General features: G+C 69.1%; 56 protein-coding genes, 2 tRNA genes and 1 other RNA gene (2 of these 59 running past the window's edge). 28 read left to right on the top strand and 31 right to left on the bottom strand.

Features of this window, described 5'->3' with window-relative positions; genetic code table 11:
* From B7K24_RS01675 to B7K24_RS01645, 7 genes are all read left to right on the top strand, one after another.
* Positions 1-749 carry the end of a carbohydrate-binding domain-containing protein gene (locus B7K24_RS01675; protein ID WP_159449101.1) on the top strand. It extends 949 nt beyond the left edge of the window, so only the last 749 of its 1,698 coding nucleotides appear in the window; the start codon falls outside the window, past its left edge; the stop codon is at positions 747-749.
* Between the two features lie 132 nt (positions 750-881).
* Positions 882-2,378, top strand: a complete 1,497-nt coding sequence (locus B7K24_RS01670; RefSeq protein WP_084128243.1) for a DNA-3-methyladenine glycosylase 2 family protein — start codon at positions 882-884, stop codon at positions 2,376-2,378.
* A complete protein-coding gene (locus B7K24_RS01665; protein ID WP_144268057.1) occupies positions 2,365-2,850 on the top strand; it encodes a methylated-DNA--[protein]-cysteine S-methyltransferase in 486 nt (161 codons plus the stop codon). The genes B7K24_RS01670 and B7K24_RS01665 overlap by 14 nt, the downstream gene beginning before the upstream one ends.
* 58 nt (positions 2,851-2,908) lie before the next feature.
* The gene (locus B7K24_RS01660) at positions 2,909-4,771 is read left to right on the top strand and encodes a glycoside hydrolase family 6 protein (RefSeq protein ID WP_234986507.1); all 1,863 of its coding nucleotides are present in this window, start codon (positions 2,909-2,911) and stop codon (positions 4,769-4,771) included.
* Between the two features lie 73 nt (positions 4,772-4,844).
* The gene (locus B7K24_RS01655) at positions 4,845-5,531 is read left to right on the top strand and encodes a 2-C-methyl-D-erythritol 4-phosphate cytidylyltransferase (protein WP_084128239.1); all 687 of its coding nucleotides are present in this window, start codon (positions 4,845-4,847) and stop codon (positions 5,529-5,531) included.
* Positions 5,524-6,231: an SDR family oxidoreductase gene (locus B7K24_RS01650; RefSeq protein WP_084128237.1), complete on the top strand. Its 708-nt coding sequence runs from the start codon at positions 5,524-5,526 to the stop codon at positions 6,229-6,231. Before B7K24_RS01655 ends, B7K24_RS01650 begins: the two co-directional genes overlap by 8 nt.
* Before the next feature lie 7 nt (positions 6,232-6,238).
* Positions 6,239-7,960 (top strand): CDP-glycerol glycerophosphotransferase family protein, encoded by a 1,722-nt coding sequence (locus B7K24_RS01645; protein WP_084128235.1) that lies wholly within the window; start codon positions 6,239-6,241, stop codon positions 7,958-7,960.
* Between the two features lie 25 nt (positions 7,961-7,985).
* On the opposite strand, the gene proC is transcribed toward B7K24_RS01645, so the two are convergent.
* On the bottom strand, positions 7,986-8,825 hold the full coding sequence (gene proC, locus B7K24_RS01640) for a pyrroline-5-carboxylate reductase (protein WP_084128233.1): 840 nt from the start codon (positions 8,823-8,825) through the stop codon (positions 7,986-7,988).
* 46 nt (positions 8,826-8,871) lie between these two features.
* Positions 8,872-10,116, bottom strand: a complete 1,245-nt coding sequence (locus B7K24_RS01635; protein WP_084128232.1) for a hypothetical protein — start codon at positions 10,114-10,116, stop codon at positions 8,872-8,874.
* A gap of 84 nt (positions 10,117-10,200) precedes the next feature.
* Here B7K24_RS01635 and radA point away from each other — a divergent pair, with 84 nt between their 5' ends.
* Positions 10,201-11,574: a DNA repair protein RadA gene (gene radA / locus B7K24_RS01630; protein ID WP_084129200.1), complete on the top strand. Its 1,374-nt coding sequence runs from the start codon at positions 10,201-10,203 to the stop codon at positions 11,572-11,574.
* A gap of 12 nt (positions 11,575-11,586) precedes the next feature.
* Here radA and B7K24_RS01625 read toward each other — a convergent pair whose 3' ends face one another.
* Positions 11,587-12,189 (bottom strand): hypothetical protein, encoded by a 603-nt coding sequence (locus B7K24_RS01625; protein WP_084128231.1) that lies wholly within the window; start codon positions 12,187-12,189, stop codon positions 11,587-11,589.
* 62 nt (positions 12,190-12,251) lie between these two features.
* Here B7K24_RS01625 and B7K24_RS01620 point away from each other — a divergent pair, with 62 nt between their 5' ends.
* Positions 12,252-13,142, top strand: a complete 891-nt coding sequence (locus B7K24_RS01620; protein ID WP_084129199.1) for an A/G-specific adenine glycosylase — start codon at positions 12,252-12,254, stop codon at positions 13,140-13,142.
* Between the two features lie 46 nt (positions 13,143-13,188).
* Here the strand turns inward: B7K24_RS01620 and B7K24_RS01615 are convergent, their stop codons facing one another.
* On the bottom strand, positions 13,189-14,205 hold the full coding sequence (locus tag B7K24_RS01615) for an aldo/keto reductase (RefSeq protein WP_084128230.1): 1,017 nt from the start codon (positions 14,203-14,205) through the stop codon (positions 13,189-13,191).
* 110 nt (positions 14,206-14,315) lie between these two features.
* Here B7K24_RS01615 and B7K24_RS01610 point away from each other — a divergent pair, with 110 nt between their 5' ends.
* On the top strand, positions 14,316-14,699 hold the full coding sequence (locus B7K24_RS01610) for a DoxX family protein (RefSeq protein WP_084128229.1): 384 nt from the start codon (positions 14,316-14,318) through the stop codon (positions 14,697-14,699).
* A gap of 98 nt (positions 14,700-14,797) precedes the next feature.
* On the opposite strand, the gene B7K24_RS01605 is transcribed toward B7K24_RS01610, so the two are convergent.
* The gene (locus B7K24_RS01605; protein WP_084128227.1) at positions 14,798-17,422 is read right to left on the bottom strand and encodes an ATP-dependent Clp protease ATP-binding subunit; all 2,625 of its coding nucleotides are present in this window, start codon (positions 17,420-17,422) and stop codon (positions 14,798-14,800) included.
* A 230-nt stretch (positions 17,423-17,652) separates the two neighbouring features.
* On the opposite strand from B7K24_RS01605, the gene B7K24_RS01600 reads away from it, so the two are divergent.
* Positions 17,653-18,261, top strand: a complete 609-nt coding sequence (locus B7K24_RS01600; RefSeq protein ID WP_084128225.1) for a hypothetical protein — start codon at positions 17,653-17,655, stop codon at positions 18,259-18,261.
* Positions 18,258-18,491, top strand: a complete 234-nt coding sequence (locus B7K24_RS01595; RefSeq protein WP_084128223.1) for a helix-turn-helix transcriptional regulator — start codon at positions 18,258-18,260, stop codon at positions 18,489-18,491. Before B7K24_RS01600 ends, B7K24_RS01595 begins: the two co-directional genes overlap by 4 nt.
* Positions 18,492-18,494: 3 nt before the next feature.
* Here B7K24_RS01595 and dtd read toward each other — a convergent pair whose 3' ends face one another.
* The 9 genes from dtd to B7K24_RS01550 form a co-directional block, all read right to left on the bottom strand.
* The gene (gene dtd / locus B7K24_RS01590; protein WP_084128221.1) at positions 18,495-18,920 is read right to left on the bottom strand and encodes a D-aminoacyl-tRNA deacylase; all 426 of its coding nucleotides are present in this window, start codon (positions 18,918-18,920) and stop codon (positions 18,495-18,497) included.
* Positions 18,921-18,930: 10 nt separating this feature from the next.
* On the bottom strand, positions 18,931-19,257 hold the full coding sequence (locus B7K24_RS01585) for a DUF2516 family protein (protein ID WP_084128219.1): 327 nt from the start codon (positions 19,255-19,257) through the stop codon (positions 18,931-18,933).
* A 30-nt stretch (positions 19,258-19,287) separates the two neighbouring features.
* Complete coding sequence (locus tag B7K24_RS01580; RefSeq protein WP_084128217.1) at positions 19,288-19,719, bottom strand: type II toxin-antitoxin system VapC family toxin; 432 nt, start codon at positions 19,717-19,719, stop codon at positions 19,288-19,290.
* A gap of 3 nt (positions 19,720-19,722) precedes the next feature.
* Positions 19,723-19,983 carry a type II toxin-antitoxin system Phd/YefM family antitoxin gene (locus B7K24_RS01575; protein WP_084128215.1) on the bottom strand — a complete coding sequence of 87 codons (261 nt, stop codon included), beginning with the start codon at positions 19,981-19,983 and terminating at the stop codon, positions 19,723-19,725.
* Positions 19,984-20,044: 61 nt separating this feature from the next.
* A complete protein-coding gene (locus tag B7K24_RS01570; protein WP_234986506.1) occupies positions 20,045-21,214 on the bottom strand; it encodes a folate-binding protein YgfZ in 1,170 nt (389 codons plus the stop codon).
* A gap of 9 nt (positions 21,215-21,223) precedes the next feature.
* Positions 21,224-21,754 (bottom strand): FABP family protein, encoded by a 531-nt coding sequence (locus B7K24_RS01565; protein ID WP_084128213.1) that lies wholly within the window; start codon positions 21,752-21,754, stop codon positions 21,224-21,226.
* A 172-nt stretch (positions 21,755-21,926) separates the two neighbouring features.
* The gene (locus B7K24_RS01560; RefSeq protein ID WP_084128211.1) at positions 21,927-22,379 is read right to left on the bottom strand and encodes a DUF4395 domain-containing protein; all 453 of its coding nucleotides are present in this window, start codon (positions 22,377-22,379) and stop codon (positions 21,927-21,929) included.
* Positions 22,380-22,400: 21 nt separating this feature from the next.
* Positions 22,401-22,835, bottom strand: coding sequence for a thioredoxin family protein (locus tag B7K24_RS13600; RefSeq protein WP_234986505.1), 435 nt, complete (start codon positions 22,833-22,835; stop codon positions 22,401-22,403).
* A 28-nt stretch (positions 22,836-22,863) separates the two neighbouring features.
* Positions 22,864-23,598: a hypothetical protein gene (locus B7K24_RS01550; protein ID WP_144268056.1), complete on the bottom strand. Its 735-nt coding sequence runs from the start codon at positions 23,596-23,598 to the stop codon at positions 22,864-22,866.
* 57 nt (positions 23,599-23,655) lie between these two features.
* Between B7K24_RS01550 and B7K24_RS01545 the strand changes: the two genes are divergently transcribed.
* Positions 23,656-24,363 (top strand): winged helix family transcriptional regulator, encoded by a 708-nt coding sequence (locus B7K24_RS01545; protein WP_084128207.1) that lies wholly within the window; start codon positions 23,656-23,658, stop codon positions 24,361-24,363.
* Between the two features lie 121 nt (positions 24,364-24,484).
* A complete protein-coding gene (gene nhaA, locus B7K24_RS01540) occupies positions 24,485-25,828 on the top strand; it encodes a Na+/H+ antiporter NhaA (RefSeq protein ID WP_084128205.1) in 1,344 nt (447 codons plus the stop codon).
* Here nhaA and nth read toward each other — a convergent pair.
* Entirely contained in the window at positions 25,825-26,532 is a 708-nt protein-coding gene (nth, locus tag B7K24_RS01535; protein WP_307181576.1) for an endonuclease III, read from the bottom strand. The two genes, nhaA and nth, sit on opposite strands and share 4 nt — an antisense overlap.
* Positions 26,533-26,634: 102 nt before the next feature.
* On the opposite strand from nth, the gene B7K24_RS01530 reads away from it, so the two are divergent.
* Together B7K24_RS01530 and B7K24_RS01525 are read left to right on the top strand one after the other, a co-directional pair.
* Positions 26,635-27,024 (top strand): hypothetical protein, encoded by a 390-nt coding sequence (locus B7K24_RS01530; RefSeq protein WP_084128203.1) that lies wholly within the window; start codon positions 26,635-26,637, stop codon positions 27,022-27,024.
* 10 nt (positions 27,025-27,034) lie between these two features.
* Positions 27,035-27,727, top strand: a complete 693-nt coding sequence (locus B7K24_RS01525) for a Crp/Fnr family transcriptional regulator (RefSeq protein ID WP_084128201.1) — start codon at positions 27,035-27,037, stop codon at positions 27,725-27,727.
* 55 nt (positions 27,728-27,782) lie between these two features.
* Here the strand turns inward: B7K24_RS01525 and B7K24_RS01520 are convergent, their stop codons facing one another.
* Both B7K24_RS01520 and B7K24_RS13180 read right to left on the bottom strand, forming a co-directional pair.
* Complete coding sequence (locus tag B7K24_RS01520; protein ID WP_200808260.1) at positions 27,783-28,250, bottom strand: RidA family protein; 468 nt, start codon at positions 28,248-28,250, stop codon at positions 27,783-27,785.
* Positions 28,247-28,399, bottom strand: a complete 153-nt coding sequence (locus B7K24_RS13180; protein WP_144268055.1) for a DUF4177 domain-containing protein — start codon at positions 28,397-28,399, stop codon at positions 28,247-28,249. Before B7K24_RS13180 ends, B7K24_RS01520 begins: the two co-directional genes overlap by 4 nt.
* 117 nt (positions 28,400-28,516) lie before the next feature.
* Between B7K24_RS13180 and B7K24_RS01515 the strand changes: the two genes are divergently transcribed.
* The 4 genes from B7K24_RS01515 to B7K24_RS01500 all read left to right on the top strand — a co-directional run bounded on the left by B7K24_RS01515 (position 28,517) and on the right by B7K24_RS01500 (position 32,743).
* Positions 28,517-31,156, top strand: a complete 2,640-nt coding sequence (locus B7K24_RS01515) for a penicillin-binding protein (RefSeq protein ID WP_159449100.1) — start codon at positions 28,517-28,519, stop codon at positions 31,154-31,156.
* A gap of 39 nt (positions 31,157-31,195) precedes the next feature.
* Entirely contained in the window at positions 31,196-32,095 is a 900-nt protein-coding gene (locus tag B7K24_RS01510) for a metallophosphoesterase (protein WP_084128197.1), read from the top strand.
* A 60-nt stretch (positions 32,096-32,155) separates the two neighbouring features.
* Positions 32,156-32,232, top strand: a tRNA-Pro gene (locus tag B7K24_RS01505).
* Between the two features lie 136 nt (positions 32,233-32,368).
* Positions 32,369-32,743: a hypothetical protein gene (locus B7K24_RS01500; protein ID WP_084128195.1), complete on the top strand. Its 375-nt coding sequence runs from the start codon at positions 32,369-32,371 to the stop codon at positions 32,741-32,743.
* A gap of 24 nt (positions 32,744-32,767) precedes the next feature.
* On the opposite strand, the gene B7K24_RS01495 is transcribed toward B7K24_RS01500, so the two are convergent.
* From B7K24_RS01495 to xylA, 3 genes are all read right to left on the bottom strand, one after another.
* Positions 32,768-33,319, bottom strand: coding sequence for a GNAT family N-acetyltransferase (locus B7K24_RS01495; protein WP_084128193.1), 552 nt, complete (start codon positions 33,317-33,319; stop codon positions 32,768-32,770).
* Between the two features lie 34 nt (positions 33,320-33,353).
* Positions 33,354-34,784 (bottom strand): xylulokinase, encoded by a 1,431-nt coding sequence (xylB, locus tag B7K24_RS01490; protein ID WP_084128189.1) that lies wholly within the window; start codon positions 34,782-34,784, stop codon positions 33,354-33,356.
* An 83-nt stretch (positions 34,785-34,867) separates the two neighbouring features.
* Positions 34,868-36,061: a xylose isomerase gene (gene xylA, locus B7K24_RS01485; RefSeq protein ID WP_084128187.1), complete on the bottom strand. Its 1,194-nt coding sequence runs from the start codon at positions 36,059-36,061 to the stop codon at positions 34,868-34,870.
* Positions 36,062-36,161: 100 nt separating this feature from the next.
* Here xylA and B7K24_RS01480 point away from each other — a divergent pair, with 100 nt between their 5' ends.
* Positions 36,162-37,340 carry an ROK family transcriptional regulator gene (locus tag B7K24_RS01480; RefSeq protein ID WP_084128185.1) on the top strand — a complete coding sequence of 393 codons (1,179 nt, stop codon included), beginning with the start codon at positions 36,162-36,164 and terminating at the stop codon, positions 37,338-37,340.
* A gap of 46 nt (positions 37,341-37,386) precedes the next feature.
* Here the strand turns inward: B7K24_RS01480 and B7K24_RS01475 are convergent, their stop codons facing one another.
* The 3 genes from B7K24_RS01475 to B7K24_RS01465 all read right to left on the bottom strand — a co-directional run bounded on the left by B7K24_RS01475 (position 37,387) and on the right by B7K24_RS01465 (position 40,386).
* Entirely contained in the window at positions 37,387-38,424 is a 1,038-nt protein-coding gene (locus B7K24_RS01475) for an aspartate-semialdehyde dehydrogenase (RefSeq protein ID WP_084128183.1), read from the bottom strand.
* Positions 38,421-39,692, bottom strand: a complete 1,272-nt coding sequence (locus tag B7K24_RS01470) for an aspartate kinase (protein WP_084101698.1) — start codon at positions 39,690-39,692, stop codon at positions 38,421-38,423. Before B7K24_RS01470 ends, B7K24_RS01475 begins: the two co-directional genes overlap by 4 nt.
* 154 nt (positions 39,693-39,846) lie before the next feature.
* Positions 39,847-40,386 (bottom strand): TetR/AcrR family transcriptional regulator, encoded by a 540-nt coding sequence (locus B7K24_RS01465; RefSeq protein ID WP_084128181.1) that lies wholly within the window; start codon positions 40,384-40,386, stop codon positions 39,847-39,849.
* Between the two features lie 190 nt (positions 40,387-40,576).
* Between B7K24_RS01465 and B7K24_RS01460 the strand changes: the two genes are divergently transcribed.
* Positions 40,577-41,518, top strand: coding sequence for an ABC transporter ATP-binding protein (locus B7K24_RS01460; protein ID WP_084128179.1), 942 nt, complete (start codon positions 40,577-40,579; stop codon positions 41,516-41,518).
* Complete coding sequence (locus B7K24_RS01455; protein WP_084128177.1) at positions 41,515-42,768, top strand: ABC transporter permease; 1,254 nt, start codon at positions 41,515-41,517, stop codon at positions 42,766-42,768. Before B7K24_RS01460 ends, B7K24_RS01455 begins: the two co-directional genes overlap by 4 nt.
* A gap of 53 nt (positions 42,769-42,821) precedes the next feature.
* Here B7K24_RS01455 and recR read toward each other — a convergent pair whose 3' ends face one another.
* The 5 genes from recR to ffs form a co-directional block, all read right to left on the bottom strand.
* On the bottom strand, positions 42,822-43,418 hold the full coding sequence (gene recR, locus B7K24_RS01450) for a recombination mediator RecR (RefSeq protein ID WP_084128175.1): 597 nt from the start codon (positions 43,416-43,418) through the stop codon (positions 42,822-42,824).
* Positions 43,419-43,468: 50 nt separating this feature from the next.
* Positions 43,469-44,092 (bottom strand): TetR/AcrR family transcriptional regulator, encoded by a 624-nt coding sequence (locus B7K24_RS01445; RefSeq protein WP_084128173.1) that lies wholly within the window; start codon positions 44,090-44,092, stop codon positions 43,469-43,471.
* Positions 44,093-44,122: 30 nt separating this feature from the next.
* Positions 44,123-46,246: a DNA polymerase III subunit gamma and tau gene (locus B7K24_RS01440; RefSeq protein ID WP_084128171.1), complete on the bottom strand. Its 2,124-nt coding sequence runs from the start codon at positions 46,244-46,246 to the stop codon at positions 44,123-44,125.
* Positions 46,247-46,336: 90 nt separating this feature from the next.
* Positions 46,337-47,371, bottom strand: coding sequence for an alcohol dehydrogenase AdhP (gene adhP, locus B7K24_RS01435; RefSeq protein WP_084128169.1), 1,035 nt, complete (start codon positions 47,369-47,371; stop codon positions 46,337-46,339).
* A 174-nt stretch (positions 47,372-47,545) separates the two neighbouring features.
* Positions 47,546-47,642, bottom strand: an RNA gene (gene ffs / locus B7K24_RS01430) — signal recognition particle sRNA small type.
* 85 nt (positions 47,643-47,727) lie between these two features.
* Here ffs and B7K24_RS01425 point away from each other — a divergent pair.
* Both B7K24_RS01425 and B7K24_RS01420 read left to right on the top strand, forming a co-directional pair.
* Positions 47,728-47,815: transfer RNA gene (locus tag B7K24_RS01425), tRNA-Ser, on the top strand.
* Between the two features lie 33 nt (positions 47,816-47,848).
* On the top strand, positions 47,849-48,538 hold the full coding sequence (locus tag B7K24_RS01420) for a LytR C-terminal domain-containing protein (protein ID WP_084128167.1): 690 nt from the start codon (positions 47,849-47,851) through the stop codon (positions 48,536-48,538).
* A gap of 123 nt (positions 48,539-48,661) precedes the next feature.
* Here the strand turns inward: B7K24_RS01420 and B7K24_RS01415 are convergent, their stop codons facing one another.
* The 3 genes from B7K24_RS01415 to B7K24_RS01405 all read right to left on the bottom strand — a co-directional run bounded on the left by B7K24_RS01415 (position 48,662) and on the right by B7K24_RS01405 (position 52,608).
* Positions 48,662-50,164 carry an alpha-N-arabinofuranosidase gene (locus B7K24_RS01415; RefSeq protein WP_084128165.1) on the bottom strand — a complete coding sequence of 501 codons (1,503 nt, stop codon included), beginning with the start codon at positions 50,162-50,164 and terminating at the stop codon, positions 48,662-48,664.
* An 81-nt stretch (positions 50,165-50,245) separates the two neighbouring features.
* Complete coding sequence (locus tag B7K24_RS01410) at positions 50,246-51,334, bottom strand: arabinan endo-1,5-alpha-L-arabinosidase (protein WP_084128163.1); 1,089 nt, start codon at positions 51,332-51,334, stop codon at positions 50,246-50,248.
* Positions 51,331-52,608: a glycoside hydrolase family 27 protein gene (locus B7K24_RS01405; RefSeq protein WP_084128161.1), complete on the bottom strand. Its 1,278-nt coding sequence runs from the start codon at positions 52,606-52,608 to the stop codon at positions 51,331-51,333. Before B7K24_RS01405 ends, B7K24_RS01410 begins: the two co-directional genes overlap by 4 nt.
* 423 nt (positions 52,609-53,031) lie before the next feature.
* On the opposite strand from B7K24_RS01405, the gene B7K24_RS01400 reads away from it, so the two are divergent.
* The 3 genes from B7K24_RS01400 to B7K24_RS01390 all read left to right on the top strand — a co-directional run.
* On the top strand, positions 53,032-54,438 hold the full coding sequence (locus B7K24_RS01400) for a sugar ABC transporter substrate-binding protein (protein WP_084129194.1): 1,407 nt from the start codon (positions 53,032-53,034) through the stop codon (positions 54,436-54,438).
* 74 nt (positions 54,439-54,512) lie between these two features.
* Positions 54,513-55,466, top strand: coding sequence for a carbohydrate ABC transporter permease (locus tag B7K24_RS01395; protein WP_084128159.1), 954 nt, complete (start codon positions 54,513-54,515; stop codon positions 55,464-55,466).
* A 16-nt stretch (positions 55,467-55,482) separates the two neighbouring features.
* A protein-coding gene (locus tag B7K24_RS01390; RefSeq protein ID WP_307181561.1) for a carbohydrate ABC transporter permease crosses the window boundary here: on the top strand, positions 55,483-55,716 show its beginning. The gene runs 714 nt beyond the window's last position; 234 of the gene's 948 nt are visible here — the first part of the coding sequence; it begins with the start codon at positions 55,483-55,485; the stop codon falls past the right edge of the window.

Genomic DNA, 55,716 nt, shown 5'->3' with positions numbered 1-55,716 from the left:
CCGCGGAGGACGACGCGGTGCATGCCGACGGCATCCTGCGCGTCACGTCCGGCACCATCGACATCATCGCCTCCTACGAGGGTCTGGAAGGCGCACTCATGTATCTCGACGGCGGCAGCGCGACGGTCGTGTCGAGCGACGACGGGCTCAATGCCTCCGATGGCTCGGGATCGTCGGAGCCCGCGATGGGCGGTGGGACCGACGGCGCCAGGGGCGGCGGCATGGCCCCCGGCGGCGGGGGCGCGGGCGAGCAGGCCTCGGACGCCGCCATCGAGATCACCGGCGGCGAGTGGTTCATCAACGCCACCGGCGACGGCGTGGACTCCAACGGCAACGTCTCCATGACCGGCGGCACTGTCATCGTGGCGGGCCCGACCAGCAATGGCAACGGCGCGGTCGACTACAACGGCACGTTCCAGATCGACGGCGGAACGCTCGTCGCGACGGGCTCCTCAGGCATGGCACAGGCGCCCGACGCAGGTGACCAGGCCGTCATCGGCGTCTCGCTGGGCCAGACGGTGGCGGCGGGAACCGCCATCACAGTGACCGATGCCGACGGGGACCTGATCGCGTCGATCTCGCCGGCCAAGGACACCCAGACGCTCGTCCTCTCCAGCCCCCGTCTGGTGACAGGGGACGCCTATGGCGTCACCTTTGGAGGCGACGTGAGTGGAGACGACACCTTCGGCCTGGTCACCGACGGAACCCTGTCCGGCGGCGAGTCCGCCGGCACCATCGAGGCGGGCTGACCCGGCCCTCCCCGTGCGAAGAGGCAGAGCCCGTCTCTTCGTCCCCGGCGCCGCCATCGGATCCCCCGGTGGCGGCGCCGTCATGTCCGAAAACCGCCAGCCCGCGCGCTCGACGGCAGGCATGCTGGTGCCATGATCACGACCGCCGACTTCGCGACGCGCTATGCAGCGGTTCACAGTCGCGACGCGCGCTTCGACGGCCAGTTCGTGACCGCGGTGCGCTCCACGGGGATCTATTGCCGGCCCTCGTGCCCCGCGCGCACGCCCAAGCCCGAAAACTGCACCTTCTACCTCACCTCCGCCGCCGCGCATCAGGCGGGATACCGCGCCTGCCGCCGGTGCCTGCCGGAGGCGACCCCTGGCAGCCCCGCATGGAATCTGCGCCAGGACGTGGCCGCGCGGGCCATGCGCCTCATCGGTGAGGGAGTCATCGATCGCGAAGGAGTGCCGGGGCTCGCGGCGCGATTGGGATACTCGTCGCGACAGTTGGGCCGCATCCTCGGCGACGAACTCGGTGCCGGTCCGCTCGCCCTCGCTCGCGCTCAGCGTGCCCAGACCGCGCGTCATCTGCTGGTCTCGTCCGGCATGACGGTGGCGGACGTGGCGCACGCGGCCGGCTTCTCGTCGATTCGCCAGTTCAACGACACCGTGCGTGAGGTGTTCGGGATGACGCCCGGCGCCCTGCGTGCGCGCGCCCGACGAACCGAGCGATCGGCGGACGTGGGTGCCGGTGGCCTCACGCTGCGCCTGCCTGTGCGCGCGCCCTTCGACGGCGCTGGCGTGATCGCGTGGCTCGCAGGGCGCGCGATCCCGGGCGTCGAGCATGCGGGCGACGACGGCTACGTACGAAGTATGCGGCTCGCCAACGGACCCTCGGTCGTGACGCTCCGGCCGCGTGACCATGAGGTCGAGATGTCGGTGCGACTGACCGATCTCGCCGACCTCGCCGAGGCGATCGCGCGGGTGCGGCGCCTCCTCGATCTCGATGCCGACCCCGAGGCGGTCGACGCCGCACTGGCAGCGCTCCCGGCCGTCGCCCCGAGCGTCGCGGCTGTGCCGGGAATCCGCATCCCCGGCGCCGTCGATGCGGCCGAGATCCTGGTGCGTGCCATCGCCGGCCAGCAGGTCACGGTCGCCGCGGCGCGCAACGCGGTATCGAAGGTGGCCGCCTTCTGGGGGGAGGCCTTGCCGGCCAGCCTCGCGACGGACACGGTGACGCAGGTGTTTCCCGACGCCGCCGTGCTCGCGGCCCATGCGAGCGAGACCCTGACCGGACCGCGCCGGCGCCGAGCCGCGGTCGCGACCGCCGCCGCGGCTGTGGCCGGCGGCGATCTCATTCTCGACGCCTCCCGCCCGGTCGCCCAGGCGACGGCCGATCTCGAGGCTCTGCCCGGCATCGGCCCCTGGACGTCGCACTATGTGGCGCTGAGATTGCTGGGCGCCACTGATGTGCTCCTCACCGGTGATGTCGCGGTTCGGGCCGGGGCTCGGCAGCTGGGCCTGCCGGCCGACCCACGCGGCCTGACCGCCGCCACCTCCACCGCTGCGCCGTGGCGCAGTTACCTCATGATGCACCTGTGGCGCGCCGCGTCACCTCACCGAACGGATGACGCCCATGCGCCTGCATGACACCCTCGCCACACCCGATGGCCCCTTTGTCGTGATCGAGGAGGACGGCCTGGTCGTCGCCGCCGGGTGGACCGATGACCCCGCCGCGTTGGCGGCGCGCTCGCGCCTGAGCGGCGGGCAGGGCTCGCGCGGAGTCGTACGCGCGGCCGATGCCGTAGCTGGCTATTACGACGGCGATACCCAGGCGGTGAGCAGGGTCGTGGTGGCAACACCGGGCACCGCGTTTCGCGCACGGGTCTGGGAGGCGTTGCGGGCCATTCCCGCGGGCGAGACGCGGACGTACGGACAGGTCGCGGCGGCGCTCGGGTCCCCCGGCGCCAGCCGGGCCGTCGGTGCTGCGTGTGGCGCGAACCCGGTGGCGCTGTTCGTGCCATGCCACCGCGTCACGGGCGCCTCGGGCGCCCTCACCGGGTTTGCCTGGGGCGTGGCGGTCAAGCGGTCGCTGCTGGCACGCGAGGCGTCCCGCGGATGACGTCCTGAAGTACCCGTTTGTCCGCGCGGTGTGGGGCAGTCGTGTGACCATAGTGCTCATGGCGCCCTCGTTCTTGCAGCACCCGTTCCGTGGCTCGCTGACACGGGTGGTGGCCCCGTTCGTGGCCGCGGCCACGATGCTCGGACTCGTGGCCTGCGACGGTGGAGACGACCTGCCCGCGCCGTCGGCGTCGGCCGATGCGCCCACGTCGTCTCCCGTCGACGACGGCGCGACGAGTGCGCCCGGTGTGGTCGAGGGTGACCACCTGGACAACCCGTTTGAGGGCGCGCGGATGTATGTCAATGACGCGTGGGCCGAGAACGTGATCGAGACCGCCGACCGGGTCGAGGACACGTCCATCGCGTCAAAGATGCGCGATGTCGCGCGCCAACCGACCGCGGTGTGGCTCGACTCGATCGGTGCGATTGCGGGCGAGGGCGACGCTCCGGGACTGCGCCACCACCTCGATGCGGCCGTTGCTCAGGCCGAGAGCTCCGGTGACCCGACGGCGCTGACGCTCGTGGTGTATGACCTGCCCGGACGTGACTGCAGCGCCGCCGCCTCCACGGGAGAGCTCGCCGCGACGCAGGAGGGGTTGGCGAGCTACCGACACGACTACATCGACCCCATCGCGTCGATGGTGGCAGAAGAAAAGTACCGTGACCTCCGGATCGTCGCCCTGATCGAGCCCGACTCGCTCGCCAATATCGTGACGAATGGCGATATCGCCGCGTGCGCCGAGGCGGATCCCCTGTACCGCGACGGCGTCGCGTACGCGCTGGACACCTTCGCGCGACTCGCGCACGTCTACTCCTATCTCGACGCCGCCCATGCCGGCTGGTTGGGATGGGACGACAACGCAAGCGCCGCCGCGGCACTGTTTGCCGAGGTCGCCGAGTCCACCGAGGCTGGCCTCGACGCCGTCGACGGCTTCGTGACGAACGTGTCCAACTACACGCCACTCGAGGAGCCGTACCTCACGGACCCCGACCTGCTCGTGGGTGAGGAGCCTGTGAGCGCCGCGACGTTCTATGGCGGCAACGCGGCGTTCGACGAGGCGGACTGGACCGCGAGCCTCTACGACCTCCTCGTGGACGAGGGCTTCCCCGAGTCCACCGGCATGCTCATCGACACCTCGCGCAACGGATGGGGAGGGTCCTCGCGTCCCGTCGCCGCGGCGTCGAGCGACTCCGTGGATGCGTTGGTCGAGGCCTCGAAGGTCGACCGCAGGTGGCACCGGTCCGCCTGGTGCAATCAGAAGGGCGCGGGGCTCGGACGCCTGCCACAGGCCCTTCCGGCGGGCTTCCCTGGCTCGCATCTGGATGCATTGATTTGGGCCAAGCCACCGGGTGAGTCCGACGGCGCGAGTTCGGCCGCGAGCGGTGACGGTGACGTCGCCCTTGACCCGATGTGCGACCCCCAGCACACGTCGGAGCAGTTGGGCGGCAGGCCCACCAATGCGATGGGGGATGCCCCGGCCGCGGGTGAATGGTTCGCGCAGCAGTTGTCGGACCTGGTGGCCAACGCCTACCCGGCCATCGGATCGCCGCAGCCATCGCCGCGCGACCCCGACGAGGACGAAGAGGCCGAGGCTCCTGACGCCACCGCGGACCCGGAGGCAGGGGTCGGCAGTTGCAGCGCCACGCTTGACCTGCGAGACGTGTGGTCGACCGGCTTCGTCGCGGATGTCACCGTGACGGCGAATACCCCGGTGTCGGGCTGGACCGTCGCCGTGTCGCTTCCCGACGGCACCCGCATCGTCGACCAGTGGACCGGAGAATTCTCGGCCACGTCCGGATCGTTGTCGGTGAGTGACGCCGGCTGGAACGGCCCGCTCGAGGCCGGTAGTTCCGCCACCTTCGGGTTCACCGGACGCGGCGACGCCCCGGCGCCCGGCGCGCTGGCGTGTACGGCCCGCTAGGAGTTCCGCAGCCCCCGTGCTGCGCGGCCAACTAGACTATGGGCGACCAATCACGAGACCTATCGGAGCGAATGTGATCTCCTTACTTCTGCTGAACGGCGGTGTGGGTGCCCGGGCGAAGACGGCCGGACCCAAGCAGTTCGTCAAGATCAATGGCGTGCCGATCCTGGTGTACGCCCTCAAGGAGGCCGACGAGGTCGAGGCGATCAGCCAGATCGTCGTCAACTACCCCGAGGGTCACCTCGAGACCGTTCAGCAGATCGTGAAGGACTACGCCATTCACACGCCCGTCGTGTACGCCGAGGCTGGCGCGACCCGCCAGGCCTCCGTGGCTCGCCTGCTCGATGCCGCGACCAACGACGTCGTGATCATCCACGAGTCCGCGCGTCCGCTCGTCAAGGCCGCCGACTTCCGCGAACTCGCCGAGTCGAGCCACGCGAACGTCGGCTTCATGCGTGAGATCTCCTTCACCGTTGCGCCCGTGGACCCCGAGACGCAGCGGGTCACCGGTTCGCTCGAACGCGCCCGCCTGCGCAACGTGCAGCTCCCGCAGAAGTTCGCCAAGGCGGACCTGCGCGCGGGCCACGACTTCGCGATCCGCGAAGACCGCTTCTACACCGAGGACGCCACCATGTGCGCGGACGCCGGCATCGATGTGTTCTTCATCGAGGGTGACGAGCGCAACCTCAAGGTGACCACCCCCGGCGACGTCAACCTCGCCACCCACCTCCTTCGTCACGAGGGGGAAGAGGATGTCTAAGACCGCCCTTGTCACCGGTGCCTCGAAGGGCATCGGCCTCGAGACCGTGCGCAGGCTTGCCGCCTCGGACCTCGACATCACGACCATTGTCCTCATGGCACGCGCCTCACAGGCGTACGACGAGAACTTCGCGGCCCTCGAGGACGAGGTCCCCGCTCACGTCACCCTCGTGCGCGAAACCGTTGACGTCGGTGATCGCCCGGCGCTGATTGACGCCGTCGCGCGCGTCTACGGCGAGGTCGGCAACATCGACTTCCTCATCAACAATGCGGGCTACACCAACCCGGTGCCGATTCACCAGGTTGATTTCGCCGACTTTGAGCGCACCATCGCGGTCAACGTGTACGGGCCGTTCACGCTCGTGCAGGAACTGTTGCACCTCGGTAATCGCTTCGAGGTCATCGTCAACATCGCCTCCACCGCAGGCATCGGCGGTCGCTCGGGTTGGCTGACCTACTCGGCGTCGAAGGCTGCGGTCATCAACATGTCTGAGGTCATGCGTGATGAGCTGAAGATCTTCGGCACCCGCGTGGTGTGCCTGTCGCCGGGGCGTACCGCGACGGACCTGCGCAAGGTGCTCGCGCCGGACGAGGACCCGACGACGATCATGCAGCCGCAGCACGTGGCGCAGGTGATCGAGACGATGCTCGGACCCACGGGACAGTACGTGGACCAGCAGAACGTCATCGTCCGCCAGTAGCCAGCCGATGGTTTCTCCCCTGAAGGGTCTTCTCAAGCCGCGTCGTCTGCTCGCCCTGGCCCTCGCGGCCGTGGTGGCGACGGCCACCGCGCTGGAGGCGTCATGGCTTGTGCCTGCCGTCTTCGTGCTCGTGGTGGCGATGATCGCGCTGCCCCTCACGCAGCCGGTCGGCCCGTCGATGCAGGCGCGCCTGCCCTCGACGGGCCTGCTGGCGCGCTTCGCCGCGGGGGCGGGGCGCTCGTCCGCGGCGATGTGGCTGTCCCTGGGAACCCTGGGTACCGCCGCGGCGCTGCGCGAGGACGGGCTCGACTGGGTCATCGGACTCGTGGTCCTGATCGGCGGCGCGGCGACGGCGCTGTCCTCTTTCGCGGCGCGGCCGGCCACCAGGGGTGACCTGCGCCTGAGCACCACGGCCGACTCCGTGTCGTCGTCGTTGCCCTGGGCACTGTCCTTGCTGTCCGCGGGGGCGATTCTGACGCTGCCCGCCCTTGCCCTGTGGCCCGGCGACGCCGCCGCCGTCGTGGCGTCGGCATCGGCCGCCTGTGCCGCGGTGGGGGCCGTCCTCGTGTTGCGCCGCCTCGCGCGCCGGGGACGCTCGCGCGAGCGAGTGCTGGAGCACATCGCCACCCTCGAACCCGCCTTCTGCGTGTATCAGTCGGGGCCGCACGGCTCGGCGTATCAACTACAGATGTGGCTGCCGTACCTCGAGGCGACGGGGCTTCCCTACGTCATCGTGGCGCGCCAGGAGGCGCTGTTCACCGAGCTGCGTGCGCTCACCGACCGCCCGGTCATCTACGCCGGCTCGCTGCGCGCCGTCGACGAGGTGTTGGCGCACTGCGGTGGCACCGTCGTCTACGTCAATAACGCGGCGACGAACACCCACGCGGTGCGTCGTTACCAGCTTCACCACGTGCAGATCCTCCACGGCGACTCGGACAAGGCATCCAGCCGCAATCCCATGAGCGCGATGTACGACGAGCTCTGGGTCGCGGGCCAGGCCGCCATCGACCGTTACTGGGATCTGGGCATCGACATCCCCGCCCAGCGCTTCAGGATCGTGGGACGCCCCCAGGTCACGGGCATCGAGGGGCCGCGCGTGCGCGGCGCGAACGAGCCTCGCGTCGCGCTGTACGCCCCCACGTGGAACGGGTTCTTCGGCGACGCGAACTACTCGTCCCTGCCGCATGGCCGCGCCATCGTGCAGGCCCTGCTGGACGAGGGGATGACGGTCATCTTCCGTGAGCACCCGTACTCGTCGGGGTCGGCTCAGTTGCGCGCCGCGATCGCTCAGATCCACGCGCTTCTCGAGGCCGATGCACGCCGCACCGGCCGCGCCCACCGCTACGGCCCCGAGCTGTTTGCTGAACTCGATCTCGTCGGGTGCTTCAACGCCTCTGACCTGGCCGTCACCGACATCTCGGCCGTCCCCAACGATTACCTGTTCAGTGGCAAGCCCTTCGCCATCATGGAGATGCAGCCTGACACGCTGGTGAGGGTCGAGGGGCGACCCACTCTTGCCGCGGCCGCGTACACGGCGACGCCTGCCGACGACATCTCCGCCTGGATCGGTGCGCTCGTGCGCGATGAGACGAAGGCCCCTGCCCGACGGGCGGCCCGCGAGCACTACCTCGGGCCCTTTGAGCGCGACGGGTATGCCGACGTGTTCGTGACCGCGCTGCGCGACACGGTCGCGGCGCACGAGTTCCACGGCGAACTGTCGACCGAATAAAGGCGCGGGCCGAGGCCGCGAGGACTCAGCCCAACTCTTCGGCGAGCTGACGCGAGCGCTTGGCGGCGGCATCGGCCCCCGCGGCGACCACACCGTCGAGTCCGGCGTCGGACAGCGCCTTCAGCGCGGCGATCGTGGTGCCGCCGGGGGACGAGACGCGCTTGCGCAGGACATCGGGCGTGTCCCCCGTGTCGACGAGCAGCCGCGCGGCGCCCAGGAACGTCTGAGCGGCGAGCTGCGTCGCGAGTTCCCGGTCGAGGCCCTGACCCACGCCCGCCTCGGTGAGCGCCTCGACGAACGCGTAGAAGTATGCCGGCCCCGACCCGGCGATGGCGGTCACGGTATCCATCTGACTCTCGTCCACCGTGACGACAAGACCCGTCGCCTTGAGCATGTCCGTCGCGAGCGCCATATGACCCTCATCGGCGTGGGCACCCGCCGTGATGGCCGTGGCGCCGTGGCCGATGATCGACGGCGTGTTGGGCATGGAGCGCACCACCGGCGCCCCGCCCGGCAGTCGTTCCTCGTAGAACGAGGTGGTCAGGCCCGCGACGACCGTGTGGATGAGCGCTCCGGGGCGATACACCGGTGCGATGTGCGTGAGGGCCTCTTCCGTGTCGTAGACCTTGACGGCGATCACGATCACATCCGCGTCGACGACCGCTGCGGCGATGTCGGAGCCGACGGCAATGCCATGGCCCTCGGCGAGTGCTGCCGCCCTCGCCGAATCGCGTTCGACGACGGTGATGTGGTCGACGGGCCAGCCGGCGACACGCAGGGCAGTCACCATGGTGCCGCCCATGACCCCGCCGCCAATGATGGTGACGCGAGGTGTGGTCGGGGACGTCGGTGTCGACTCGCTCATGTCGCCAGGGTAGTACCGCAGCCGCCGAACGCGTCGGGACCTGCCGCTAGAGCGGGAACTGAATCCAGAACTCTTCCAGGGCATCTGCCGGGCCGCTGAGGACAAAGACCGCCGTGCCATTGCGCCACACGTAGGACGCCGGCTCGCCCGTGAGGGTGACGCGCTGGCCCACCTGGGCGCCGCCCGCCGTGACGGGCTGGCTGTCCGTGCCGCCCTGTGACAGGGCGTCGAACTGCTCGGTCGCGTCTGCCTCGTCGTAGTGCTGGAGGGCTCGCAGCTCGAGCGTGGTCTCGCCGTCGGAGTAGGTGAGGTCGTCGACCTCCGCCACGCGGGTCTCGAGCCCTGCCGCATCCTCCTCGACCATGGTGGCCTCCGTCATGGAGTACACGCCGACGGTGGCGGGCATCGCGGCCAGGAAGTCGGTGGGGTTCTCCAGCGTCACCGGCTCGACGGTGGGCTCCGCGGCAACCTCCACGACTCGTGGCGCCGCAATCTCGACGTCCTCCGCGGGAGGGGACACGAGCGTGTAGGCGACGTAGATGATGCCGCCCAGCACGATGAGGCCGACGAGGGTGAGGAAGATGGCTCCGCGATACCACGGGGTGGAGTGCTCGTCCGTGGGGGGCGGGGGGACTGCGCTGTCGTCGCCGCCGCTGGCGTCGGGGGCTGGCGCCGGAGCCGCATCCCGGTGCGGATCAGGGTCGGCGTCGGCGTCGGCGGCGGCGGCGTCCGACCACTCCGACGTGGTGGCGTCCTCGGCGGTCACGGGATCCGGCGTGGCCTCGGCGAGGGCAGACGCCGCGGTACCGGGAAACAGGTCCGGGGTGTGCGCGGCGCTCGCCGCGGCCCACGACGCCGCGGACTCCGGCGCGTTGCTCCGAGGATCGCCGGCGAACCACGCGGGCTGGGGTGCCACGCCCTCTTCGGGCTGGAACGTGAGCGGCGGGCTTGCGTGGGAGACCTGCGGAATCGCTCCCGAGGCCGACAACGAGGCTCGTCGCACCGCATCGTCCCCGAGCGCACGGACCGGGTCGGTGGGCGAGGCGTCGGTGCTGGGGGCGCTCGCGTCGGTGGCGGTCCAGGCGGTCGTGCCAGCTGTCGGCAGAATCTCTTCGCTGTCGGGCTGGTCCACGGGCGCGAGGATGTCGGCGTCGCCACCAGGGACGTCTTGCGGCACCACGGGAATCGAGCCCGTCGTGGGCACGGCGGGCTTCGAGGGAGCCACGTGACCGCGTGCCTGCTCGGGTGCGTGACCGGACACGTCCTGGGCGTTCGCCTTGTCATCAGCCATGGTGCCCAGACTACGGCGCGGACCCGGAATGGGTGCAGAGTCCCACGTCCGTGCGTGTCAGACCCACGCAGTACCGTGAGCGGCATGGCCTCACCGTCCCGTACCGCGCGCCCCGCCTACCGCTGCACCGAGTGCGGCTGGACCGCCGCCAAGTGGGTCGGGCGGTGCGGCGAATGCCAAGCGTGGGGGACGGTCAGTGAGGCGGGGTCCGCGCCTGCGGGCCCGGCGACAAAGGCGACCTCCGTGCGCACGCCCGCCACTCCGATCGCCGAGGTTTCCGCGAGCGCCTCGGCCCGCCGCTCGACCGGCGTAGGGGAGTTCGACCGGGTTCTGGGGGGAGGGCTCGTCCCCGGCGCGGCGATCCTTCTCGCCGGTGAGCCGGGAGTGGGCAAGTCCACCCTGTTGCTCGATGTCGCCGCGCGCGCCGCGCGTGAGGGACAGCGGGTGCTGTACGTCACAGGTGAGGAGTCGGCGGGACAGGTGCGCCTGCGCGCCGAGCGCATCGGTGCACTCGAGCAAGGGCTGCTGCTGGCGGCGGAGACGGACCTCGGCAGCGTGCTGGGGCACATCGAGGCGAGCGAGCCCGCGCTCCTGATGGTCGACTCGATCCAGACGATTGCGTCCGCAGAGGTCGACGGCACGCCGGGCGGAGTGGGCCAGGTCAGGGAGGTGGCGTCGGCCCTTATTCAGGCCGCGAAGACCCGCGGCCTCGCCATGGTGTTGGTGGGCCACGTCACGAAGGATGGCAGTGTCGCGGGACCCCGGCTGGTCGAACACCTCGTGGACGTGGTGTGCCAGTTTGAAGGGGAGCAGCACTCCCAGCTGCGGCTGCTACGCGCGATCAAGAACCGCTTCGGTTCGGTCGACGAGGTGGGGTGCTTTCAACTCCATGACGGAGGCATCGAGGGGGTGGCCGACCCGTCTGGGCTGTTCCTGTCGCGCGAGGACGTGCAGGTTCCCGGCACCTGCGCGACCATCACGATCGACGGCAAACGCCCTCTTCCCGCAGAGATCCAGGCTCTCGTCGCGCCCAGCGCCCTGTCGAACCCGCGCCGCGCGACCAGCGGCATCGACTCCGCCCGGGTCGCGATGATCCTCGCCGTCCTTCACCGGCGCGTGGGCCTGGCCGTCGCCGCGGATGACGTCTATGTGTCCACCATCGGTGGTGCGCGGGTGACGGAACCGGGAGCGGACGTCGCACTCGCGCTTGCGTTGGCATCGGCCCGTGCCGACGTCCCCGTGCGTCGGGGCTTCGCCGCGATCGGGGAGGTCGCGCTGTCGGGTGCGGTGCGTCCCGTGAACGCGATGGCGCAGCGCATTGCCGAGGCGGCACGCCTGGGGTTCACCGATGTCATCGTGCCCGAATCGACGGGTGCGTCCAAGGATCCCGCCGGCGTGCGGGTGCACCGGGTGCAGACGCTGCGCGAGGCGGTGGCCGCCGCCTTGCCGCGCGAGTGATGCGCGCGTGCGTTACGCGGTGAGTTCGAACTGGACCTCGTCGGCGGGAATGCCCCCGATGGACGCGGCGACCCAGTAACTGCCGGCGTCCCACGGCGCGATCACCGTGCACGTGTCGTCGTACCGCTCGCCTGACCACATGAGTTGGAGCGTCTTGCGGTCGTCCGGCTGGAGGATCCAGGTCGCGTCACCAAAGCCCGGGTCCTCTTCGCACCACGTCGAGGAGTAGTACTGCTGGTCGCCGGAGCGGATGGCAAGCTCGGTGCCCTCGGCGGTGGTCGCCAGGGTGCAGGGGGAGCTTCCGGTGTGTTCGACGACGACCTCGAAGGCGGGGGTGGTGCCCTCCGCCACGGGGTTGGGCGTGGCGGCCACGGTGAGGGTGGCATCGGCCTCAACGCATGGCCGGCTCGGATCAGGTGCGGCGTCGGCGGTGGCCTGCGGTGACGTCGAGATGTCGGTGACGGGCGCCTCCGCCTCGTCTCCCGAACCGAGCAACGATGTCACGATGAACCACCCGGCGATGACCAGCACCGCGACGACCACCAGCACCAAGAGTCGGCGCACCCAATAGACGCCGGCAGGTTGGTCACCCACCGGCTTACGCAGCCCGTCCATGAGGTCCTCCTCACATCGTCCCTGTCACGGTAGCGCCGCCTGGCGCTGGAATGATGGAGGGCATGCCGCCCGCCCCCGTCCTCGACGTACGCGTCGCGAGTGTCCTCGATTGGTTCGCGACTGAGGCGCGCGATCTGCCGTGGCGTCACGACGACTGTTCGCCATGGGGCGTGCTGGTGTCGGAGGTCATGCTGCAGCAGACCCCGGTGGTCCGTGTGGAGCCCGTGTGGCGCGAGTGGATGCGCCGTTGGCCCACGCCCGGAGACCTCGCGGCAGCCACGCAGGCCGATGCCGTTCGTGCCTGGGGACGGCTCGGCTACCCCCGGCGAGCCAAACGGTTGTGGGAGTGCGCGGTGACGCTGGCGGCGCACCACGACGGCGCGGTGCCGCGGGACGAGGAGGAGCTGCTCGCCCTGCCCGGCATCGGGGCCTACACGGCCGCCGCCATCCGGGCGTTCGCGTTCGGTGAGCGTGACGTGGTGCTCGATACCAACGTGCGGCGGGTCATCGGCCGTGCGTGGAGAGCGCAACCGCTGCCTCCGGCGCACCTCACCCGCGGCGAGCGCGAACACGCCGCCTCGCTGGTGCCCGACGATGCCGCCGCATCCGTCGCGTGGAACGCGGGTGCGATGGAGTTGGGCGCACTGGTGTGCACCGCACGCGCCCCGCGGTGTGCCGAGTGCGTGATTGCGTCCGACTGTGCGTGGCTCGCCGCCGGCTCGCCCGGGCTCGATGCGGCGCCGCGGCGCACGCAGCCGTGGCATGGAACGGACCGGCAGGTGCGCGGTCGCATCATGGCGCTGTTGCGCGCGGCCGATGCACCACTGAACATTTCCGGTCAGGCGTCACTCGAGGACATCGAGCCCGGGCAGCTCGACGCCTGTCTCGCTTCGCTCGTGTCCGATGGCCTCGTGACGGTGGCCGATGAGGGGCGCGGCCTGTACTCGCTGTAGCGGCACCGCGGCTGAACTACCAGCCCAGCCACGGCATCGGCCGTCCTCAGCCTTGTCGGTGCGTCCCGTCGATCGCGAGCGGCTCGATGGCCGCGATCTCGTCGTCCGTGAGCGCAGGGAAGCCGAGGGAAGCGACGGTGGTGCGCAGCTGCTGAGCGCTCGAGGCACCGACCAATGCCGACGTGACGTGGTCGCCGCGCAGAACCCACTGCACGGCGAGCTGAGCCAGGCTCTGGCCGCGCTCCTGTGCGATCTCGTTCAGCGCGCGGGTCCGCTCGAGGTAGGTGTCGGTGATCTGATTCTCGCTGAGGAACTGCGAATGCGTGGCACGCGAGCCCTCGGGCACGCCATGGAGATAGCGGTCCGTCAGCATGCCCTGCGCGAGGGGGGAGAAGACGATGGAACCCACGCCCTCGTCCTCGAGCGTCTCGATGAGACCCTCCTCGGGGCCGCGCTGGTACATCGAGTACGGGAACTGATGAATGAGGAGAGGCGTGCCCAGCTCACGCAGGATGCGAGCGGCCTCACGGGTGTCCGCGGGGTTGTAGTTCGAGATGCCGGCATAAAGCGCCTTGCCGGAGCGCACCGCCTGGTCGAGCGCCATCATCGACTCCTCGATGGGCGTGTCCGGGTCGGGGCGGTGGTGATAGAAGATGTCGACGTAGTCGAGTCCCATGCGGGTCAACGACTGGTCGAGCGAACTGAGGAGCGACTTGCGCGATCCCCACTCGCCGTAGGGCCCCGGCCACATGTAGTAGCCCGCCTTGGTCGACACGAGGATCTCGTCGCGGTACGGCTTGAGGTCCTGCGCGAAGATGCGTCCGAAGTTTTCTTCGGCGGAACCCGGGGGCGGTCCGTAGTTGTTCGCGAGGTCGTAGTGGGTGACGCCCAGGTCAAACGCGGTGCGGACGATGTCGCGCATCGTGTCGTCGTTGTTGGCGCCGCCAAAGTTGTGCCATAGGCCTAGGCTGACGCCAGGAAGGCGCAGCCCCGAGCGGCCCGAGCGGCGGTACGGCATGGTCTCGTAGCGGGCGGCGTTGGCCACGTACGGGTCGTGTGTCATGTGGCCAGCCTACGGCGTGTGAGGACGAGCCCTGTTGAGGGGCAATGGGCCTGCTCTATGGTGGAGCCATCGGCCTGAGCGGGCCGCCGTTGTGACGCTGGAGGTATGCCGTGGATGCAGCACTGTGGGTGGCCGTCATCGCCCTTGCGGCGGTCTTTATGCCCTCCGGATTCGTCCACGCCGTGCGCGGCAAGAAGCGAACGGTCGAGCTGGGTCAGGAATGGGCGAACGACTTCACCGACCAGCAGATCCGGCTGATCGGAGCCGCCGAGATCGTCGGCTCGCTCGCGGTGGTCGTCTTCCCCATCATCGACTTCATCCCCTGGGTGGTGCCCATCGCCGCGGCCGGCCTCATGGTGATCGGCGCCGGAGCGGCATTCGTTCACATCCGGCGCGGCGACCCGCTCGCGAACACGACCGTTCCGGCCCTCCTCGCGGTCATTGCGCTGATCGTGTTCGTGGGGCGCATCGGGGAGTTCTCGCTCGGCAGTTGACTCACGGAGATTCCTTGAGGCGCCCGCCACCAACGCCGGGTACGCCGAAGGCCCGGCCCCCGCGAACGGGAACCGGGCCTTCGGTGAGAAGCGAGTGGCTAGTTGGCGGCCTGGGCGTCGCCGCCCTGACTCTCCGTGCCGGTCGAGCGCGGCACGTCCGCACCTTCCGCGGCGTCGGAGTCGGATCCACCGCCCACGCGCACGGCGTCGACACCGGAGTCCGAGGGGCGCTCGGCCGGAGCGACCTCCTCGCCGAGTAGCTCGTCGCGGTCCACGCCCTCGAAGGTGAATTCGCCGAGGATGCCCTCGCCCTGAGCGTCGACCTTCACGATCTGGCCCGAGGTGACCTCGCCGAACAGGATCTTCTCGCTCAGCGGGTCCTCGATCTCGCGCTGCAGAGCGCGGCGCAGGGGACGCGCACCGAGCACGGGGTCGTACCCCTTCTCGGCGAGCAACTTCTTGGCCGCGTCGGAGAGCTCGATGGACATGTCCTTGTCGCGCATGCGCTCGTCCAGGCGGGCGACCATGAGGTCCACGATCTGGATGATCTCGTCCTGCGTGAGCTGCGGGAAGACCACCACGTTGTCGACGCGGTTGAGGAACTCCGGCTTGAAGTGCTCCTTCAGCTTGCCGTTCACCAGCTTGACCATCTCGTCGTAGGTGTGGCCGGTCTCGGACTGCACCGAGAAGCCGGTCGCCTGACGACGCGAGATCGTGTCGGCACCCAGGTTGGTGGTCATGATGATGATGGTGTTCTTGAAGTTCACCTCACGGCCCTGAGCATCGGTCAGCTTGCCGTCCTCCAGAATCTGGAGCAGCGAGTTGAAGATGTCGGGGTGGGCCTTCTCGACCTCGTCGAACAGCACCACGGAGAACGGCTTGCGACGCACCTTCTCGGTGAGCTGGCCGCCCTCCTCGAAGCCGACGTAGCCGGGAGGGGCACCGAACAGTCGAGCCACGGTGTGCTTCTCGCCGTACTCGGACATGTCGAGCGAAATGAGCGCGTCCTCGTCGCCGAAGAGGAACTCGGCGAGCGCCTTGGCCAGCTCGGTCTTACCGACACCGGTGGGGCCGGCAAAGATGAACGAGCCACCGGGACGCTTGGGGTCCTTGAGGCCCGCACGGGTGCGGCGGATCGACTGGGACAGGACCTTGATGGCCTGCTCCTGGCCGATGACGCGCTTGTGCAGCTCGGACTCCATCGACAGCAGTCGCGACGACTCGTCGGAGGACACACGGGTCACCGGCACACCGGTCGACATCGCCAGCACCTCGGCGATCAGGTCCTCGTCCACGACCGCGGCCACGTCGAGGTCGCCCGACTTCCAGGCCTGCTCCTTCTCGGAGCGCTCCTCGGACAGGCGACGCTCGACGTCGCGCAGGTTCGCGGCCTTCTCGAAGTCCTGCTCGTCGATCGCCGACTCCTTGTCGCGGCGCACGTCCGCGATGCGGTCGTCGAGCTCCTTGAGCTCGGGCGGCGAGGTCATGCGGCGGATGCGCAGGCGCGCGCCCGCCTCGTCGATGAGGTCGATCGCCTTGTCCGGCAGGAAGCGGTCGGAGATGTAGCGGTCGGCCATCTGCGCGGCGGCCACGATCGCGTCGTCCGTGATGGTGACGCGGTGGAACGCCTCGTAGCGGTCGCGCAGACCCTTGAGGATCTCGATCGCGTGGGCGAGCTCCGGCTCCGGCACCTGGATGGGCTGGAAGCGGCGCTCGAGCGCGGGGTCCTTCTCGACGTGCTTGCGGTACTCGTCGAGCGTGGTGGCGCCAATGGTCTGCAACTCGCCTCGCGCCAGCATGGGCTTGAGGATCGAGGCCGCGTCGATCGCGCCCTCGGCGGCACCCGCACCCACCAGGGTGTGGATCTCGTCGATGAACAGGATGATGTCGCCGCGGGTGCGGATCTCCTTGAGGACCTTCTTCAGGCGCTCCTCGAAGTCACCGCGGTAACGCGAACCGGCCACGAGCGAGCCCAGGTCAAGCGTGTAGAGGTGCTTGTCCTTGAGCGTCTCGGGCACGTCGCCGCGCACGATCGCCTGGGCGAGGCCCTCGACGACGGCCGTCTTGCCGACGCCGGGCTCGCCGATCAGCACCGGGTTGTTCTTGGTGCGGCGGCTCAGCACCTGCATCACGCGCTCCTGGATCATCTCGCGTCCCACGACGGGGTCGAGCTTTCCTTCGCGCGCGGCCTGCGTGTAGTTGCGGCCAAACTGGTCGAGCACGGTCGAGCCGGACGGCGTGCCCTCCTGGGGGCCGCCGGCACCGGCGGTCGCGGGCTCCTTGCCCTCGTAGCCGCTCAGCAACTGGATGACCTGCTGGCGCACCCCACCGAGGTCGGCGCCCAGCTTGCCGAGCACCTGCGCCGCCACGCCCTCACCCTCGCGGATGAGGCCCAGCAGGATGTGCTCGGTGCCGATGTAGTTGTGGCCCAACTGCAGCGCCTCGCGCAGCGACAACTCGAGAACCTTCTTGGCGCGCGGGGTGAAGGGGATGTGACCGGAGGGGGCGTGCGAGCCCTCGCCGATGATCTCCTGGACCTGCTCGCGCACGCCGTTGAGCGAGATGTCCATGGCCTCCAGGGCCTTGGCGGCGACGCCCTCGCCCTCGCGGACAAGTCCGAGGAGGATGTGCTCCGTCCCGATGTAGTTGTGGTTGAGCATGCGCGCCTCTTCCTGCGCGAGCACGACCACTCGACGGGCCCGATCGGTGAACCGTTCGAACATGATTTCCTCCTCTACTTCGTCCGGCGTGGTGCCGGGGTCGCCGCAGTCACCTGTGGCATTGCACCCAGGCTAACGAGCGGGAGGCGGTCCGTATTGCCGTGTTCGCTAGGGGCATGAACGGGCGGCCGATGCCGTGGCCCCCACCGCGTCCGCGTCACCACGAGTTGTGGATTGCGGCGGCATGTCATATCGTTTTTCGATAACAACGAAAAACGATATGGAGGTGCGTGGTGGACAGTACGCGTCAGTTGGACCGGTCCGACCGGATCGGTATGTACATGTCGGTGGTGATGGTGGCGATCGGGGCGGTGATCGCGATCGTCGCTGCGGTGACCCGGCTGCTCGAGGTAGGCGACGGACGCGACGTCCCCGTCCTGGTGCCGCTCGCGGGGGACGAGGCTGCGCTGCCCTTGGGTCCAGACGGCGCCCCGGTGTCCGCAGCCGTTGACGTCGCGACCGTGACGGTCGCCGATCCCGCACCCGCGACGCTGTTTGCCCTCTACGCCCAGCCGGTGTGGATTGCCGTCGTGGTCGTCGCAGGCCTTGTCGTCGCCGCGCTGTTCTTCCTGCGCCTCGCCCGCGGTCGAGCCTTCACAGGCGGGGCCGCACGGCTCGCCTTCATCGCGGCTGGAATCGTGACGGTCGGCTGGCTGGGTGACTCGATTCTGACCAACATGACGACGAACGGGGCGCTCTCGGCCCTGAGCGACTACACGTACGAGTCAGTCACCTTCGAGGTGAGCCTCGCTCCTGCGCTCGCGGTCCTCGTCATTGCCGCGATCGGAGCGGCACTCCAGGTGGGAGAAGGGCTGCAGCGCGACACCGAGGGGCTGGTGTGAGCCCCGCGGAGCCCCTCGAGGGCGACTCGGGCATTCACTGTCGCCTCGACGAGTTGCTCGAGGCGCGCGGGATGACCCTCACCGCGCTCAGCGATGCGGTGGGGGTGTCCGTCGTGAACCTCAGTGTGCTGAAGAACGACCGTGCGAAGGCCATTCGCTTCTCGACGCTCACGGCAATCTGCGATGTGCTGCGCTGCGACGTCGGCGACCTGCTGGAGAGGAGCCGCTAAGGCTCACGCCTCCACGAGGATCGTCATGGGACCATCGTTCACGAGCGACACATCCATCATGGCGCCAAACACACCCGTGCCCACCGTGAGTCCCCGGGTTCGCAACGCCGCGACGACGGCATCGACCAGCGGCTCCGCGACGTGCCCCGGCGCGGCCCCGTTCCACGAGGGGCGGCGCCCCTTGCGGACGTCCGCGTACAGCGTGAACTGGGACACCACGATGACGGGCGCGTCGACGTCGGCGACGGACTTCTCATCGTCCAAGATCCGCAGCTCCGCGATCTTGCGCGCGATCGTCTCGACCTCGGCATCACCGTCGCCGTGGGTGACACCCACGAGCGCCACGATGCCCTGGCGATCGAATGACGACACGACGGCGCCGTCGACGGTCACCGACGCGCGCGTGGCGCGCTGCAGCACGGCCTTCACGATCGGCGACTCACCAGCCGCCGGACTGCTGGCGGGGCCGGCGCGGTCCGCGGCCGCCGTACTGCTGCAGTTTGGGCTTCACGTCGACGAAGTACAGCAGCACGATCACGATGGCCGCGATGCCGAGCAGGCCCAGCACCCCGCCGCCGCCGAGCGACAGAAATGACACCACAGTCGCGGCACCGAGCAGGATGCCCCAGAGCATCCGCGACTGCTTGCCGGCCGCCTGGTACGACGAGTCGGGGTAGCGCAGCGCGTCGATGAGTCCCCATACGGAGCCGACGAAGACGGCGACCGAGAGCACCATCAGGATGAGGTTCTGCAGGGAGCCGAGCACGGGTCCTCCGGGAAGTCGCGGGAACGGGGCTCAGGCCAGTGTAGGGGGAAGGACCGTGAGGCCCTCGGCGCGGGCGGCGGCGACCAAGCGCCGGTCCCATGCGGCCATCACCGGGTCGGCGGTCGCGAGCGTGAGGGCACTCGCGAGGTGGGTCGCGTCACCTGCGCGCAGCGGGCGCCGGTCGGCCAGCGTCGCGGCATGATCCATCAGCGCCGGGCTCACCTCGATCTTCGCCAGCGACGGCCACAACTCGTCCCAGCGCTCGCGGGCCTGCGCGGCGGGGGCCGCGTCGATACGGCCGATGCGCTCGGCGGCCGCCAGCACCGACCTCACCTCGGCGTCGGCGATACGAGAGGTGACGACGGCATCGGCCTCCCGCCACAGCGCGACCGCGAGGGGCGTGCCGGTCTCCAGCACGCACAGCTTCACCAGCGCGGACGTGTCGAAATAGACGACGGACACGCGCTACCTCCTCAGACGGCCGAGCAGGCTCGACAGGGCGTCCTTCGCCGCTTCGGCCTGGGGTAGGCGCGGCACGGCGCGGGACTCGGCGGCCGGGGTGAGGACGCCGTCGGCCTCAAGCTTGGCCAGCAGGGAGGAGGACTCGACTCCACCCAGGCGTGCGACGGGCACCCCGCGCTCGGTAATGACCACATCCTCGCCGTCCTTCGCTGCCTCGAGCGCCTTCGTGAGGGACTTGCGCAGCTCCGTCACCGTCAGTTCCATGCGTTCACGGTAGCGCCGTGCGCGCCTGTGGCCCCGGCGAAGCGCCGACACGGCACGTCGGTCAGGCGGGCATGTCACCGCCGTCGGCGGCGCAACCCTTGCCCATCAGCAGGCCCTTCATGGTGGGGCCGGGCTTCTCCGGGCGGTCCGCGGAGAACCCGTCGGCGTTGACAATGAGTTCCTGGCTGGCCGCGAGCACCCCGCCGTCGGACGCCACCGTCAGCGTGGCCGACGGCGCAACGGAGCGCTTCAGCACCGCCAGCGCCACCGGGCCGTACTCGTGGTGGCGTGCCACCGAGGTGACCCGGCCCACCTCCTTGGCGGCGTCGCCGTCGCCCAGCATGACGGCCGCGCCCCGGTCGGGAAGGGTGTGCGCCGAGCCGTCGAGGTGAAGCATGGTGAGGCGGCGCGGCGGGCGGCCCACATTGTGGACCTTCGCGACCGTCTCCTGGCCGCGGTAGCAGCCCTTATGCAGGTGCACGGCGGTGCGCAGCCAGTCCAGTTCGTGCGGCAGGGTCGTCGCGTCGACCTCGTAGGCCGCGCGGGGGCGGTAGGCCGCGATGCGCTCGGCCTCGCTCGCCCACGTGCCCGCAAGCGTCCACCCTGACTCGAGCCTGGCATCGACCTCGGCCTCGAGGGTGCCGCGCGGCACCAGGACCAGGCGCCAGGCGCGCTCGGTACCAGGGTGCGAGGAGGGGTCGGCCGCGTAGGTGGTGCCGCCGTCGGCGATGCCGGGCCACGGGTCGACCCACGTGACGGGCTCGCCCTCGGTGGCGGGGGCGCGGACGGCTTCGCCGAGCGCCGCCCACTCGGCCGTGGCATCGGCCACCTCGACGCGCAGCATGAAGCGCATGCGGTCAAGGAAGGTCGCCAGTTCGGGGGCCGTCTCGGTGATGAGCCAGGTGGTCTCGCCGTCGTCCACGGCACCGGCCACGTGCTCGATGCGCCCCTGGGGGGACAGGATCATCAACTCGCTCGACTCGCCCGGCGCCAGCCGCCCGACGGCCTGCGTGCACAGTGAGTCGAGCCACGTGAGGCGGTCGGGACCGGTGACGGTGACGATGCCCAGGTGCGACTGATCCACGACGGCGCGGCCCGCAGCGAGGGCCCGCTGCTCGGCGGTGGGATCGCCGTAGTGCCAGGCGACGGCCGAGTCGGCCGCCGTGTCAGGCACGGCTCCGTGACGGTTGAGGAGGGGAGAGGTCATGGTGGCGGAACGCACGGCGTCCATCAAGGATTCCTACTGAGCGCGCGTGAGACGGGCGCTCATGTACGACTGCAGGTCCTGGCCGAACGCGGCAAGGTCCCACGCCCACATGAGCTCGCCCTCGACGAGTCCATACATGCGCGTGGCGCCGCGGACCTCGGGGCCCGTCTCGGTAGCCGCCGCGAAGCGGGTGGCCATGTCGATGCGGCCGTTGCCGACGGCGCCCATGTAGCAGGTGAGCAGGCCGGAGGCATCCGACATGACGATCTCGAGCGGGTGCTGAAAGTCCTGGAGGGTGACGCCCTCGGGCGCGGACGGCGCCACACGCCAGAAGCCGGACTCGACGGCCCAGACCACGCCGGGCTCATCGTCGGTGCCGCGCAGGCGCGTGGTGCACGTATACGTGAGGTAGGGCCCGCCGTCGTGGTCGAAGACGATGTCCTGGACGATTTCGGCCTTCGGGATACCGGGATACTCGATCTCGCCATGGCCCGTCCAGCGACCCACGAGCCAGGCAAGGGGGTACGCCTCGGGCGCGAGGTCGTCGGGGATGACGAAACTCAACGCTGCGGGCTCTTCAGCAGGCGCCAGCCCACGATGCCGCACGTCCACGCGGCTCCGCCGAAGGCCAGCACGGCGAGGACCGTGAAGACGGCTTCCAGTGCAGTCATGGCGTCGATGCTACTACGGCCGATGCCGTGGCGAGGTTGGCCAGCGGGGCGCCTTGAGGCGATGCTCAGGCCGCGCGGGTGGTCGCCTTCTTGACCGCGAGGTAGATCTCGCAGCCCAGGCAGAAGCCGAAGACCGCGTTGAGGAACGACGCGATGAGGACCAGCACGCCGAAGACGTAGAAGCCCGCGGCGACGTTGACGAGACCGAAGAGCAGCGCCAGCGCGGACATCGCGAGGCCCATCTGCTGAGCGAAGCGCGGCGGGCGGAACGACTCGGTCTCGGTGGGCGGAGCGAGGCGAGGGCGGATGAGCCGCTTGAACAGCCACGACTGGACGGTGGCCTGCGGTCCCACGATCGCGCCGGGCAGGAACATCAGGACGAGGAGCGCCATGGGAATGAGCCCGGCGTCGGAGCCCAGCAGCACTGCAAGGAGCGCAAACGCGAGGGTGACCGCGGCGCCAAAGCGGTAGCCGCGCGGGTCGATCTGAACGTCCTCGGTGGGGGCGGTAGCAGTCATGGTGTTCCTCCTGGCAGGAGTCTAGATCGTGTACTCGGTGCCCTCGGAGCGCACCGTGGCGAGGGCGGCGCGGGCCTGCTCCGCGGTCGGCGCGCCGTCCATGCGCGCGACGATGGTGCCGTCGCCGTCGAGGACCAGCGTGGTGGGGGTGCGCATGATGCTGAGGTCGCGCGCGAGGTCGAGCCGCACGGAGGCGTCCACCTCGACGTGGGCGACGTGGTCCTGCTCACCGGCGACCTGCTGCAGGAGCCGCGCGGTGCCGGGGCACTTGGAGCACATGGGCGTCGAGAACTGGACGAAGGTCGCGTAGTAACCACGCTGCGCGCCGATCTGCTCGCTGGTGAGGGCGCCGGCCCGCTCCACCTCACGCACCGCGCCCTGGCGGCTCTGCCACCACCAATAGACCAGCGAGGTGAGCGCCAGTAGCGCGACGATGAGGAGGATCTTGACGAGCACGGGGGTCCTTGAGTCTGCCGAGTCGGTCCTAGCCGACGAGTAGCTTGCCGCCCAGGTACACCAGGGCGCCGACGGCAAGAACAGGCGTGATACCGGACGCTATTCCCGCCCACAGCGATGTCGCGGGAGGCTCACGCCTCGCGAGCTCGTTCATCAGGACCACGGACGCAGCCGCCACACCTCCCACGACCGTCCCCGCGTACCAGGGCATCGAGTCGAACAAATACCCCAGCCCCGTTCCGGCGCCGATGCCGAGCACGAACGCGAGAGTGGCGTTCACGGTGCTGTGGTGGGTGAGCACGGAGCCGACTGCCGCGAGGGCGACGGCAGCGGCCGAGGCGACGACAAGTTCTTCGGCGCCGACGGTGCGCCCGGCCGCGAGCCAGGCCGCACCGGTCGCGGCAATCGTGCCGCCCGCCGCGGTGGAGGCGACGGCTCCCGCGGCGCGTCCGGCGGGGCTGGGCACAAAAATCTCGGTGGCGAGCGAGGCGACGACGATGATCGCGATCGCGATCACCATGTAGCGCAGATACGGCTCGTTCTCCCCCAGGACCACCGTGGCGAGGGCGAGGATCCCACCAATGCCGATCACGCCGGCACTCACCCGCCGGTGCGGCACGCGCGTGAGTTCCGGCCAGCCCGACGCGAACAACACGATGCAGGCGGCGACGCCCAGTCCCAGCCAGCGTGGTCCCAGAAATCCCGTTGCGGCGACGATGGCGGCGCTCACGGCCGTGATCGACACACGTGTCGTGGGATTCATGGGGGTTAGTGTCTCAGAGAATGCGCCGCTAGAGTGATGGCCGAACGGAGGTGGCGTGTGGCAGACCTGCTCGTCTTGACCCCGTCTCCTGAGGGGGCGACGGAAGTCCTGCCTGCGTTGGGCCTGCTCGCGCACCGGACGCGCGCCCTTCCCCCGGACCCGCAGGCGATGCTCGACGCCTTCGATGCCGACGTCATCATCATCGATGGCCGCCACGATCTTGCCGAGGCGCGCAACAACTGCAAGTTGGTGCAGGTCACCGGCGTCGCCGTGCCGCTGCTGCTGGTGTTGCGCGAGGGCGGCCTGTCGATCGTCAACGCCGACTGGGGCGCCGACGATGTGGTGTTGGCCGATGCGGTACCCGCCGAGGTCGAGGCGCGCATCCGCCTGCTCGTGGGTCGCGCCAACCAGCAGGACCCGCTCGAGAAGGCCGCCGAGTTCTCGTCCGGCGACCTCACTGTGGACGTGGGCGGCTACACCGCCCGCCTCAAGGGCGTGCCGCTCGACCTGACGTACAAGGAGTTCGAGCTCCTCAAGTACTTGATGCAGCACCCGGGGCGCGTCTACACCCGTGATCAGCTTCTCCAAGAGGTGTGGGGCTTCGACTACTACGGCGGCACCCGCACGGTCGATGTTCACGTGCGACGCCTGCGCGCCAAGCTGGGCGCCGAGCATGAGCACCTCATCGGCACCGTGCGCAACGTCGGCTACCGCTTCGACCCGCCGTCGCCCAAGCAGGCCGCGGCCGAGGCGGCCGGGGCGTAACCCCGCCACGGCATCGGCCGCCAAGAGTGATCGATGTCGTTCTTGTGGCCGACCCCCGGCGCCCGCACGCGTCGGTAGGCTGGCCCCATCCCCGTGACCCAGACCTGAACGGACTCACTCGATGGCCAAAGACCCCGCGGCCCGGCTTTTTTCTCGCCTGACGCCGTCCACGGAGCGCAACCTTGCGGACATCCTGCGCACGGAGCGCGCCGGCGGGCTGCTGCTACTGATCGGCACCGTCGTCGCCCTGGTGTGGGCGAATTCCGGTTGGTCCGGCGCCTACGAGACGCTCAGGGACTTCGAGTTCGGGCCCGAGTCGCTGCACCTGCACCTGTCCGTGGGGGACTGGGCCAAGGATGGGCTGCTTGCCATCTTCTTCTTTGTGGTCGGTCTCGAACTCAAGCGCGAAATCGTCGCCGGCGAGCTGCGCCGGCCTGCGACCGCGATCGTGCCGATCGTCGCGGCGGTGGGCGGCATGGCGGTCCCCGCGGGCCTTTACGTGCTGACCAACGTCATCCAGGACGGCGGCTCGTCCGCGGGTTGGGCCGTGCCGACGGCCACGGACATCGCCTTCGCCATCGCCGTGCTCGCCGTGGTGGGCAAGTGGCTGCCCAACGCGCTGCGGGCGTTCCTGCTCACGCTCGCGGTCGTCGATGACCTGCTCGCGATCATCATCATCGCCGTGTTCTTCACCGAAGAAGTCCATTTCCAGTGGCTCCTCGCGTCCGCGCTGTGCATCGCGGTCTTCGGCTTCCTCGCGCGCAAGCGCATCACGCACTGGTGGCTGCTGATTCCGCTCGGCGTGGCGGCGTGGGCATTCATGCACGCCTCGGGTGTGCACGCCACCATCGCTGGCGTCGCGCTCGGCATGGTGGTCCCCGCGCTCGCGGCCAAGGGGGAGAAGCACTCGTTGGCCGAGCACTGGGAGCACCTGTGGCGGCCGATCTCCGCAAGCATCGCGGTGCCGATCTTCGCGCTCTTTGCCGCGGGCATCACCATCTCCGCCGAGTCGCTCGCGACGGCCGCGGGCGACCCCGTCGCGCAGGGTGTCTTCGTCGGTCTTGTGCTGGGCAAGCCGCTCGGTATCGTGATCGCGACGTTTATCGTCGCCTCGATCTCGAAGTCCGGACTCGATCGAGGACTGTCGTGGTGGGACGTCATCGGCGTCGGATTCCTCGCCGGTATCGGGTTCACCGTGTCGCTGCTCATCGGCGAGTTGTCATTCAGCGGCGAGCGCGTGGAGGAGGTCAAGATGGCCGTCCTGCTCGCGTCCATCACCGCCGCGATCGTCGGCACGTTGCTGCTGCAGTGGCGCGATCGCCATTACGCGCGCATCTACGAGCAGCGCTCCACCTCCACCGAGATCAACCGTGAGGTGGCGAAGGCCCACGGTGCACGTGCCGAGCACGTCCACCCCGACGAACTGCCGCACCCCTCGGAGATCGAGGGCGACGCCAAGGACTAGGCGCTCGCGGGCCGGGTCTTCGCCCCGGGGGCGCTCGCGCACAGCGCGGCGATTTCGCACGCGCCGCACTCGGGCTTGCGCGCCTTGCAGCGGCGCCTGCCGTGGAAGATCACCCGGTGCGAGAACAGGGTCCACTCCTTGCGCTCGATGAGCGCCATGAGTTCCTTCTCGACCGCCACCGGGTCATCGTTGACGGTCAGGCCCAAGCGGCGCGCGAGGCGACCCATGTGGGTGTCGACCGTGATGCCGGGCACCCCGAACGCGTTGCCCAGCACGACGTTCGCGGTCTTGCGGCCCACGCCGCGCAAAGTCACGAGGTCCCTGAGCCGGCCCGGCACCTCGCCGTCGTAGCGTTCGACGATGTCGTGGCTCAGCCCCACGAGCGACTCCGCCTTCGCGCGGTAGAAACCTGTGGGCTTGATGAGCGCCTCGAGGGTGTCACGGTCTGCGGCGGCCATGGCGGCGGGATCGGGGAAGGCCGCGAACAGAGCCGGCGTGACCTGGTTCACGCGCACGTCCGTGCACTGTGCGCTGAGCACGGTGGCGACGAGCAATTGGAACGGCGACTGGTAGTCGAGTTCGCAGTGCGCGTCCGGATAAACGTCGGCGAGGACCCGGTTCACGGCACGCGCGCGCCGTGTCAAGGCCACCGGAGGCGTGTGCATGGCGGCGTCCGCGACGGTGAGGGGAGTGCGCGAGGCCATGACGCCACCCTAGGCGATGCTCAAGGGGCGCCACGGCTGGGCCGATAAAGCAGGTGACCGGTGTGCGGCCCGCCCCGGCGTCCGATGAGCGAGGGGGGAGCGATGCCCACGACCGACGCGGCGGCCGTGATCGCGGACCTGCGCCACCGGCGTCGCGAGATGCGTCGCGAGCTGGCCCGCGTGCGGTGGTGGCGGCGACTGGTCCGCGCGCGTCAAGACCTCGCCATTGCTCAGTTGGCTGATGCGGACGAGTTGGAACGCCTGGGCGTCTCGGACGAATGGGAGGCGCTCGCCGCCGACGCTCCCACCGTCTCAGAATTGGCCGATGCGGTGTGGCCGGAGCCGGCAAAACCCGCCCCTTCCAGCGTGGAGGCACTTGCGGCGCTCGATGCCCGACTAGAGTCTTACGAGACGCGTGTGGCCGACAACCTTGAGTCGGTGACACAACAGATGGTGAGGGCGTTGGGACAGGCGCACCGCGGACTGCGATAAGGAGGTGGCGATGCCAGAGTCGCCCCGAGAGGTGCAGCTACTGCGGTCGTCGCCTCTGTTTGGTGGGATGGACGCGGACAGCGCCCGGTCCCTCATCGACCAGATGACCCGCATCGAACTGAGGCGCGGCGAGGTCGTCTTCAACGAAGGCGACGAGGGTCAGGCGATGTTCATCATCGTCAAGGGCAAGATCAAGCTGGCCCGCACCGCCCGTGATGGCCGGGAGAACCTGCTCGGCCTGCTCGGCGTGGGCGACATGATGGGTGAGTTGTCGGTCTTCGACCCAGGCCCGCGGGTCTCACGCGCGCACGCGGTCGAGGACTCGGTCGTCTATGAACTGCCCAAGGACGTCCTGGACGGGTGGCTCGACGGGCACCTCGAGATGTCCCGCCACCTGCTGCGTGCCCTCGCTCAGCGCATCCGCCGCCTCTCGAACTCGATGGCGGATCTCGTGTTCTCCGACGTCCCCGGACGTGTGGCGAAGGCGATCTTGGACCTCGGTCACCGATTCGGTCGGATGGAGCGCGGTCACGTCACCGTGCGTCACGGCCTCACTCAGGAGGAGTTGGCGCAGCTCGTCGGAGCCTCGCGAGAGACCGTCAACAAGGCTCTCGCGGAGTTTGCCTCTCGCGGCTGGATCGACGTGCACATCGGTGCCGTCGACGTCTACGAGCCGGAACGCTTGCGCGCCCGCTCGCGCTAATACTCCGACAGCGCAGGCCGCCCGCGAGCTGCGCTGTCGGCCTACGCCGGTGTCGCTATGCGACCGAGACGATGAGTTCGATCTCGACGGGAGCGCCCAGCGGCAACGCCGCCACGCCGACGGCCGACCGTGCATGACGGCCCGCCTCGCCGAACACGTCGGCCAGGATCCCCGACGCGCCGTTGATGACGGCCGGTTGTGCCGTGAATCCGGGGGCCGATGCGACAAAACCGGTGAGCTTGACGATGCGGGTGATCGCGTCGATTCCGCCGGCGGCCGCGGCGGCCGCGGCGATCGCGTTGAGGACGGCGATGCGGCCGCATTCATTGGCGCGTTCGGGGGTGACGTCGCCGTCGCGCTGGCCCACCACGCCCTCGGCGAGCAGGGCGCCGTCGACAAAGGGGAGCTGGCCCGAGGTGTAGATGAGGTCGCCGTGGCGCAAGGCGGGGACGTACGTGCCGACGGGTGCCGCGACCTCGGGCAGGCTGAGGCCCAGCTCGGCGAGACGGTGGGAGGCGCTCACGACGTGGGGCGCTTCATGTAGGCGACGAGGCCGCCGGTGGGACCGGTCACGACCTGCACGAGTTCCCAGCCGTCCTCGCCCCACTGGTCGAGGATCTGCTTGGTGACGTGGTCGATGAGCGGCACGGTTGAGTATTCCCACTTGGTCATGACACGAGCGTAACGGGCTTCACCGGAAACTCTCAGGGTTCGTGGCGCGTTGAGTGAGCAACGTAAGGTTGGTGTATGGCTTCAAGGTCCCTTGGTTCTGCGCGCCCTGGTGGGCGCGTGACCGCGCTTCAGCTCGTCGGCGCCCTCGTGGCGTTCGTCGCATTCTCCGTCATCGGCGGCTTCCTCCTGGCGGGCATCGCGCTACCCGCCGCGAGCGTGGCAGCGTCGGCCGCCTCCGGCACCTCGGAACTCTTCGAGGACCTGCCGGCGGAACTCGAGGACGTCCAGCTGTCGCAGCAGTCGAACATCTACGCGCGTGATGGCAAGACCCTGCTCGCCACGTTCTACGACCAGAACCGCGTCGTCGTGCCGCTCGAAGAGATCAGCCCGTGGATGCAGAAGGCGATCGTTGCCGTCGAGGACCGTCGCTTCTGGGAACACAATGGCGTCGATGGCGAGGGCCTGATGTCCGCCGCCTACACGAACCTCACCTCGGACGCCAATCCGGGTGCGTCGACGCTCACGCAGCAGTTGGTCAAGAACACGCTGCTGCAGGCAGCCGAGAACGCCGGCGACGACGAGGCGATCGAGGACTCGACGGAGGTCTCGATGGCGCGCAAGATTCGGGAGTGGCGCCTGGCGCTCGCCCTCGAGGACAATCTCAACGCGACGCTCGGCGACACCTGTTCCGCCGATGACCCCGCGGTGGACTGCGGCAAGGAAGAGGTGCTGCAGCAGTACCTCAACATCGCCCAGTTCGGACCGAGCATCTACGGCGTCGAAACCGCTGCGGAGTACTACTTCTCGAAGTCTGCGGCGGAGCTCACCGCCATCGAGGCCGCGACCATTGCGGGTATTACGCAGAACCCGTCGCGCTGGGACCCGACCCGCACGTTCGAGGACGGCGAGACCAACTACGAAGCCGCGGAGCGCCGTCGCGACACGGTGCTCGGCACCATGTACCGCCAGGGCATGATCACCAAGGCGGAATTTGACGAGTACGAGGCGACCCCGGTGGAGGACACGCTGAACGTGTCGCGGCCGCTGCGTTCGTGCGCCGCGTCCGACATCGCCCCCTTCTTCTGCGACTACGTCACCAAGGTGATCGCGAAGGATGAGGCCTTCAACTCCGACGGGCGCAACGGCCGTGACCTGCTGCTGCGCGGTGGCCTCGACATCGTCACGACGCTCGACGTCGACAAGCAGGAGATCGCCACCGAGGAGCTGTACGACACGCTCCCCGCCGGCGATCCGCAGGGTTACGCGATGGCGATGGTCGCCCTCGACCCTTCCACCGGCGAGATCCTGTCGATGGCGCAGAACCGCACCTTCGACCCGTCGGCGGAGGCCGAGAACTCGACGTCCGTGAACTACACCGTCGACCGCGAATGGGGTGGCTCTCAGGGCTTCTCCGTGGGCTCCACCTTCAAGACCATCGTGCTGGCCGATTGGCTCCAGGAGGGCCACTCCCTGCGCGAGTACGTCTCGGGCCGTCAGCAGAAGTGGACCAGCGACACCTGGACCTCCACGTGTGAGGGCCCCGTGCTGACCGCAGCGGGAGACTTCTGGGAGCCTGGCAACGTCGGCGAAGACAGCCAGGGCTACATGACCGTCCTCGAGGCGACCGCCCGCTCCATCAACACCGCGTACGCGGATATGGCCAGCCAGCTCGACCTGTGCGGCATCCGCGACATCGGCGCGGCCATGGGCTACCAGAACGCCGATGGCTCGGACTTCAAGCTCTTCCCGTCATCGATCCTTGGCACCCAGAACGGCTCGCCGCTCACGATGGCCGAGGTCTACCAGACCTTCGCCAACGGCGGCGTGCACTGCGAGCCGCGAGCGATCCTGTCGATCACCGACGCGGACGGCAACGACATCGCGGTGCCCCAGTCCGACTGTCGCCAGGCCATCTCCAAGGAGGTCGCCGACGGCGTCACCTACGCCATGGAGGGCGTCCTCGAGACAAGCTCGGGGCAGCGCTCGGCGCTTGACGATGGCCGCCCCGCCGCGGGCAAGACCGGAACGTCGAACTCGAACAACCACACCTGGTTCGCGGGCTTCACGCCCCAACTAGTGTCGGTGTTCTGGCTTGGCAACCCCGATGAGGACACCCCGCAGCAGAACGTGACGATCAACGGCGAGTGGTACGACGTCGTGTACGGCTCCACGCTTGCTGGACCCACCTGGTCGCGATTCATGAGCCGTGCGCTCGAGGGCGAGGAGCAGCTCGACTTCGACGAGCCCGACGACGACGTGCTGTACGGCGTCCCGGTCCGGGTACCCAACGTGATCGGCATGAACCAGTGGGTCGCGCGCGACACCCTGGCCGACCTCGGCTTCCGTGTGAGCTTCGAGGATGCGCCCACGTACTCGTCGACCATCGCACCGGGTGACGTCGCCGCACAGAACTGGGGTTCGGGAGCGATGATCACTCCCGGCACCACCATCCGACTCACCCTCGCCACCGACCAGCTGCCCGACTGGTGGTACAACTGGCCGTCCGGTTGGGACCAGGAGCAGGCTCCGGACGAGTACTGGGGCTCGACGTGGCCGCCGGCCGAGTTCGAGACCAACCCCCCGAACGGGTGGGTCACGGACGAGCCCAAGCAGTGCGAGGACCCCGCCGACTGGTGGAACGAAGACAAGAACAAGCCGTGCCCCGGCTTCGGTGAAGACGGGACCCCCACTGGCGGCGACACCGGCAACAACCAGGGCAACGGCAACGGCAACGGGCGGGGAGACGAGAATGGCTGAGCCACGCGCTGATCGCTACGGTGCTCGTGGGCTGACGTCATGAAGCGAGTTCTTGGTACGGCTGTTGCCGCTGGCGTGGGCGTGCTCGCGTGGAGCCTGGTCGAGGCGCAGTCGTTCACGGTGCGCCAGATCTCGGCGCCCGTCCTCGCGCCGGGTTCCAAGCCCATCCGGATCCTCCACCTGTCGGACCTGCACCTCACACCGTCCCAGCGTCGCAAGGTCGCGTGGGTGCGCCACCTCGCATCGTTCCGGCCCGATCTGGTAGTCGACACCGGTGACAACCTCGCCCACGTCGACGCGGTGCCGACGGCGCTCGAGGCGCTGGAGCCTCTGCTGGCGTTTCCCGGCGTCTTCGTCCACGGCTCGAACGACTACTTCGCGCCCACGCCACGCAACCCGCTGAAGTACCTCCGCGAGCCCACACAGGCCTCCGCGGGCGCCACGGCTCTCGACACCGCCGCCTTGACCGCCGGACTGACCGAGGGCGGCTGGACCGACCTCAACAACGTGCGCGCTTCGCTGGAGATCGCGGGAACCACCGTCGACTTCGTGGGTCTCGACGACCCTCACATCGGCCGCGACCGCCTGCCGGAGCCGGCCGCCGGCGCCGAGGCGGCCCTCCGTATCGGTGTGGTGCATGCACCCTACTTGCGGGCGCTTGGTCAACTGCGGGAGGACGGCGCCGAGGTGATCCTCGCCGGCCACACCCACGGCGGCCAGGTCAACGTTCCGTTCCGGGGCGCTCTCGTGACGAACTGCGATCTCGACACCGCGCGTGCGTCCGGCCTGCACGGCTGGCCTGGGCCGCGGCCCGACGAACAGGGCGGCTCTGAGAGCGCGTGGTTGCACGTCTCGGCGGGGCTGGGAACCAACCCCTATACGCCCGTGAGGCTCGCGTGCCGACCCGAGGCGACCATGCTCACGCTGCTGCCTCGCTAGCGCGGGGAGCCGGTTAGGTTTCCAGGCCCTTCATCGGGTATCCTGACACGGCTGTTTTCACGGGGTGTGGCGCAGCTTGGTAGCGCGCGTCGTTCGGGACGACGAGGTCGCAGGTTCAAATCCTGTCACCCCGACCAGCATGAAGGGACCGGTCCGCAAGGGCCGGTCCCTTTGCCTTTTCCCCGGGAGGTTGCGCGCCCCAGTGGACACCCGTTGTGCGTTCTGGCACCGTGGTGAATCGCAGTGGACGATCACTGCGGCAACCAGGGGGGAATGACCATGCAGCCGGCAGCGAAGAAGTGCCTGTGGTGGGCCGGGGCGAGCGTGGTGGGTGCCGTGGCACTCCAATTCTTCGCGACGTACGTTCCGTGGCTCTGGAACGGGGGGTTCGATACCTATTACCTGCCCGGCTGGTACTCGGTTGTCGGCTCGCTCGCCTCGATCCTTGGCAACGTACTGTTCCCCCTTGCCGCGGTCCTGATCGGCGCCGCAATCCTCATCAACGTCCTGGTGCCGCGGATCGACGCACGACGCGACGCCAGCGACGTGACAACCGTGCCGGATGAGACCGTGCATCTCACCGCGACCGACCGCCGCGACGCCGTCGGTATCGCCGACACGAGCGTCTACGAGCCTCCTCGGCCCTGACGCCTCAGCGAGGGGCCTCGCCCCTCACCACGTCATCGCGGCGCCGAGCGTGGCAGCAGATAGCTCGCGGTCGGCGAAGACCAGACGGGTGACGCCCGGCGTCGGATTGCCCTCGTCGGGTCCGCGGTGGACCTCAACCAACCCTGCACGGCGCGCGACGGCGCTCGAGCCGACGTTGTGCGCGAGCATGGTCGACACGATGGGAAGCGCCGGATCCACCCGCCGCGCCGCGGCGATGCCCGCCCGCGCCAGTTCCGTCGCGAGGCCGCGCCCCTGGGAGGCCGGCGCGAGGCGATACGACACGTTCCAGAACGTCCCGTGGCGCACGGCGCAGCCGCCGATGCCATGGAGCGTCCCGTCCTCATCGCGCGCGATCCAGGTGCCCAGTCCGTACGCGTCCCAACTGTCGTCCGACGCGGCAACCAGGGCCTCCGACTGTGCGCGCTCGGTGTGCACCAGGCTCGGGTAGTGACCCCACATGCGGGGGTCGGACAACAACGCATAGACGTCGTCGACATCCGCCTGTGACGGACGGTGGAGCACGAGCCGATCAGTACGAGAAACGGTGTCGATCACCGGATCAATCTAGGCCCCACCACCGACATCGTCGTTACGCGCGATATGACGCTGCCGCCTCGCGGTATGCCTGACGAATCTCGGGCCGCGTGTCCACCGCTGGAGAGGCGACCACGGAGACCTCCCACGAGGGACGCGAGCCGGTCAGCGCCCAGGCCGCCTGGACCGCAGCGCCCAGCGCGACGTACTCCGCGGGCTCGGGGATCTCCACGGGGGCGTCGAACACCTGCGCCGCGATCGCCTGGACGGCGACATTCTGCGCCGCCCCGCCCACGAGCAAGAGCCGGCGTGGCGTGAGCCCCTGCGCGCGCACCGCATCGAGCCCGTCGGCCAGAGCACACAGCATGCCCTCGATGGCGGCCCTCGCCAGGTTCTCGCGAGTGGTGGAGGCGAGCGTCAACCCGGACAGCGACGCCGTCGCCTCGGGAAGGTTCGGGGTGCGTTCGCCCTCGAAGTACGGCACCAACACGGCGCCGCCCGCACCGGCCGCGGCGTTAAGAGCCAATGCCCCCAGTTCGTCATGTGTCACGCCCAGCACGCGGACAAAGGAGTCCAGCACGCGCGCGGCGTTCAGCGTGGCCACCAGCGGCAGGTATTCGCCCGAGGCATCGGCAAACCCCGCCACTGCCCCGCTGACGTCGGCCGCCGCCACCGGCGAGACGCCAAAAACGGTCCCCGACGTCCCGATGGAGATCACCACGTCGCCCTCAGCCGCGCCCAGCCCCAGCGCCGCGCCGGCGTTGTCGCCAGCACCGGGCCCCACCACCACGTCCGTCAGGGTCGCGTCGATGCCCACGGCCCCACGACCCGCGGCCTCCCCCGGCCCCAGTACCCGCGGCACGACGGCGTCGTGCCCCAGCGCCGCGACCAGCAGCTCGCGGTCGTACTCGCCCGTGGCTGCCGAGAAGTAGCCGGTACCGGACGCGTCAGAGCGATCGGTCGCAAGCTCGGACAGCACCGGCCCCAGCGGCGACGCGCCGGCCGGACCGAATCCCCGCAGGCGCCACGTCAGCCAGTCGTGCGGCAGCGCCACGGCCGCGACCCGCGCGGCGTTATCGGGCTCGGCGTCGCGAAGCCAGCGAAGCTTGGTGGAGGTGAAGGATGCGACCGGCACCAGACCGGTGCGCGACACCAACTCCTCGGCCCCAAACTCTGAGATCAGGTCAGCCGCCGCGCCGGCCGAGCGTGTGTCGTTCCACAGCAGGGCGTCGCGAATCACCTCGCCGGCGTCGTCGAGCGCCACCATGCCGTGCTGCTGCCCGCCGATCGACACCGCAGCAACGTCGTCCAGCCCCCCGGCCTCAGCCACAGCAGTCAGCAGTGCGTCCCACCACGCGGCGGGATCGACGGACGTGCCGTCGGGGTGGGAGGCCTTGCCTGAGCGCACCACGGCGCCCGTGTCGAGGTCGCGCACGACCACCTTGCAGCTTTGGGTGGAGGAGTCGACTCCGGCGACGAGCGTCATCGCGCGTCCTTTCATACGTAGGGGTGGCCGATGCCGTGGTGGGCCCCGTACGGAGGCCCGCCACGGCATCGGCCGGGTGAAAATTAGCCGCGGGCACCCATGAGGTGCTCGGAGGCGAGCTGCTGGAGGCGCACGAAGCCGAAGCCCTTGCCGCCGAAGTATGCGGAGGCGTCGAAGTCCTCGAACGCCGAGCGGTCGGCGAGCAGGTCGTCGTAGGACTCGCCCTCGTTCAGCGTCGGCTGGCCGAGCTCGAACACCTTGGCGGCCTCGAGGGCTTCCTGCACCTCGGGATCGGCGCGGAACGCCTGCGCGCGCTCCTTGAGCAGCAGGTACATCGCCATGTTGGCGCGCACCGACTCCCACACGCCGTTGATGTCCTCGGTACGCGAGGGCTTGTAGTCGAAGTGACGCGGGCCGTCGTACGTGGGGCCGCCGTTGGGGCCGCCGTGCTCGAGGAGGTCCACGAGCGAGAAGGCGTTGTGCAGGTCGCCGTGGCCGAAGACGAGGTCCTGGTCGTACTTGATGCCACGCTGACCGTTGAGGTCGATGTGGAAGAGCTTGCCGTGGAACAGTGCCTGCGCGATGCCGGCGGTGAAGTTGAGGCCCGCCATCTGCTCGTGGCCGGTCTCGGGGTTGAGGCCCACCAGTTCGGGGCGCTCGAGGGAGTCGATGAAGGCGAGAGCGTGGCCCACGGTGGGCAGGAGGATGTCGCCGCGGGGCTCGTTGGGCTTGGGCTCGATAGCGAACTTGATGTCGTAGCCCTTGTCGGTGACGTAGTCGCCCAGGAGGTTCACGGCCTCGCGGTAGCGCTCGAGGGCGGCGCCGACGTCCTTCGCGGAGTCATACTCGGCGCCCTCGCGGCCGCCCCACATGACGAAGGTGGTCGCGCCCAGCTCGGCGGCCAGGTCAATGTTGCGCAGCACCTTGCGCAGCGCGAAGCGGCGCACCGACCGGTCGTTCGAGGTGAAGCCGCCGTCCTTGAACACGGGGTGGCTAAACAGGTTCGTCGTGACCATCTCGACGACGAGGCCGGTGTCGTCGCAGGCACCCTTGAGTGCGTCGATGGCCTTGCCACGCTCGGCGTCGGTGGCGTCAAAGTCGAAGACGTCGTTGTCGTGGAACGTGATGCCCCACGCGCCTGCCTCGGCGAGGCCGTGGATGGCCTCGACGGTGTCCAAGCGCGGACGGGTCGCGGAGCCGAACGGGTCCTGCGCCTCCCATCCGAGGGTCCAGAGTCCGAACGAGAACTTGTCCTCGCGGGTGGGGGTGGGTGCCATGGCGGTCTCCTTGTCGGCGTTGACTCTCTGCATTGACAGATTAGGTTGTCAGACACAACATAAGTCCAGCGGGCGGTAGTGTCAAAGCGAGGAGGCTTCCATGGCATCACGGGTCAACCGGCCGCGCGCCGCCGAGGCGTTGGGCACGCGGAACGAGGCGACGCGCCGACACAATCTGTCGAGCCTGCTCACCCTCGTCCACCGTGCCGACGGGCTCTCGCGTGCGGACCTCACGCGCGCCACGGGACTCAACCGCTCCACCATCGGCGCGCTCGTGGGCGACCTGGTAGACGCGGGTTTAGTGACCGAGGAGCATCCCGAGACCACCGGTGTGGGACGCCCCTCTCCCGTGGTCCAGCCCCGGCGCGACGTGGTCGCGCTCGCGGTCTACCCGGACGTCGACGCCGTCTCGCTGGCGCTCGTGGCGCTGGGACACCGGATCGTGGCTCGCGAGCGGATCGAGCTGCCCGAGTCACCCTCTCCCGCGATGGTGGCCGACTTGGCGGCCGATGCCGTGGCCGGCTGGGTCGAGGAGGGTTCGCCCCGCGTGGTGGGCGCCGGGGTCGCGGTGCCAGGCCTGGTGCGGGCCGAGGACGGGCTGGTGGTGCGCGCACCGCACCTCGAGTGGAATGACGAGCCGCTGGGCGAGGAGCTCGCGGAGGCGCTCGACGTGCCCGTCGACGTCGACAACGACGCCAATGCGGGCCTCATCGCCGAGTCGCTCTATGGCGCCGGCCAGGGCGTGAGCCACCTGATCTATCTCAACGGCTCGACCTCGGGCATCGGCGGTGCGGTGGGCGTCACCGGCTCCGTCCTGCGCGGCGCCGACGGATTCGCCGGCGAGCTGGGCCACATCCTCGCCGACCCCGATGGCCTCGCGTGCCACTGCGGTCGCCAAGGGTGCCTCGAAACCGAGGTGAACCTGCAACGTCTCGAGGCCGCCGCGGGCGGAGCTCTCGATCACTCGCGGCTCGAGGAATCGTTGGGGTCGTCGGAGGCGGTCGAGGATGAACTCACGCGTCAGGCGCGCGTGCTCGCGCGCGGCATAGCCAATGTTACGTCGGCCTTCAACCCCCGCACCGTCATCCTGGGTGGCTTCCTGGGGTTGATCGTGGACCGCCGTGGCGATCTCATCCGTGAGCTCGTGGTGCGCCATACGTTCGCGCCGCTCGCCGACTCTCTGACCCTGACGCGGGCCGCCCTCGTGGAGGACCAGGTGCTCATCGGCGCCGGTGAGTTGGCGTTCCGCTCGCTGCTCGCCGATCCGTTGGGGTCGTAGGCGCACCGCGCGAGCGCACGGGCGTGGGCCCGTGCGCTCGCGTGTGTCAGCCGGCGATCTTCGCAGCGACGAGCTCCGCGACCTGAATCGCGTTCAGCGCGGCACCCTTGCGGAGGTTGTCGCCCACGATGAACAGCGCAAGGCCGCGACCGTCGTCCACACCGGTGTCCTGGCGAATACGCCCCACGTACGTGGGGTCCTGGCCGGCACCCTTGAGGGGCGTCGGGATCTCGTCGACGACCACGCCGGGGGCAGACGCGAGGATCTCGTACGCGCGCGCCGGCGACAGGGGGCGCTCGAACTCCGCATTGACCGACAGCGAGTGACCCGAGAACACGGGCACGCGCACACAGGTGCCGGAGACACGCAGCTCGGGAAGGCCGAGGATCTTGCGCGACTCGTCGATCAGCTTGCGCTCCTCGACCGTCTCGTTGGAGTCGTCGCCCACCAGGTCGCCCGCGAAGGGCAGGACGTTGAAGGCGATGGGCTCGACGTAGACGCCGGGCTCCGGGAACTCAGCGGCCGTCCCGTTGAGAGCGAGCTTCTCCGCGTCGTCGATCACGGCGCGCGCCTGGCTGGCGAGCTCCGCGACTCCAGCCACACCGGAGCCAGACACTGCCTGGTACGTCGACACGACGAGTCGCGTCAGCCCGGCCTCCTCGTGCAGCACCTTGAGGGTCGGCATGGCGGCCATGGTGGTGCAGTTGGGGTTCGCGACGATGCCCTTGGGGATGTCGTTCAGCGCCTCGGGGTTGACCTCGGAGACAACGAGGGGCACCTCGGGGTCTTGGCGCCAAGCGCTGGAGTTGTCCACGACGATGGCGCCCGCAGCGGCGAACTTGGGGGCGAACTCCTTCGACGGGCCGCCGCCTGCGGAGAAGATGGCGATGTCGATGCCGGCGTAGTCGCCGGAGGCGATGTCCTCGACGGTGATCTCACCGTCCAGGTGAGGCAACATCTTGCCCGCCGAACGCGCGGACGCGAAGAAGCGCACGGTCGCCTGGGGGAAGCGGTCCGCGACCAGCTCGCGCATGACGGTGCCAACCTGGCCGGTCGCGCCGACGACAGCAATGGTGAGGCTCATCGTCCGGTTCCTCCGTACACGACGGCTTCGCCGCCCTCGATGTCCAGGTCAAAGGCCGTGTGCACCGCGCGGACCGCGTCGTCCAGCTTCTCGGCGCGCGTCACGACCGAGATGCGGATGTCGGACGTCGAGATCATCTCGATGTTGACGCCCGCGTCGCGCAGCGCGGAGAAGAAGCGCGCGGAGACGCCGGAGTTGGCCCGCATGCCTGCGCCCACGAGCGAGATCTTGCCGATCGTGTCGTCGGTGCGGAGCTCCTTGTAGCCGATCGCGTCGTGGTCGGACTCGATCGACTCGATCGCGCGCGGCACGGAATCGGCCGGCAGCGTGAAGGAGATGTCCGTGTAGCCGGTCACGACGGCCGAGACGTTCTGGACGATCATGTCGATGTTGACGTCGGACTTCGCGACGGCCTCGAAGAGGCGGGCAGCGGAGCCGGGCACGTCGGGAACGCCGATGACCGTGATCTTGGCCTCGGAGCGGTCGTGCGCGACGCCGGCGATGATCGGGTCTTCCATGTCTTCTCCTTCTTGAGTGTCGCCCGTAACCCAGGTTCCTTCAAGACCTGAGAACGAGGAGCGCACGTGGATCGGCACGTCGAAGCGGCGCGCGTACTCGACGCATCGCGGCATCAGGACCTTGGCGCCGGAGGCGGCGAGGTCGAGCATCTCCTCGTAGGAGACGCGGTCCAACTTGCGGGCAGACGGCACGATGCGCGGGTCGGCGGTGAACACGCCGTCGACATCCGTGTAGATCTCGCACACGTCGGCCTGCAGCGCCGCGGCGAGCGCCACGGCGGTCGTGTCCGAGCCGCCGCGGCCGAGCGTCGTGACGTCCTGAGTCTCGGGGTGCAGTCCCTGGAAGCCCGCGACGATCGCCACGTCACCGTCCGCGACCGCCTTTTGCAAGCGGCCGGGGGCGACGTCAATGATGCGGGCGCGACCGTGGTGCTCGGTGGTGATGACGCCGGCCTGGGGGCCGGTGAAGGCCTGCGCGCCCACGCCGAGTTCGCGGATCGCCATCGCGAGCAGCGCCATTGAGATGCGCTCGCCTGCCGTGAGGAGGATGTCCATCTCGCGCGGTGCGGGATCGGACGTGACCGCGTTCGCGAGGTCGATGAGCTCGTCCGTCGTGTCACCCATGGCACTGACGGCAACGACGACGTCGTTGCCGGCGCGCCTCGTCTCGACGATTCGGCGCGCGACGCGCTGAATCGCCTCGGCATCGGAGACTGACGAGCCTCCGTACTTTTGCACCACGAGTGGCATGCGGGTACTCCCGGAAAAGCGACGGTTGGAGCGCCCGGCACCGGGCACGGCTCCTCATTCTAGTGAACGGACGCCCGTACGCCTACTCGAGGGGTGGACGCATGTGTCCACTATGTGGACACGTGTCGCGGCGACTCTCGCGACGGCCGATGCGTCAGCCGCCCGCGTTCGCCACCCACCTTTCCAGGTGGGCTACCTCCCTCTCGAGGGGCTCGGCGTCGCCGAGGGCGTGGGCGAGCGCGCCGCCGCCCTCGACGCCCGCCAGCAGGTGCAGTGCGCGTGCCCGCGCGGCACCGTCCGTGAAGCCCAGGCCGGCAAAGCGAGAGGTGAGCCATCCAAGGGTCTCGCGGTGGGCGTCGGCCCCGCCGACGGTCGCTGCCGTGGAAAGTAGGGTGCCGTACGCGACCGTCCCGGCGGCATCCTCGAGGTATGAGCGAAGGAAGCCGGTGAGGGCCGCGCGGTCGTCGGGGGCGTCGAGGCTCTCGCGTGCGTCGGCGAGGAGCGTGGCGATCCCTTCTGCCACGGCGGCCGCCACATCGTCCTTGGTCTTGAAGTAGTAGTAGACGCTGCCGGCGGGGACGTCTGCCGCGCCCGCGATCGCGGCGATAGTGGCGGACTCGAGCCCGCTCTCGCGCGCCATGAGGATCGCGGCGGCGGTGAGGCGTTCGCGCTTGTTGGTGGCAGGACGGGGCATGGGCGGTCTCCTCGCCAATCGTTAACGCGTTAAGCAGTCGGTTGACTCACTATCCTGCCCCGCCCTCACCCCACCCTGAGCCGACACGCCCAAAGATCGGGGGATTACCTCATGTCGTTCATATCAGACCGATGCCAGAGTGAAGGTGGCTCGCCGCGCACACGGCGCCGCGACCACACGAGGGAGTGACATGACGACCACGATCGAGGCCTCCGTCGGCGTGCGCGAGGCCATCGTCGCCAGGGGGGTGGCACGCAGCTTCGGCTCGGTACGTGCCGTCGAGGATGCGACGCTCACCGTGCCCGCGGGGTCGGTGACAGCGTTGATCGGACCCAATGGCTGCGGGAAGACGACCCTGATGCTGATGCTGTCGGGGCTCCTCAGGCCCCACGGCGGAGACATCGCCATCGCGGGGCACGACCCCAAGACCGACGCCGCGGCGGTGCGTGCCGCGATCGGCTGGATGCCCGATCAGTTGGGGTCGTGGGACAACATGACGTGCCTGCAAACGCTCACCCTGATGGGTCGCGCGTATCGCATCCCCAAGGATGCTGCACGGGAGCGGGGTGCGGAGCTGTTGGCTCGCGTCCACCTCGAGGAATTCGCCGACCGTCCCTCGCGGGTCCTGTCGCGCGGACAGAAACAACGCCTCTCCCTGGCGAGGGCACTGGTCCACGACCCGCAAGTGTTGCTCCTGGACGAGCCTGCCAACGGGCTCGACCCGCGCTCGCGCGTCGAGTTGCGGGACCTGGTGCGTGAACTCGCGGGTGAGGGACGTGCGGTGCTGATCTCGAGCCACGTGCTCGCCGAGCTCGACGAAATGGTCGACGACGCGGTGTTCATGTCGAAGGGGCGCACCCTGGGTGATGAGGCCGCCACGATGGTCGCCCACGCCCGCACTCGCTACCGCGTGGACGCGCTCGACCGCGACCACCTCCTCGAGGTACTGGCACGGTTCGGGATCGCGGCCGAGCCCTCGGACACCGGCGCGATTCTCACCATCGACAGTGAGGACAGGGCCGCCGAGGCTCTCGCCTGGATGGTGAACCAGGGAGTACGCGTGCACCGATTCGGCCCGGTCGGCAGCGCGCTGGAGCAGACGTACATGGCGATGAACGAGGAGCGACGATGACCGACACGCCCGTGGTGGCGCCGCCGAAGGAGACCACCGTTCACCCGCCCGCACGCCGGGGCAATCCCTGGCGCCCCACCCCCCGCGGCGTGGCGCTCATGACATCCATCGAGTTACGTCGGCGCCGGCCCAGCACCAAGGGCTACGTCCTCTACGGCATCCTCTTCGCCGCGGTGATCGCGATCTGCATCCTCGCGGCCGTGCTGTCGACGTCCGACCTGTCGTCGACCAACCTCGAGTTGGTCCTCATCATGGTGCTCGGCGTCGGCATGCTGATCGCGCCGTCGCTGTCTGCCACATCGATCAATGGGGACTCCGGCGAGGGTGTCCTTGCCCCGTTGCAGATGTCGCACCTCACCGCGGGTGACATCGCGTTCGGCAAGCTCATCGCGTCGTGGCTTGTGTCGGTGATCGCGCTACTCGCTCTCTCGCCGTTCCTCATCTACGCCTTCACTAAGTCGGGCTGGCACCTGGACGAGTTGGCGATCACCCTGGCCGCGATCCTGTTCATGGTGCTGGCGTTTACGGCCGTCGGCCTGGCATGGTCGGCGATCGCCGCGCGGGCCGTGGCATCGGTGTCGCTCGCGCACCTCACGACCGGCTTCTTTGCCGTGGGCACCCTGGTGCTGTTCGCGGTGGCGGGCACGCTCGTGACGGATACCAAGACGGTGACCGAGTACTACCTGGACTGGGAGACCCTCACCGCCGACGAGCAGAAGGCGCTCGACGATGCCTACGCGACGGGCGACTTCTCCGCACTGGATCCCGCCGACTACCAATGCACTCCGCAGGAGTGGACCACGGGTCTCACTCACACGGACCAGATCGCGTGGCTGCTGCTCGCCAACCCCATCGTGACGATCGGTGAAACGGCCCCCATCGTGGACCCTGAAACCTGGCGCGAGGATGGCCGGGCCGCCCCCGGCGCGTTCGCGCAGATGCACAGCTTGGTCGCCGGTGCACGACTGGGGCCGCAGGACGACGAGATCGACTACGAGCCGTACAACGAGTGCGATCAGATCTTCGGAACGGCCGCCGCGGAGGAGCTCAGCCCCGAGGAGCAGGAGGCACAGTGGGAGGCCGATCAGGCCGAGTACGACGCGTATCAGCAAGAACTGGCAAACCTCCCGCGCGCCCCATGGCTGGGGCTGGCGGTGCAGGCGGTGTTGCTTGTGGGGTCGATGCTGATCGTCGTGAGGCGCCTGCGCGTGCCGTACAAGAAACTGCGTGCGGGAACGCGCGTCGCATAACCAGCCACGGCATCGGCCGTCTGTACGTCCGGGCGGCCGATGCTACGGCGGGGTCAGGAGACCGTGCGGCGGCCCTCGAAGGCGCGGCCCAGCGTGACCTCGTCGGCGTACTCGAGGTCGCCGCCGACGGGCAGGCCGGAGGCGAGGCGTGACACGGTCACGCCCATGGGCGACAGCATGCGGGTGAGGTAGGTCGCGGTGGCCTCGCCCTCGATGTTGGGGTCGGTCGCGATGATGACCTCGTCGATGGCGCCGTCACCCAGGCGGGTGAGGAGCTCGCGGATGCGCAGGTCATCGGGGCCTACACCGTTCATGGGATCGATCGCGCCGCCGAGCACGTGATACCGGCCGCGATACTCCCGTGTGCGCTCGATGACGACCACATCCTTGGGCTCCTCCACCACGCACAGCACGTCGTCGGCGCGGCGCGGGTCGGCGCAGATGCGGCACTGCTCGGATTCGGCCACGTTGCCGCAGGTATCGCAGAAGCGCACCTTTTCCTTGACCGTCGTGATGGCATCAGCCAGGCGGCGCACATCCGTGGGATCGGCGGCGAGCAGGTGGAACGCGATGCGCTGGGCGCTCTTGGGCCCCACGCCGGGAAGGTGTCCCAACTCGTCAATCAGATCCTGCACCGCGCCGTCATACATGGGGTCAAGCGTAGGCGCGGGCGGTGACATCACCCGACCAAGCGCGCGAACTAGCGCGGCTCAAGCAGGCGCGTGTAGAGGTCCATGAGGTTGTCGGGCATCTGGCCGTACATCTCGTACGAGACGCCGTAGCCGGTGGTGATCGCAAGGAGGTCCGTCGCGAGCGCCAGGGCCGAGCGATCGGTTCGGCACCAGCCGTGCTCCTGCGCGAAGGCGAGGAGCCAGGCAAGTTCCTCGGCCCATGCGGCGTGTAGCGCGCGCAGCGGTGCCATGAGGGACTCGTCGTCGCGGTGGGCGTTGGTGAACTCGGCGATCAGCATGGTCCAGCGTTCGCCGTAAGGGTCGGTGCGGGCAAACTCGGCCTGCGCCACCATCAAGGCCGACGGCAGGTCCGTAGGGCCCGACGACTCGACCACGCCGCGCCAGTCGCCGCGGGCGTCGCGCCGCGCGCGTAGCACCTCGAGGAAGAAGTCTTCCTTGGAGTCGAAGTGGAAGTAGAACGCACCTCGCGTGTAGCCCGAGTCGCGCACCACGTCCTCGATCGACGTGTGCGAGAAGCCCTTGATGGGAAAGCGTTGCATGCCCAGCAGGAGCAGGTCTGCGCGCGTCTTCTCGCGCCGGACCTGGAACTTGGAAGGAGGCTTCTGGACCGCTCCATCCGTGTGTGCCGACATGGCGCGAATCTACCAGTCGAGTGGGCTCACTTAGGGCTCGATGATGGTGCCGCCGAGCATCTGGGCGACGACGTCGGCACCGCTGAGTTGCGAGTCCGGCGCCTGGGCGTCGTGTTCGGAGATGACCTCCTCGTCCTCGAGCTCGGGAGGCACGTCGTCATAGGCGGGAGCGGCGACGGCCACGGCCCCTGCGACCGCGCCGGCGGCTCCGGAGGCGCCAGCGGCGGGCACGGCTGCACGGGTGCCGGGAGAGACCGGCCCGGTGGTCGCCTCGACGCGGACCTGCAGGCCCAGCGTCTCGCGCACGGCGAGCGCGACATTCTCCGCATGCGACGAGCCCGTGAACCGGCCGGCGAGCGCCGAGTTGTCGAACGCGAGCGTGAGGACGCCACCCTCGACGGACGCGACCTGCGCGCTTTGGCTCACCATCGACCAGGTGACGCGGCGGCGTTCCAGGGTGCCGAGGACCTCGCTCCAGCGCCGGCGCAGCAACTCGGCGTCGCCCGCACCGCCCGCAGGAGTAGCACCTTGCGCGGCACTGACAGGCGTGGGTTCCGTTGCCGCAGGTACGGCAGGTGCTTGGGGTGTCGACGCCTGGGCGGGAGGCCCCCAGTCGGGTTCAGGAGCGGGCTCGGCCGGCCGTGCGGGCGGTGTCGATGCCGGCGCATGGGCGGTGCGAGCGGTCGCTGCGTTGGCGGCCGCCGCGCTCGCGGTCAGGGGTGGCTCGATCTCTTCGGGCTCCTCCCACGGCGCCGGGCCGGAGGGCTGCTCGGGCTCGGGTGCGCGCTGTGGTTCTGGAGCGGGCCGAGACGGGCCGGAGGCGCCGGGCGACGAGGATGACGGCGTGCCAGCCTTGGCCGCGGCCATGGCGTCCTTCGCGGCCTGGATCGCCGAGCGGGCATCGGCCCCACCAGCCACCGGGCCACCTGTCCGGGACGACGCGCCGGAGGGAGCGTCAGACGCTGCCGTGACACCTGCGCCGGCGTGAGGCGTGGCGGCCGGGGAGGGCGCCGCACCGCCGGGCGTCCCGACGGCTGCACCGGCGGCCGCGGGGACATCCGCGGCGAGCAGACGCGCGCACAGCAGTTCGAGGTGCAGGCGCGGCGAGGTGGCCCCCACCATGTGGGTGAGCGCATCGTTAATGAGGTCTCCCGAGCGCGACGCGCGTGCCAGCCCCAAGCGCCTCGCCTGGTCCGTCATGCGTTCGAGCTGATCGGCGGGAACCTCGCCGAGCGCCTGGGCGCCCGCGGCACCGGAGGCCGCGATGACGAGGAGGTCCCGCACGCGCTCGAGGAGGTCCTCGACAAAGCGGCGAGGCTCGTGGCCGGTCTGGATGACGCGGCCGACGACATCGAAGAGCGAGGCGCCGTCGGCCGCGGCGATGGCATCGACGGCATCGTCCAACAGCGTCGCGTCCGTAAAGCCGAGCAAGGCGATCGCGCGGTCATACGTCACGCCACCCTCGTCGGAGCCGGCGATGAGTTGATCAAGCACCGACAGGGTGTCGCGCACCGAACCGCCGCCGGCACGCACCACGAGGTCGAGCACGCCGCTCGCCACGCTGACCGATTCCGCCTCACACAGCTGGCCGAGGTAGTCGGTCAGCACCGACGGCGGCACGAGGCGGAAGGGGTAGTGGTGGGTGCGCGAGCGGATGGTGCCGATGACCTTGTCCGGCTCCGTCGTCGCGAAGATGAAACGGATGTGGGGCGGGGGCTCCTCGACGAGCTTGAGCAGCGCGTTGAAGCCCTGCGGCGTCACCATGTGCGCCTCGTCGAGGATGAAGATCTTGTAGCGGTCGCGGGCGGGGGCGAAGGCCGCGCGCTCGCGCAGCTCGCGGGCGTCGTCGACGCCGTTGTGGGAGGCGGCGTCGATCTCGACCACGTCGACCGAGCCGGAGCCGCCGCGGGCGAGCTCGACGCACGATTCGCACGTGCCGCAGGGGGTGTCGGTGGGCCCTTCGGCGCAGTTGAGGCAGCGGGCGAGGATGCGGGCGGAGGTGGTCTTGCCGCACCCGCGCGGGCCGGAGAACAGGTAGGCGTGGTTGACCTTGTCGGCGCGCAGCGCCTGCATCAGCGGCGTGGTGACATGCTCCTGACCCACGACGTCGGCGAACGAGTCGGGGCGGTAGCGGCGATACAGGGCTTGGCTCACGGGACCGAGCCTAACCGTCCCCGGTGACACGCGCATCGGCCCTCCACAGGGTCACTGCGGAGGGCCGATGCGGTGTTGCTGGGGTGAGGGTTAGTGCCCCATGTCCATGACGATGCGGCCGTCGATCTTGCCGGCGTGCATCCGCGAGAAGATGTCGTTGATGTTGTCGAGCGGCTCGACGGTGTAAGTCGGGGTGATCTTGCCGCGGGCGAAGAAGTCGATGGCCTCTTCCATGTCGCGACGGGTACCGACGATGGAACCGCGGACGGTCCAGCCGTTGAGCACCACCGAGAAGATGTCGAGCGGGAACTGCTCGGGCGGCAGGCCCACGAGCGAGACCGTGCCGCCGCGGCGCAGCGAGCTCACCGCCTGCGGGAACGCCTTGCCGTTGACCGCGGTGACGAGCGCGCCGTGCACGCCGCCGCCGGTCGCGGCCTGGATCGCGGCGAGCGCGTCGGTCTCGGTGGCGGCGTTGATCGCGACCTCGGCGCCGTGCTTCTTCGCGAGCTCGAGCTTGGCGTCGTCCACGTCGACCGCGACCACGCGTCGACCCATCGCGACGGCGTACTGCACGGCAATGTGGCCCAGGCCACCGATGCCCGAGATGAGGACCCAGTCACCCGGCTTCGTGTCGGTCTGCTTGAGGCCCTTGTAGACCGTGACGCCTGCACACAGGATGGGCGCGGCGGCGGCGAGGTCCACACCGTCCGGCAGGACCGGGCAGTAGCGCGAGTCGACCAGCATGTACTGACCGAACGAGCCGGCCACGGCGTAGCCGCCGTTCTTCTGGCTCAGGCACAGGGTCTCCCAGCCCGACTCGCAGAATTCGCACTCGCCACACGCGCTCCATAGCCAGGCGTTGCCGACGGTGTCGCCCACGGCGACGCGGGTCACGTCCTCGCCCACCGCGACGACGGTGCCGACGCCCTCGTGGCCGGGGATGAGGGGTAGGGCGGGCTTCACGGGCCAGTCACCTTCGGCGGCGTGGAGGTCCGTGTGGCACACGCCGGAGTAGAGCACCTTCACCAGCGCCTCGAGGGGGCCGGGGGTGGGCAGGTCGACGTCGGTGACGTCGAGCGGAGCATCGAAGCTGCGGACTACCGCAGCGCGGAACGTGTCAGCCATGATGGTTTCCTTCCAGTGGATCGCAGCCGGTGTTGACTGCCTGATTCCACGGTAGGACGGTGATAATCGCGGCGTGAGGGCGGAAGGTCCCCAATCGCCCGCGCCGCGGGCGTGACCTCGATCACAGTCCGGTTGCGAGGCCTCCGGGCGGCCGATGCGGCACTCGCCCGGGCATGACAGGACCCCCCACGCACCCGACAGAGCCCGCTTACCCTTGCTGCATTCCTGCCCTGGGGGAGTTGGGCGAGATATCGCCACGTGAGGGGTCGCCGTCCAGTGTAACGGCACGGGGCCGATGCCGGGGTCACGCCCGCGGTTAGGTGATCGGCGTTCACTCGGGTAACATCTACGCGCCTGGAGGATTCGCCTAGTGGCCTATGGCGCACGCTTGGAAAGCGTGTTGGGTGCAAGCCCTCAGGGGTTCGAATCCCCTATCCTCCGCCAAGAAGTTCTAGCCCTGTGCGAGGTGGGACCTACGTGTCAGTAGCGCGACGCAGGCGCCGCGAGCGCCAGATCATCGTCTTCGGCGTGCTGGCCATCGTCCTCGCCGCCATGGCCGTCGCCGCCGCCGCTGTGGTGCGTGGCGACGCCGAGGGTCCCTTCGCCTCGTCGTTCACGACGCCCGCGAGCGACTTCCAGTCGGACATCTCGTTGGTATGCCCTCCCAACGGCGCGATGCCCGTGGCGTACGACCAGGTCGTGTTGCGGGTGGACAACGGCACCGAACTGTCGGGCCTGGCCGGCAACACCGCGACGCTGCTCGAGGCGCGTGGCTTCCTGGTGACGGGGGCGACGAACTGGGCTCGTCCGTATGGCGACTACGTGCAAATCCAGTTTGGCGCGAACGGTATCGCCCAGGCCTATACGCTCGCCACTCAGTTTGAGGCTCCTGCGGGCTCGACCGTGAACATGGTGCTGGACGATCGCGACGACGTCACGGTGGATCTTGTGCTCGGTACTGGGTATTCCGAGAACGAGGGCTTGCGCGACGCCCTGTCACCCGAGCTCGACATGGACCTGCCGCTGACCGCGGGCGCCGAGTGCCTGCCCGCCAACCTGCTGGCTGACTCTGCACGCCCGGCTCCCAATGTGTTGCCGGACAACCCGCTGGCGACGGCGGAGCCGACGGCGGAGCCGTCCGCCGAGCCCGAGGGCGACGGGGAGTAGCCAGCCTGGCTACGGCATCGGCCGTGTCCACGGCTGACGCGCGAACGCGGGGACCTGCCCGTCGGCAGATCCCCGCGTCCCTTGTGTCGTCCGCGGCGGCGATGGAGTCCCTGGAGGAGAGGTTCAGGACTCCATCGTCCCGTGGAACGCTGTCCACGACTCCGGTGCGAGGCGGAGCGTGATGGTGCCGTCGCCGTGCTCGACGGGAAGGGCGTCAACCGGGGCGTAGGCCTCGGCGTGCTCCTGGGTCTCGCGGGCGCCCTCGTAGTCCGCCAACACGGCCGTGCCACCGTCGATGCGGGCCGTCGCGCCGGGGTGGCGCAGCGTCACCGTCTGCTCGGTGGCGGAGCGGTTCGTGACGAACAGCGCCAGTGCGCCGGTGTCGGGGTCGACGGTCGCGGCTGCCGTGACCGTCGGCACATCGCCGTGCTTGTCGGTCGCCATCGTCGCGGAGTCGACCTGGACCTGGAGTGCTTCGCCGGAGGCCAGACGTGCGGCCTCGGCGAAGGGGTGGAACGTGGTTTGACGCCAGGCGGCACCGGCGGGGTCGGTCATGATCGGAGCGATCACGTTCACGAGCTGAGCGAGGCAGCCGATCGCGATGCGGTCGGTGTGACGCAGCAAGGTGGTGATGAGGTCACCCACGACGACGGCGTCGAGTCCCGAGTAGCGGTCCTCGATGATGCGCGGGGCATTGCGCTGGATGGGCAGGTTGGCCTCGCCGGGGAAGCGCGTGGTGAGGTACCACACGTTCCACTCGTCGAACGAGATGGTGATGCGCTTGTCCGAGCGCTTCTCGGCACCGACGGCATCGGCCGAGGCGACCACGCGCTCCACGAAGCGCTCCATCGCGGTGCCCGAGCCCAGGAACGAGGCGCGGTCACCGTCGACCTCCTCGTAGTAGGCGTGCATGGAGATGTGATCGACGATGTCGTACGTGTACGACAGCACGGTGCGCTCCCACGCGCCGAACGTGTCCATCTGCATCGACGATGACCCGCACGCCACGAGCTCGATGCTCGGGTCGGTGAGCCTCATGGCCTTGCCGGCCTCGGCGGCGAGCTTGCCGTACTCGTGGGCGTCCTTGTGGCCAATCTGCCACGGCCCGTCCATCTCGTTTCCCAGGCACCACAACTTCACGCCGTAGGGCTTCTCGCGGCCGTTGGCGATGCGCATGTCGGCCCACTTGGTGCCGGCCTCGCCATTGCAGTACTCGAGCAGGGCGACGGCCTCCGCGACCCCGCGGGTGCCGAGGTTGACGGCCATCATGGGCTCGAGGCCCTGACGCTCGCAGTACTGCAGGAACTCGTCGGTGCCCACGAGGTTCGGCTCGACGGTGCGCCAGGCGAGGTCGAGGAAGGGCTTGCGGTCCTCGACCGGGCCCACCGCGTCCTCCCACACATAGTTGGACACGAAGTTGCCGCCGGGATAGCGCACGAGCGTGACGCCCAGCTCCTTGGTCAGCTCCGCAACGTCGCCGCGAAAGCCGAACTCGTCGGCACTCTCGTGACCGGGCTCGTACACGCCGGTATAGACGCAGCGGCCCAGGTGCTCGACGAAGGAACCGAACACGCGTCGGTCCACGGGGCCGATACGGAAGTCGGGATGCAAAGTGATGGTCGCCATTGAAACTCCTTGCGTGGGGTGCCGCGGCGATGCGGCGGGGTTGAGCGGGGTAGGGCGGCGTCGTGGCCGCGGTCAGCGGCGTCAGCCGGCCAGTTCGTCCTCCGTCCACGCCACCGGCCAACCGTCATCGGTCCAGCCGAGCTCGCGAATGTCCAGACGGAACTGCCCGCCGTTGGAGGCATCGTAGTAGTGAAGTCCCAGGTAGCCGTTCGACAAGGACTGACCGCCAGGGCCCACCATGTCGCCCCGGGTGCTCAGCAGTTCATCGCCGCCGTCGAACCGCATGTCGTTGCCCCACGAGTCCAGGTATGGGCCCGAAACGTTCTCGGAGCGGCCCACCGCAATCGAGTAGGTCGAGTCCACCCCCGAGCAGCACTTGTCGCGCGAGACGAACAAATAGAACCAGCCGTCGTGCTCGACGACGTACGGTGCCTCGATCGCGTTGAGCGCGTTGCCGCGCGTCGCGATGGTGACGGGCTCGGCGTCCGCGACGGCGAGCCCGGAGGGCCACTCGAGCTTGATCATCTGGATGCCGCCCCAGAAGGAGCCGAACGCCATCCACGGGGTCCCGTGGGCGTCCTCGACGATGCCGGGGTCGATCGCGTTGTAGTTGGTGGTCGCGGGGTCCGAGCCCCACACCCGTCCCTGATCGGTCCAGCCGTAGGCAGGGTCGTCCACGTCGAGGGTGGGGGAGGTCATCAGGCCGATGGCCGAACGGTTCGAGCCGAAGGTGGACGCCGAGTAGTACAAGTACCAGGTGCCATCGTGCTCGTAGAGCTCGGGGGCCCAGAAGTTCTCGACGCCCGGCACCTCTTCATACGCCCACGCGGGACGGGTCTGGGCGTCCCAGGCGGTACCCACGTACTTCCACGTGGCACCCTCGTCGCTCGAGCGACGAATCTGCGGAGCACCGAGCCCCTTGCGCACGTCCCCGGTGGAATAGACGTACCAGTCCTCGCCTTCTTCGCCCACGACGAGGGCGGGATCGTGCGTCGCAATGTCGCCCGCGATGTCCAGCCGAGTAGCGGCGGGCTCGCCGGAGCCCCACGGCGACCAGATCGCCAGGCCCACGCCTGCGGCGGCGACGACCGCTGTCGCGACCCCGCCCACTATCCAGGCGCGCCTGCGTCCGGGCGGTGCCGGAGCATCGGCCGTTGGCACGTCGCTCATGCCTGCGCCTCCGTTGTGTCGAGTGCCACCCAGGCGACGCCGTGCGCGGGCACGGTCGCGATGAGACGGTGGGACTCGATCGATGTGGTCTGACCCGGCCACAGGTCCGTCGCGGTGATGCGAGCATGGCCGATGCCGAGAAGGGAGCTGAGTTCGACGCCTGCCTGGTGAGCCGACTGGCCCGTCCAGAAGACCGCCGCGTAGGCGCGATCGGAGGTGGCGGAGCGCGCGGTCCAGACGATGAGCTCTCCGTCACCGTCCTCGAGGGGCTCGCGGACAATCTCCCTGCCGTCGACGGACGTTTGCAGCACCTCGGTGATGGCGGGATTCGTCAGCAACGCGATGGTGTCGTCGCGCGACGTGGGGAGGTCTCCGCCCACCATGAGGGGCGAGCGAGACATGGTCCACAGCGTGAGGAGCGTTTGCTGTTCGTCGAGCGTGAGCCGGCTGTCACGCGGCTCGCCGCGCTCGGCGCGGATGCCAATGCGGCCCAGGGGCAGCATGTCGGCGTCGGCCCAGCCGCCCGGCTGCTGGAACGGTGCCCACCGCGCCATGCGCGCGAACTGGGCGTGCACGTCCTCCCAGCGGTCCCAGAGGTCGTCCGAGACTCGCCACATCTGGGCGTGCTCGCGCAGGTGGGGCAGGTGCGCCGTCGAGAGGTGGGTGCCAGGGGAGAGCGACAGCGAGATGTCCCGGCCGGAGCGCTCGATGGCCTGCGCGTAGGCGGCAATCTCGCGCTCGTAATAGGGCGCCTGCATGTCGTCGGCCTTGATGAAGTCCACGCCCCAGGCGGCGAACTGAGACACCTGCGCGTCGTAATACGCCTGCGCGCCGGGGTGGTCGTGGTTGAGCCCGTAGTTGTCGGGGTTCCAGGCGCACACGTGGTCGCGATCGACGACCTGCGAGGCGGTCCACTCGGTGCCGTGAATCGGGAGGTCCTGGTCGACCGCGAGTCGAGGGATGCCGCGCATGATGTGCAGACCGAACTTCAGGCCTAGCGCGTGAACGGCGGCGGCGAGCGGGGCGAAGCCGGCGCCATCGGCGGCCGACGGGAAGCGGTTGACCGCCGGCATCTGGCGACCGAAGGCGTCGAGCGTGAGCGGCGCATCGTCGTTGTAGCCGTGAGAACGGGCGGTCGGGTCGTACCACGCGATGTCGACCACGACGGTGTCCCAGCCGAGCGGCAGAAGGCGCTCGGCAAGCTGGCGCGCGTTGGCGAGTACCTCGTCCTCCGTCACCGTGGTGCCGTAACTGTCCCAGCTGTTCCACCCCATGGGCGGTGTGTTCGCGCGCATCCTCGAGCCGACCTTCTATCTACATCGTTGTAAGGAAAATGGTGCCTTGAGGGCGCCACATTCGTCAACCGTACCCCGTGTGCGCGGCGACGGCGGACGGTGCGTCCAGCTGGACGGGGCGCGTGGAAGGCGTGTCCAGCGCCGGGGGCATCGGGGTGAAGTTCCTGCTAAACGGATTGTCGCGGCGTCCTTGTCCGAATCGTGACCATCCCCGGCTTGACCGGGCGCCTCGCGCTGTGTCAAAGTTCCATCGTTGTAAAGGAGCCGGCGCGGTGCCGGATCCGAGCCAGGGGTCAAGGAGGACCGGGGGACCGGCGAGCAGGCATCCTTATGGGGTGTGAGTTCGGCGGACCGGCGGGCGGGACCTCACTCATCAACGATGATCAGAGAGAGGCATACATCATGCGAAGGAAGGGTCTTTCGGCGGTAGCCGTGACCGTGGCGGGCGCTCTGCTGCTCGCCGCCTGCTCCTCGGACGGTTCCGAGGGCAATGCCAGCGAGGAGCCCGACACGTCGGGCGGTGACGCTCCCAACGAGCTCACCTTCATGTTCCGCGGCGGTGAGTACGACAAGCTTGCCTACGAGACCGCGATCGCGGCCTTCGAGGAGGAGACCGGCGCCGAGGTCAACATGATCATCACGGACGCCGACCAGTACGCGACCAAGCTGCAGGCGGCCATCGCGGGCAACCAGGTCCCCGACGTGTTCTACATCGAGTCCGGCCGCATGCAGGGCTATGTGTACGCGAACGTGCTCGCGGACCTCACCGAGTACGTCGACCAGGCGACCATCGACAACGTCTGGGACTTCGGCACCACGGCCTACCGCTTCGACAAGGAGACCGGCGAGATGGGCACCGGTGCCCTCTACGGTCTTCCCAAGGACGTGGGCCCCTTCGGCTTCGGCTACAACACCGTGATGTTTGAAGAGGCCGGCATCGAGCCGCCGTCGCCCACCGAGCCCCTCACGTTCGACGAATTCGTCGACATCGCCAAGCAGCTCACCCAGGACACCGACGGTGACGGCGAGCTGGACCAGTGGGGCACCGGCCTCAACGTGACCTGGAACTCGCAGGCGTTCATCTGGGGCGCCGGCGCTGACTGGATCTCCGAGGACAACAAGACGGTCACGGTCGACACCCCCGAGTTCGCCGAGGCGCTCCAGTGGTTCGCCGACCTTGGCCTCGTTGAGGGCGTGACCCCCTCGGCCGAGCAGGCACAGACGCTCGACACCTACCAGCGCTGGATGGCCGGCGAGATCGGCTTCTTCCCCGTCGCCCCGTGGGACATCGCAACTTACAACGACGTCGCGGCGAACAACCCCGAGGTCTTCGGCTACGACGTCATCCCCTACCCCGTGGCCAACGAGGGTGACGACTGGTCGACCTGGCTGGGATCGCTCGGCATCGCCGTGTCCGAGAACTCCAAGAACAAGGAGCTCGCGGCTCAGCTCGCGACCTACCTGTCCACCAACCTCGAGGCACAGAAGATCCTCGCCGAGAACAAGGTGCAGATCCCGAACCTGATCGACTACGCCACCGGCGAGTGGATCGAGACCGACGCCGAGGCGACCGGCTGGCCCGCCAACTCGCAGGCCTTCCTCGACATCGCCATGGAGAAGGGTCGCCCGCTGCCGGGTACCTGGACCTACACCCCGGAGTGGTACGACAACTTCTGGATCGGCATCGAGAACGTCGTCGACAACGGCTCGCAGACGGCCGCGGACTTCCTCGCCGCTAAGCAGCCCGAGATGCAGATGCTGCTCGACCAGTCGTGGGTCTCGGCCGAACAGGCCAAGGCCGCCGGCTGATAGACGGAAGGACTGGGGGGTCGGCGCTCGCGCGCCGGCCCCCCACCCCCCTCCCGACAAGGTAAGGATCGAGGATGAGCGTCACGTCACCATCGGCTCCGCAGTCCACGTGGACGAAAGCGGACATCAAGGCCTCCCGTAAGGCCAATCGCAAGCTCCATCGCAAGGAGTACATCTGGGCCGGCGCCTTCATGGCCGCGCCCGTCATCGGCTGGCTCGCGTTCCTGCTGTTCCCGCTCGGCTTCTCGGTGTACGCGTCGCTGACGAACTGGAACGGCCTGGGGAACATGACGTTCATCGGGTTCGACAACTACGTCCTACTCGTCCAGGACCCGTACTTCTGGAAGGCCCTGTGGAACACGGTGTTCTACATGATCGGTATCCCGATCGGGCTGGCGTTGTCGCTGGGCCTCGCGCTCGCCCTCGCCCGCAAGATCCCTGGCCGCACCTTCTTCCGCACGGTCTACTACATCCCGGTGATCTCGTCCCTCGCGGCGATCGCGATCCTGTGGCAGTGGGCCTACAACGGTGACTTCGGCCTGGTGAATCAGTTCCTGTCGATCTTCGGCATCGACGGCCCCAACTGGCTGATGGACTCCACGTGGTCCAAGCCCGCGCTGATCATCATGGCGATCTGGAAGGGCCTGGGCTACTCGACGATCCTGTACCTCGCGGCCGTGCAGTCTGTGCCGCGCTCCCTGTACGAGGCCGCCGCCCTTGATGGTGCAGGCGCCTGGCGCCGCTTCCGCACCATCACGATGCCCATGGTGCGCCCCGTCACCTTCTTCCTGGTGGTGACCAACATCATCGCCGGATCCATGATCTTCACCGAGATCAACATCATGACGCCCACCGGTGGTCCCGAATGGAGCACCGCCTCGCTCGTCTGGTACATCTGGAACAAGGCTTTCAGGAACCTCCAGATGGGTTACGCCACCTCGATGGCGCTTGTGCTCGGAATCCTGGTCCTCATCGTCACGGTGATCCAGTTCCGCATGAACAAGCGCAACGAGTTCTCGATCGAATAGGCGTGAGGAGAGACCCATGAGCCTGACCACCAATACCGCCGCTGCGGCGTCCACTGCCGCACAGCTGACCGAGACCGAGAACCGCGCCCCGCGCCTCGGCCGTCGTAACCCCTTCGCAGGCATGTCCGGATCGAAGGAAAACAAAGCCCTCAACTGGACGCTCTTCGGCATCCTGTCGATCGGCGCCGTGTTCATGGCGGCCCCGCTGGTGTGGATGCTGTCCACGTCGCTGAAGACCAAGGAAGCCGTC

This window comes from Demequina sp. NBRC 110055, assembly GCF_002090135.1.
Taxonomy (GTDB): domain Bacteria; phylum Actinomycetota; class Actinomycetes; order Actinomycetales; family Demequinaceae; genus Demequina.
This window is presented reverse-complemented; position numbering and strand designations above follow the sequence as displayed.

Excerpts from the sequence above, each read along its gene's own strand:
- B7K24_RS01670 (WP_084128243.1), top strand. The coding sequence starts at position 882 with ATGATCACGACCGCCGACTTCGCGACGCGCTATGCAGCGGTTCACAGT.
- B7K24_RS13180 (WP_144268055.1), bottom strand. The coding sequence starts at position 28,399 with ATGACCAAGTGGGAATACTCAACCGTGCCGCTCATCGACCACGTCACC.
- B7K24_RS01530 (WP_084128203.1), top strand. The coding sequence starts at position 26,635 with ATGCCCACGACCGACGCGGCGGCCGTGATCGCGGACCTGCGCCACCGG.
- xylB (WP_084128189.1), bottom strand. The coding sequence starts at position 34,784 with ATGACGCTCGTCGCCGGAGTCGACTCCTCCACCCAAAGCTGCAAGGTG.
- B7K24_RS01615 (WP_084128230.1), bottom strand. The coding sequence starts at position 14,205 with ATGACACACGACCCGTACGTGGCCAACGCCGCCCGCTACGAGACCATG.
- B7K24_RS01625 (WP_084128231.1), bottom strand. The coding sequence starts at position 12,189 with ATGGACGGGCTGCGTAAGCCGGTGGGTGACCAACCTGCCGGCGTCTAT.
- B7K24_RS01665 (WP_144268057.1), top strand. The coding sequence starts at position 2,365 with ATGCGCCTGCATGACACCCTCGCCACACCCGATGGCCCCTTTGTCGTG.
- B7K24_RS01460 (WP_084128179.1), top strand. The coding sequence starts at position 40,577 with ATGACGACCACGATCGAGGCCTCCGTCGGCGTGCGCGAGGCCATCGTC.
- B7K24_RS01550 (WP_144268056.1), bottom strand. The coding sequence starts at position 23,598 with ATGAATCCCACGACACGTGTGTCGATCACGGCCGTGAGCGCCGCCATC.
- B7K24_RS01470 (WP_084101698.1), bottom strand. The coding sequence starts at position 39,692 with ATGCCACTCGTGGTGCAAAAGTACGGAGGCTCGTCAGTCTCCGATGCC.
- xylA (WP_084128187.1), bottom strand. The coding sequence starts at position 36,061 with ATGGCACCCACCCCCACCCGCGAGGACAAGTTCTCGTTCGGACTCTGG.
- B7K24_RS01405 (WP_084128161.1), bottom strand. The coding sequence starts at position 52,608 with ATGGGGTGGAACAGCTGGGACAGTTACGGCACCACGGTGACGGAGGAC.
- B7K24_RS01415 (WP_084128165.1), bottom strand. The coding sequence starts at position 50,164 with ATGGCGACCATCACTTTGCATCCCGACTTCCGTATCGGCCCCGTGGAC.
- recR (WP_084128175.1), bottom strand. The coding sequence starts at position 43,418 with ATGTATGACGGCGCGGTGCAGGATCTGATTGACGAGTTGGGACACCTT.
- nhaA (WP_084128205.1), top strand. The coding sequence starts at position 24,485 with ATGGCCAAAGACCCCGCGGCCCGGCTTTTTTCTCGCCTGACGCCGTCC.
- B7K24_RS01400 (WP_084129194.1), top strand. The coding sequence starts at position 53,032 with ATGCGAAGGAAGGGTCTTTCGGCGGTAGCCGTGACCGTGGCGGGCGCT.
- B7K24_RS01660 (WP_234986507.1), top strand. The coding sequence starts at position 2,909 with ATGGCGCCCTCGTTCTTGCAGCACCCGTTCCGTGGCTCGCTGACACGG.
- B7K24_RS01575 (WP_084128215.1), bottom strand. The coding sequence starts at position 19,983 with ATGGAACTGACGGTGACGGAGCTGCGCAAGTCCCTCACGAAGGCGCTC.
- B7K24_RS01395 (WP_084128159.1), top strand. The coding sequence starts at position 54,513 with ATGAGCGTCACGTCACCATCGGCTCCGCAGTCCACGTGGACGAAAGCG.
- B7K24_RS01455 (WP_084128177.1), top strand. The coding sequence starts at position 41,515 with ATGACCGACACGCCCGTGGTGGCGCCGCCGAAGGAGACCACCGTTCAC.
- B7K24_RS01570 (WP_234986506.1), bottom strand. The coding sequence starts at position 21,214 with ATGGACGCCGTGCGTTCCGCCACCATGACCTCTCCCCTCCTCAACCGT.
- B7K24_RS01635 (WP_084128232.1), bottom strand. The coding sequence starts at position 10,116 with ATGGCTGATGACAAGGCGAACGCCCAGGACGTGTCCGGTCACGCACCC.
- B7K24_RS01605 (WP_084128227.1), bottom strand. The coding sequence starts at position 17,422 with ATGTTCGAACGGTTCACCGATCGGGCCCGTCGAGTGGTCGTGCTCGCG.
- B7K24_RS01475 (WP_084128183.1), bottom strand. The coding sequence starts at position 38,424 with ATGAGCCTCACCATTGCTGTCGTCGGCGCGACCGGCCAGGTTGGCACC.
- B7K24_RS01650 (WP_084128237.1), top strand. The coding sequence starts at position 5,524 with ATGTCTAAGACCGCCCTTGTCACCGGTGCCTCGAAGGGCATCGGCCTC.
- B7K24_RS01560 (WP_084128211.1), bottom strand. The coding sequence starts at position 22,379 with ATGACTGCTACCGCCCCCACCGAGGACGTTCAGATCGACCCGCGCGGC.
- B7K24_RS01410 (WP_084128163.1), bottom strand. The coding sequence starts at position 51,334 with ATGAGCGACGTGCCAACGGCCGATGCTCCGGCACCGCCCGGACGCAGG.
- nth (WP_307181576.1), bottom strand. The coding sequence starts at position 26,532 with ATGGCCTCGCGCACTCCCCTCACCGTCGCGGACGCCGCCATGCACACG.
- B7K24_RS01620 (WP_084129199.1), top strand. The coding sequence starts at position 12,252 with ATGCCGCCCGCCCCCGTCCTCGACGTACGCGTCGCGAGTGTCCTCGAT.
- B7K24_RS01510 (WP_084128197.1), top strand. The coding sequence starts at position 31,196 with ATGAAGCGAGTTCTTGGTACGGCTGTTGCCGCTGGCGTGGGCGTGCTC.
- B7K24_RS01445 (WP_084128173.1), bottom strand. The coding sequence starts at position 44,092 with ATGTCGGCACACACGGATGGAGCGGTCCAGAAGCCTCCTTCCAAGTTC.
- B7K24_RS01645 (WP_084128235.1), top strand. The coding sequence starts at position 6,239 with ATGGTTTCTCCCCTGAAGGGTCTTCTCAAGCCGCGTCGTCTGCTCGCC.
- B7K24_RS01525 (WP_084128201.1), top strand. The coding sequence starts at position 27,035 with ATGCCAGAGTCGCCCCGAGAGGTGCAGCTACTGCGGTCGTCGCCTCTG.
- proC (WP_084128233.1), bottom strand. The coding sequence starts at position 8,825 with ATGAGCGAGTCGACACCGACGTCCCCGACCACACCTCGCGTCACCATC.
- B7K24_RS01500 (WP_084128195.1), top strand. The coding sequence starts at position 32,369 with ATGACCATGCAGCCGGCAGCGAAGAAGTGCCTGTGGTGGGCCGGGGCG.
- B7K24_RS01480 (WP_084128185.1), top strand. The coding sequence starts at position 36,162 with ATGGCATCACGGGTCAACCGGCCGCGCGCCGCCGAGGCGTTGGGCACG.
- B7K24_RS01465 (WP_084128181.1), bottom strand. The coding sequence starts at position 40,386 with ATGCCCCGTCCTGCCACCAACAAGCGCGAACGCCTCACCGCCGCCGCG.
- radA (WP_084129200.1), top strand. The coding sequence starts at position 10,201 with ATGGCCTCACCGTCCCGTACCGCGCGCCCCGCCTACCGCTGCACCGAG.
- adhP (WP_084128169.1), bottom strand. The coding sequence starts at position 47,371 with ATGGCTGACACGTTCCGCGCTGCGGTAGTCCGCAGCTTCGATGCTCCG.